Origin of the sequence: Chitinophaga oryzae (genome assembly GCF_012516375.2) — a bacterium.
In the GTDB taxonomy this organism is placed as follows: domain Bacteria; phylum Bacteroidota; class Bacteroidia; order Chitinophagales; family Chitinophagaceae; genus Chitinophaga; species Chitinophaga oryzae.
In genome coordinates this window covers 1441562-1499232 of sequence record NZ_CP051204.2, presented here as the reverse complement: position 1 = coordinate 1499232, position 57671 = coordinate 1441562, and the positions used below count along the sequence as shown (strand labels likewise).

Sequence of the window (57671 nt, the reverse complement as noted above, 5' to 3'; positions counted from 1 at the left end):
TCACCACGGAAAAGACTGCCATTCAACACCATCCCCAAACCAATTCCCCAACCGATATTGATCACCAGCGCATGCTGACGGTGGCGGGCTTCCCCCAGCTTCCACTCGGCCAGCGCTATCAGGCTAGAATCATTGTCAATGCTCACCGGTATCCCGGTCACTATCTCCAGATATTCATTGATGCTCTTCGCGGGCGTGTCAAAAAAAGAATAGTTGACGCCCTTTGTTACGTCCACAAAACCCGGCATACCAATGCCAATGCCTGCAAACTTTTCTTTGGGAATACCGGATTGCGCTATCACTTTTTTTAACTCCTGTCCCAGGATAGGGATCCCGTCAGGATGAGCGGATAAATCCAGCTCCAGTACCCGCTCTTCTCCGATCATGTTATTGCTCATGTCCAGTATGCAAATACTGGTCATAAACTGGTCCATCGCCACAGATAATATATACAGGTAGTCCTGCCGCACAGAATACATCTGCGGACGGCGCCCTCCTGTAGATATCGCATATCCCGACTCTATCACCAATCCCTCCTTCACCAGCTCGTTGAGCGCTTTCGTGGTATGCGGAAGACTCCTGCCGGTCAACTGTGTTAAGTCGGTACAGGATAACTCCTTGTTGAAGTAAAGGTGTTTTAGTATTGTCTTCTTGAATAACTCTTGGCGGTCAGACACCATTTTGATTGATACTATTTCAGGTACATCACAATTATAACAAGTGAATCAGCTTATCTCATAATTCCGGTTCAAGATAGCCAAACTTTCTAAAACTAAACAAAAACTTCCTCGAAAATTTTAATTAGTTCGATATAATTATCAAAAAAATGCGTAAAGTTATTATGAAAATGTTAATTCTGTATCAGAAAAAGGCAAAAATCTGTCTTTAAAAAGCCGCTAAAACGTAAAAGCAGGTAAAACGTTTTATGAGCACGCAAAGGCGCCAAGCAGCAAAGCACGCAAAGATCTTTAAAGTTTAAACAAGAAAGCAAAGGCGGGGAGATCAAATGTAATCTCCCCGCCTTTGCTTTCTCTGCTCGCTTTTATGATCTTTGCGCGCTTTGCTGCTTGGCGCCTTTGCGTGACCCTATTTCAACGCCTCCCGGTACGCCTCCACAATCTCCTTCACCGGCCTGTTCAGCAACGTCTCATTAAAATTCAACGATGACTTCCCCTGCTCAACAGACCGCCGCATCACAATCTGATGCTTCTCCCGCAGGTAGTTGGACAGCTTCACCGGATCAACTCCCTCTCCATAAGCAATCTCCACACAGTTGGAACCGTGCTCAAAAGGCGTCAGCTTCAACCCCTTCAACCGGTTCAGCTGCCCTATCAGCTCCCGCGCCCGCACCGCCGTTTCCCGCAACCGCTCCTCTAAACCATCCAGGTAATGTAACGCCAACGCGCTGTTATGCCAGTTGCGGTACAACGCCCCGCCATGTATCTTGATCTGATGCTCCATCTTGTCCATCACCGCCTTATCGCCGCAAAGCACCGCACCGTTAATAGCGCCCACACATTTATACAATGAAATAAACACGGTATCAAAATAGCTGGCATACTCTTTCACGCTTACACCGGCAAAAGCCGCCGCCAGATGCAGCCGTGCACCGTCCAGGTGCAACTTATACCCTTTCTCCCGGCACCAGGCGGATATACGCCGCAGCTCCGCCACCGGCACCGTCTTCCCCATGCAACGCCGCACCGGGTTCTCAATAGACACCACACCAATACCGCTCTTAAACAGCTCCCCCTCTTCATGATACGCGATAGACTGCTGCAAGGCCTCCAGGGTAAAATACGCCTCCCCCGGAGCCAGCGGTATCAGCCGCTTGCCATGCAAGGCCGTCGCTGCATCTGCCTCATCGCGGTACACATGGCTCGTCTCCTGCACAAACACCTTGGTATTATCCCCGCTCAGCACCCGGATGGCCAGCTGGTTGGCCATCGTACCGGAAGGCATGTACACCGCCTTCTCCTTGCCGGTAAGCCGCTGAAATAACTGCAACAACTCCTCCATCGTACCGTCGTTGCCGTAAAAATCCGGTATGATCGGCTTCTTCCGGTTGATCTCCTGCAACTTGTCCAGCGTCTCTGTCATACTTAATCCCAGGCCATCCCGGATAAAGTTCACCGGCAACACCCCGCTTGCACTACGTACAGCCATCTCGGTTACTACAGATGGTATACATACCGGCAACATACCAAGGCCGGAAGATTTCAGAAAATTCCTTCTGTCTATATGCATATCATTTACAGGTTAAATGGTATGAAAAAAATCGGTCATCTGCTGCTCAGTAGGCAGGTTCAGCTTCTTCCGCAGCCGATAGCGCTTGATCTCCACCCCACGCACGGATATCGCCATCAGCTGCGCTATCTCCTTGCTGGAAAGTTTCAGCTGCAAATAAGCACACAACTTCAGATCGGTATTGGTCAGCACCGGATAACGGTCCTTCAGCTTCTTCAGAAAATTATTATTAATCTCATCGAAATGCGAGGCAAACTGCTCCCAGTTGGCATTGTTCTTCTCTACATCATTCAACAACAGCAAAGCATTGCGTATCTCCGGGTTATTGTCGTTCTTCTTGTACACACTCGCCAGGATGTCCTTTACCTTCACCAGCGCATCGCCTTTTTCCACCAGGTGCAACGACGCATCGGCCAGCGCATTGTTCTTGAAACGGATCTCGTTGGCCAGTTTCTCGTTCTGCAACGCTATGATCTCTTTCTCGTTTTTCTCCAGCTCCAGCTGATGGATGTATTTCAGCCGGGCCTGCTCCTCGTCGAACTTACGCTGCTGCACCGCCAGGTTCCGCTGCTGCCAGCGGTACAACAGGTACAGCACACCCGCCAGCAACAACACATATACCAGGTACGCCCACACGGTTTTATACCATGCCGGCAACACACTGAAGTGATAACGCAAAGCCACCGACTCATGCCCCAGGTTGTCCCTCGCCTTGACTTTAAAAATATACTGCCCATCCGGCAGATTCGTATAGTCTTTCTCCGACTTCGACGACCATGCCGACCAGCGCCCGTCGTATCCTTCCAGCTGATAGCTGTATTCTATATTATTCTGCAGCCCGTAAGCCGGGGAACTGTATTCAAAATGAAAAGAGTTGTAACTCTTCGGCAACGCCGGCGCCTCCTTTTCATCCTGTACAAAACCGGCTTCCGTCCGGCGGAAATAACCACCGAAAATCAGGCTGTCCGATTTACCCAGCGCCCTCACCTGCCCCATAATAATACGCACCTGCTGCTGGCTGCCGGCATATTTTTCATAGTTCAGATGGATCATCCCCTTCTCCGAACCGATGAAAATATTCTCTTTATTATAAGGGTAGATGTTTTCAAAACCCATTAATATCTTACCGTCCAGCTCCGGGATATAAGTAATAGTGAACGGCTGGCCTCCCGACGGACGACGGAAATCGACCACCCCGATTTTCTTCCCGCTGCAAAACCAAAGGTTACCGTCTGCATCTTCGTTCAGATACCGTATCTCCATAGTGCCAAAGACAGACCGCAGGAAAGCAGAAGGAACAAACCTGCCGGCAGCGGCGTCAAATTCGTATACCCCCTTCGCGGTACCAAACACCACACGGTTCCTGATTTTAAAAACAAAGTTATTCAACGCAGAGGGCAGGCCCGCGCTGTCGGTAAACAAATGCGCTGTCAGCATTTTACGGTCGGCCGACAGCTGCAGCTGGTACACGCCCCGGTAAGGGTGCGATGCCCATATCACATTATTGTTGTCGATCTCCAGGAAGCGGATAGACTCCTGCAGCCCCGGCACTACGCCTTTATCCGTAAAACGGCCCTGCTCAAACCCCAGCATCCGCACCCCGGCATAGGTGCCTGCCAGCACTTCCGTTGCCGGGTACACCGATGTCATCGGCTTAAACAACCACGTGCCCAACCCGTAAGCCAGCGGCTGAATAACATGGTCTTTTACCTCGAAACTGCCGATATGCTGCCCTATCAACAGGCGACCGTTCACTTCGTCCAGCCGCCATACCTCATGCTGACTGCCCTCCATCCGTACAAAATCGCCCTTGGAAAAACTCAGGTCGCCGCTGCCGGACAAGGGCACGTAATACGCCCCGTCTGACGTGGCGATATACAGCTGCCCTTTATAAATACGGGCCGAATAACCGGACACTTCGTTCGTTTTACTGGGACCTATATATTTTATCGCCGCATTGTAAGCGATAAAACTGATCCCGTTATTTAATCCTGCCCACAGGTTGTTGTTTTTATCCAGGAAGACGCTGAGCACATTATTGTTCTGCAACCCCTCCGTCCGGGAGATCTTCTGTACAATACGCCCTGCAAAGTCCATCACCAGGCAGCCTTCGGCCGTAGTAGCAGCTACCAGCTCACCGGCATTGATGCGGGTACACACAGAAAGATTAACGCCTGCCGGCAGATGGCTGTCCTGTTTTTGCAGCGAACCGTCCGGCCGAACGAGAAAAAGCCCGTGCGTCTGCGTGGTGATCAACAGGCTGTCCCGGCCAATTTCCATCATACCGGAGATCAGCACATTATTCAGCGGCTCCCCGGTATTGACCGGCAGCCATTCATGACGCTCCAGCCGCAGCAGGCCATTGGCCTTGTCCTGCGCATATAATTTATTGCCCACCTTCCGGAGGTACATCCACTCGCTGGTGGTGGGATATACTTTGATGCTGTTGTTATGGAATTCCATCAGCCGGTCCGAAGCCTGGAAAAAAACCGACTCCCCGAAGAGCTCTATCCTCCAGATGTCTGCAAACCTGTTCTGCGATTTTGGCAGTAATTTTTTTAAAGAAGTATAGGTCAATACGCCATTGGCCCCCCTTTCAAAATAGCCTATTTCGTCCTGCCCGCCGGCATATACCCGGTCGTTGCTGTCCATCGCCAGCGCACGCACGATGGTTTTGTTGGGCAACGGGTATGCGTTCCAGTGACTGCCGTCATAGGTTAGCATTCCTTCATTATTCGCGAAGTACATCATACCCCTGCTGTCCTGCCGGATATCCCAGGTCTGCGTCCCTGCCTTGAAATCGCTCTTGCTGTAATTAATGATCTGTGGTAATCCTATAGTGTTTTGTCCGGTACAGGTCAGGCTGCATAGGTATATCAAGATAAGCAAGCACCATATTCTCATAAAATGAAGATATAAAATTCGGATGATGTAGTAATGATGTAGTCGATTTTTATTGGAAATCAATTCTTTGAAGAATTGTGATGTAGTAGAGATGTACCGCTTTTGTTTGGGCAGAAAAGGGTATCCGATAATTTTACTGCATCCAGACCAACACTCCTGTCAACTAAAATCCTAACGGAATCTTTAAAAAAATTGAAACGAAAGATCAGCATCATCGCCGGACATTCTCCCGTATGAAACTGTAAAAACTGACTCACGTATGAAAAAATTTCTTCCATGCATGCTGATGCCTGTACTATTGTTTTTTGCCAATATGTCATGGGCTCAGAACATTCCCGTTACCGGTAAAGTAACTGATGAAAAAGGGGAAGCCATCCCCGGGGCATCCGTCGTGTCCCGCAACAGCAAGACGGCGGTAGCGGCCAACCCGGACGGTACCTTCCGTATCAGCGTTCTCCCGGGTGAAAAAGTCCTGCATGTATCCGCTATCGGGTTTGTACAGCAGGAGGCAACAATCACTGCCGCCCCCCTGCATATCATCCTGCAGGCATCTCCCAGCGACCTGAATGAAGTACTGGTAGTAGGCTATGGCACCCAGAAAGTGACCAAAGTATCCGGCGCCGTGTCTACCGTTAAAGGCAACGACATCACCGCCCTCCGCCCGGTAAGACCGGAAGAGGCGCTGCAGGGCCGTGCCTCCGGGGTAAACGTTATCCAGAGCGGCTCCCCCGGGTCCAAGCCCACAGTGCTCATCAGGGGTATCCCTTCCTACACCGGCACCGATCCCCTCGTGATCATCGACGGCGCCATGCAGTCGCTCGACGACCTGAACGCCCTCAATGCCGCTGACATTGAGTCCATCAACGTATTGAAAGATGCCGCCACCACGGCGATCTATGGCGTTAAAGGCGGCAACGGCGTAATCGTGGTCACCACCCGCGGCGGTAAAAAGAACCAGAAGCCGGACCTGACCATCAACGCCAACTACGGCGTACAGGAAGTGCTGAAAACCATCCCGGTGTTAAACGCAGCCGAATATGGCGCCATTATTAATGAAGGCAGCGTAGCCTCCGGCGGTAACATCATCTTCCCCGACCTCGCCAAACTGGGCGCCGGCACCAACTGGCAGAAAGAGATCTTCCACAGGGCGCCCATCATGAACTACAACGCCAGCTCCCGCGGCGGCAGCGACCGGATGACCTACTTCCTCTCCGCCGGATACCTCGCGCAGGACGGCATCACCGGCGGCGGCAGCAAATCCAATTTCAAAAGGATCAACGTCACCGCGAACATTTCTGTAGACCTCACCCGTAAACTGAAGTTCATCCTGAACACCAGTTACGTTAACATCAAAAGCAAAGGGATACAGGAAAACTCCTTCAATTCCATCATCGGCAGCGCGCTCAACTTCGATCCTACCGTGCCCGTATATAATGATGTACCCAACACCACGGGCAAATACAGCTTCAGTAACCTGCTGCTGTCGGAGATCTTCAACCCGCTGACCAAACTGGAAAATACCTACAACCTGAACAACGGCAACAAGCTGTATGGCAAAGCGGAACTGCAGTATGAGGTGATCAAAGACCTTAAGCTGACCGGCCGCTTCGGCTACACCAGCTGGGATAATACCAGCAAAACCTTCACCCCGCTGGTGTTCTACGGTCCGCTCAATGTGGAAAACACCATGACGGCCGACGGTATGCCGGTGGTGACAAAAAACGGCCTTGGCGGCATCGCCACCAGCACCCATAACAACGTATCACAAACCAAAGAAGGCAACTTCAGCTTCACCGCCGAAGCATTCGCCAACTATAATTTCAATGTAAAACAGCACCATCATTTTGATGTGGTAGCCGGTGGCGCCATGTATAAAACCACCGCTAACGGCATCACCGCCACCGCGCAGGATGTGCCTTTCAACTCCTGGGCCTTTGCAGACCTCAGCGCCGCCACCGGTACCAATACCGCCGGCGTGATTTACTTCCGTGATACCGTCATCAACGGTGTAGCCACACAGGTACGCGATCCCCGCGGCGATGTGGCCCCTAACCTCAACGCACGCACGAACAGCAACTACTACTCTTTCCGTCGCAACCTGTCCTATTTCGGCAGGATCAACTACGACTACAGGGACAAATACCTTGCATCGTTTACCGCCAGGAGAGACGGTTCCTACGCCTTCGGCCTGAACAACCCGTACGCCAACTTCTTCTCCGGCTCCGCCGGGTGGGTAGCCTCCCAGGAAGATTTCTTCCGCTCGGATTTCATCAGCTTCCTGAAAATCAGGGGCAGCTACGGTACCGTGGGCAATGAAAACGTAAAACCATCTCCCGTTAAGATCGTCACCGGCGGCCCCAACTACGGCGATGGCAACAACAACGGGTATACGTTCGGCAACTCCTTCGTGCCCGGTTCTACCGTTGCCTCCTACGCCAACCCCAGTATGGCCTGGGAGAAACAGACACAGTTCAACGGCGGCTTCGACATCACCTTCTATAAAAGTAAATTCTCCGTCTCAGCAGACTATTTCAGAAAAGAAGTAAAAGGACTGCTGTTTGTGTCTGAACCATCCCTTTACCTGGGTACCGCACAGGTGCCTGAGTCCAACATCGGCTCCACCCGCAGCAGTGGCGTGGAACTGTCCGCAGGCTACAACGAAAATATCGGCCGCGACCTGAAACTGAGCACCAACGTCAATTTCACCACCGCCCGCAACGTCGTGACAGCCACCAACGAAGACGGCACCGCCTTCATACAGGGCGGCAACTACTTCAACGGCGTATCCCAGAACGTTACCCGCTTCGAAAAAGGTAAAGCGCCCGGGTACTTCTACGGCTACAAAACAGCCGGCCTGTTCCAGTCCACCGACGAAATAGCCAAAGCTCCACGGCAGGACGGCGCCCAGCCCGGCGACATCCGCTTCGTGGACGTCAACGGCGACGGCGTGATCAACGACAAAGACAAAACAGAGATCGGCAACCCCTTCCCAAAATTCACCCTGGGTTGGAACCTGTCACTCTCCTATAAAAAGTTTGACCTCAACGTGTTCACCTATGCTTCTGTAGGCAACGACATATACCGCGCCTACGAAAGAAACGCCAACTACACCAACAAGTTCCGTGATGTACTGGAGAGGTGGACGGGCCCCGGCAGCACCAACGATGCACGCCACCCCCGCTATTCTTTCACAGACGCCAACAGCAACATCCGGGCATCCGACCGCTACGTGGAAGACGGCTCTTTCGTGAAAATCAAGAATATCCTGCTCGGCTATACGCTGCCCAACACGTTCTTCCGCAAAGCCGGTTTCTCACAGGTACGGGTATACGCACAAGTGAAAAACGCTTTCACCTTCACGAACTATTCCGGCTATGATCCGGAAATATCCGGCTTCATCATGAACACCGGCGTGGACCGCGGCGCCTACCCGCAAGCAAGAACATGGTCTGTAGGCGTTGATTTCAAACTGTAAAAAATAACAACATGAAAAACTTACTGCATATAACAGGATTGCTCGTGATAGTAGCCATGCTCTCTTCCTGCAAGAAGTGGGTAGACTATGACGCACATGAAGATTTTCTCGTGACAGAGAAAGATTACCTCCGCTCCTCCGATGATTACAATACCATGGTGATCAGCGTATATTCGCCGCTGCAGTGGCTCAACCAGACCGTCCCCATCGGCGATATCGCCTCCGACAACGCCGTTACCGGCGGGGAAAATGCTTCCGACGTATTAGGGCTTCAACAGATCGACGACTATACCCACACGCCCGCCAACGATTATTTTACCGAGATCTGGAAGTCGGCCTACGAAGGTATTAACCGCGCCAATTATCTCACCCAGTATAAAGACAAAAACATTTCCGGCAACAGCATCAGTTTCACCGGCAAGGATGCACTTTACGGAGAAGTGTATTTCCTTCGCGCTTACTATTATTTTACCCTGGTGAAATTTTTCGGTGATGTGCCCCTGTTTTTTGACAGAAGGCTTAACCTCTCCGATTCGCGGACCTTACAACGGTCACCCAAAGCCGAAGTATATGCGCAGATAGAAAAAGACCTCAACGCCGCTATTGCTGTACTGCCTAACTCCAATCCGCAGGCGGGCCGCGTGACCAAATACGCCGCCCAGGCGCTGCTGGGAAAAGTGCTGATCTACCAGAATAAATTCGACGCAGCCGTTGCTACACTGGAGAATGTGGTAAATGGACCTTTTACGCTGATGCCTGATTTCGCCGACATCTTTTTACAGTCCGGCGAAAACGGCGCTGAATCCGTATTCGAGATCCAGTATTCCAACCTGTTCCCCTATTGGAACTGGGGCGCCGCCACGCGCGGACAAGGCAATTACGCGGTACAACAGTGCGGTATCCGTGGTCTTACCGGTAGCAGCCCTTATGCACCGGGATGGAGCACCAACCTGCCCACCCAGGAGCTGGCCAAAGCCTATGCCGCCGGCGATCAGCGGAAAGCTGCCACCGTATTGGATATTGAAGCCTATAAGACGGCGCACCCCGAGTTCACCATCACCTACCAGGCAGCGCCTTATAAGAACACCGGTCTGTATAACCAGAAATACCTGCCACGCAAAGGAGAAACTTCCGGCCAGACAGAACTCAATTATCTCAACAACTATCGCACTATCCGTTTTGCAGAAGTACTGTTGCTGGCAGCAGAGGCCAACAACCGTGCGTCTACGCCCAACGACGCCAGGGCCCGCGATTACCTCAACAGGGTACGGCGCCGGGCTTTCCGCGATAACCTGCATGATGTCAACGCCTCCGGAACAGCCCTGCGGCAGGCCATCTGGGACGAACGCCGGCTGGAGCTGGCCATGGAAGGCGACCGTTTCTTTGACCTTGTGCGCACCGGCCGCGCCGCCACTGTCATCACCGGTTTCAAAGCAGGCAAAAACGAACTGTTTCCTATTCCGCAACGGGAAATTGAGATCTCCCAGCTGCAACAAAATCCGGGTTATTAACAGTTAAACTTCAACCGCATGAACAAACTTACCTATATACCGCTGCTGCTGCTCTTCACCATTGGCAGCGGCTGCACTAAAGACAACTTCGACGATACGGACTTCCTCAACACAGGAACAGCACCCACCGGCGAAGCCGTCCATTTCAACATCACGGACGATAACTCCGGGCTTGTGACCATCACGCCCAACAGCGCCGGCGCTACCGCTTACGATATTTATTTCGGGGACGCCACCACCGAACCTGTGCGCGTACTTCCCGGGCAGAGCACCACCCATATCTACAAGGAAGGTACCTATCCGGTGAAAGTAATCGCCAGCGGCATCACCGGCCAGAAAGCAGAAACCACCAAACAACTCGCTGTAACATTCCGGGCACCTGAAAGCCTGACCATCACGGCCAACGCCAACCTGCACGATCTTACCCTGTCGGCTGCGGCGTTGTACGCGACCGGAGGATATAAAGTGTACTTCGGCGATGCGGCCAATGAAGTACCGGTGTTGATCGCTGAAGGTGCCCATGTTACACACACCTACGCCAAAGCCGGCAAATACCAGGTAAAAGTGGAAGCGCTCAGCGGCGGCGCAGCCATCACCACCGCCACCAAAGAAGTGACCATCTACAACGCGCTCACCCTGCCGATGACATTTGAACAACCGGATGTCAGCTACGCCTGGGGCGATTTTGGCGGCAGCCTCACCACAGTAATACCCAATCCCTATCCCGGCGGTATCAACAGCAGCGCCACCGTTGGTAAAATCATCAAAACGAAAGACCAGACCTGGGCAGGCAATTTCATCAGCATGAGCAGCCCGATAGATTTTACCGGTAACAAAAAGTTCAGGGTGAAAGTATACTCCTGGCGGCCAGGGCTACGCATACTGTTGCAACTGGAAAGAAGCGGTGACAATACTTTTATGGAAAACATGGAAGCCGTTACCACCAAAGCCAATACCTGGGAAGAACTGACGTTCGACTTCAGCGGTAAAATCACGGATAACAACAAAAAATTACAGAACATCCTCTTCTTCCTGGACAACGGCACACAAGGCGATGGCAGCCAAAACTACACCATCCTGTTCGATGACATCGTATTAACCAACTAATGACGCATCACTTATGATCAAACATATAACACTGACATTCCTTTTCGGCGCCGTGCTGTTGCTGGCCGGCAGCTGCGGCAAAGACGACTACAAGTTCGGTGATCTCACCACACCGGGCAAACCAGTACTCACACTTACGGTTAACGGGAAAGACGCAGCCCATCCAAACGGCGACGGCTCCGGCACCATACAGCTGAACATCAGTTCAGAGCACGCCTATAACTACAAAGTGGATTTCGGCGACGGCCAGGCGCCCAAAACAGGTACCGTCAGCGCCTATACGTACACTTATAAACATACCGGTGTAAAGAAGTTCACCATCACCGTGTATGCCTCCGGCAAAGCCGGCATTACCAGTACCAATACCATGGAAGTGGAGATATACCGCGCGTTCACGCCCGCCCCTGAGCTGGTCAGCATGTTGACCAACAACGGCGTCAAGAAATGGCGGGTAGACAAAGATGCTCCCGGTCATCTCGGCGTATCTGCCGCCGATGTATTCACGCCGGCATGGTGGGCTGCCGCTCCTGATGAAAAAGCCGGCCTCGGCATCTACGATGACATCTACACCTTCAATGCAAACGGCAATGTGTTCACCCACACCACCAACAATGACCTCTTCGGCAAAAAGGAATACCTAAAAGACTTCGATCCAGCCATGACAGGCACAGGAGACTATACCCTTACCGGTGCTAAAGCCGCCGACTATACGGAAACATTCGGATACGACGGCAGCGCCACTGAAGAATTTATCACCTTCCCCGTAAAAGGCCATCTTGGCATCTACCTGGGAACACATAAGTTCCAGGTACTGGAAAGGACCGACACGCATATGACGTTACGTTGTGTGCAGGAGCCGGGTGCATGGTATGTTAAACTAATCGCAATTCAATAACTTATGAAGCATTTAACCGGAATGATGATGGGGCTGCTCGTTTCCCTGAGCAGCTGCGGAAAATCAAATGACAACCCACCGGCGGAAAAAAAAGCGCCGCTGAACCTGGTCGTCAACACTGTCGTGAGCACCGACAGCAGCGGCACCGTGACCTTTACGGCAGCCGCCGAAAACGCCGTCAGTTATGACTATGACTTCGGCAACGGGTATATCAGAACTACCGCCAACGGCAGTACGAGTTATACATATAACACACCGGGAGTGAATAACTACACGGTGAAAGTCACCGCTAAAAGCGCCGATGGCCTTACCGTCGGTCAATCATTGTCTGTAGCTGTCCCGGTGTCCACGAAGCTGCTCTGGTCCGACGAGTTTAACCAGGACGGCGCGCCGGACCCGAAAAACTGGGGCTATGACATCGGCACCGGCGATAACGGCTGGGGCAACAACGAAGCCCAGTACTACACCGATCGCACTCAGAACGCCGCCATTTCCAACGGCACGCTGAAAATCAATGCGGTAAAGGAAAGCTATAACGGGAGAGACTATACGTCTGCCCGCCTGCTCACCAAAGGCAAGTTTAATTTCACCTATGGCCGCGTGGAAGTCAGCGCCAAACTGCCCGCAGGCGGCGGCACCTGGCCGGCCATCTGGATGCTGGGCAGCAATATCGCCACCGCGGGATGGCCCGCCTGCGGCGAGATAGACATTATGGAACATAAAGGCAACGAACCGCAGAAAATATACGGCACCGTGCATCATCCGGGCCATGCCGGCGGTAACGCCGACGGCGGCACCACCATGGCTGCCAATCTGGCCGGCGCGTTCCATAAGTATACATTGGACTGGTCGCCTGCGCAGCTCCGCTGGTATGTGGATGATAAACTCTATTTTACGTTTAACAATGCAGCCGGCCTGCCTTTCAACCATGATTACTTTATCCTGCTCAATTTCGCTATCGGCGGAACTTTTGGCGGCGCTATCGACCCGGCCTTCACCAAAGGGACCATGGAAGTAGACTATGTAAGAGTGTATAAGCACTAACAGACAGGTATTTCTCTAAAAAACGACAGCCGGCTTATCTTGTAAAGCCGGCTGTCGTTTTTTTAATTTTCTGTATCATATATATCTGCCGCACGTCGTAGCTTCCATTGGATAGCCCTGCGCAGCTTCTCCGGCCCCAGCACCTTCATACCGTCCGCAAAACCGAGGATTTCCCGCTCCAGCTCGAAATTATGTTCCACCATTATGGTAACGACGGTCCCTTCTGTTCCTTCGGAGACCACCTGCTGACTATGATGCAGCGGCTTGGTCAGCACATAGGGAGCATGTTCCGGCGTCACCAGGATCGTCACCCGTTGCGGTCTTACCCTGGCAACGGTAGGCCCGATGGCATGTTGATAGTAGTCTTCCGGCGTATGCCCGTCCAGGTTAGGGCGGTAAGTTTCGGTTTCATCGATTTTCAACTCCTCGATCCTGTCCAGCGCCAGGGTAATGATACCGGCGGTGGCATTTTTCGTTCCTACCACAAACCAGCGGTTCTTAAACTCTTTCAGCCACCAGGCGTGCAGGTGCATTTCACTGGCGGATTTAGCGCGGAAGGACTGGTATTTTACCAACAGGGTCTGTTCCCGGACAATGGCATCATAGATCATGCCGAGATACGACAATCCCCGCAGGTGTTCATTTTTTTCGAAGTCGACCACCGTCCGCTGGTTATGTGACGAAGCATACACATGGCCTTCCAGTTTCTGCACCACGTCGTTCAGGTGCTGGAAATGGGAAAAGCCCCTGAACTGCTTCAGTACCTCCACGGCTTCCGTCATGCGGGTCAGGTCATGCTCGCTCAGCGGGATATTGGTAATGCTATAGCCGGGGTCTTCGTAGGTATAATACTTTTTCTCTACTATAATAATAGGCGCATTATAGCCCAGCTTATCGCTGCGCATCATCTGTATGTCCGCCTGTATGGTACGGCGGCTGATGCCCTTTTCCATGCCTTCATAGTCATACAGCGCTTCAGACACTTTGTCGATCAGGTTCGCTAAAGTCCAGCGCCGGCGGCGGTTTCGGAGGCAGGCGTCAATAGTTTTATATCTTATTAATGCGTTACGGTTAACAGGCATCCAAAAAAAATTTTAATAAAAATAAATAAAAAATTGACCTGCGCAAAAAGACTGCGCACATAGGGGGACATCTTTGTATCGTCAATCACACAATAATACAAAACGATATGAAATTCAATCTTTTCACCAAAGGCACCCAAAAGGTAACCAATCATGCAGGCGCACCGGCGTATAAGACAACTCCGGAAATGGAACTGTACACCAGCGTGGTGACAGCTTCTCTGAATGACCAGTTCTATGAAGGAGCCGGTGACAGACTGGCTCGTATCTGCGCACTGATGGACAAAAACGATCCGGCCTTTATAGCCAGGCTGGCCGTGTATGCCCGCGAAAAAATGTACCTGCGCAGCATCCCGATGGTATTGGCCGTGGAAATGGCCAAACGCTTCAGCGGCCATGCGCTGGTAGGTAAAACAGTGGCGCGTGTGGTACAACGTGCGGATGAAATCACGGAAATACTGGCCTATTATACCATGGCCAACAAACGTACACAGGTAAAAAAGCTGAATAAGCTGAGCAAACAGGTTCAGAAAGGGCTGGCGGAAGCCTTCAACCACTTCGATGAATACCAGTTTGCGAAATACAACCGCAAAACAGCCATCTCGCTGAAAGACGCATTGTTCCTGGTACACCCGAAAGCCAAAGACAATGCCCAGCAGGAAGTGTTCAACAAAATAGTCACCGGCACGCTTTCCGTGCCCTATACCTGGGAAACCACCCTGTCGGCCGTTGGTCAGCGTTCCTTTGCCTGTGAAACTGATAAAAGAGCGGCCATGCGCGAAGCCTGGGAAGAACTGATCACCAGCAAACAACTGGGATATATGGCTACCATGCGGAACCTGCGCAATATGCTGCAGGCGGATATCAGCCCGGCGCATATCGGCCTGGTATGCGATTACCTGGCCAACGAGACAGCGGTATGGAATTCCAAACAGTTGCCTTTCCGCTACCTCGCCGCATACCGCGAACTGAAAGATGTGCAGCACGGCCTTACCGGTCAACTGATGCAGGCGCTGGAAACCGCTGTCAAAACCAGCGTAACACACCTGAAAGGATTCGATGTCAACACCCGCGTGGTCATCGCCTGCGATGTGTCCGGATCCATGCAGTTCCCGCTGTCTCCCCGCAGCAAAGTCACCGGTTACGACGTCGGCCTGATGCTCGGCATGTTACTGCAGCATAAATGCAGGCATGTTATCAGCGGTATGTTCGGGGACACCTGGAAAACCGTAGCGCTGCCGGGTAACAGCATCCTCTCCAATGTCGACGCGTTCCACCGGAGAGCGGGAGAAGTCGGCTACTCCACCAACGGCTACCTTGTAATAAAAGACCTGATCGAACGCGGCCACGTGGCTGATAAGATCATGCTCTTCACCGACTGCCAGCTATGGGACAGCACCGGCAAACAAAATACATTTGCCGGCAGCTGGGCCACCTACAAACAGCAGGTGGCGCCCAACGCCAAACTGTACCTCTTTGACCTGCAAGGCCAGGGTACAACACCGGTGGATGTACGTCAAAATGATGTACACCTTATCAGCGGCTGGAGCGATAAAGTGTTTGATGTAATGGAAGCCATCGAAAATGGTCAGACTGCACTGGAACACATCCATAGTATAACCCTTTAATCATCCGTTTTTGTTAACTACATAAAACGCAGCGCGCTGAAAGGGCGCGCTGCACTACCGGCCCGGTAGCTTAAAAGGACAAAGCTGCGGTAAAATTACGTCACCGCGGAGTGTATGGAACATATCGTGACGGGCACGCCCTGCCATGATCAGAATTTACAGTGCACCGAACGCTTAAATGCCAGTAGGGAAGCGTATTTACAGCCATACTGTTCAGCAATGAAAATGCAGGTTCGATCCCTGTCCGGGCAACAACAACATCTGTCAGGTGTCGTATGAATGGGCTACTTCACTCCAAACGAAAATTCCTATTCGGCTCTTTACCCTGATATAACAATAGCAGGTGCCGTAGTAACGGGCTACTTCGATTCAGGCTTGATATGCAGGTTCGACTCCTGCTCGCGGTGATCTCCGCGATCGTCTAATGGCAGGACGCAGGCAGTCTGCAGCGGAGAAATCCGGGGGCAGGCCCACAGCCATCCTGTTGCGCTCTTTTGCCCTGCTGTTGTTATCTATAAACTAATTTAAGAAAAGCAAGTGTCGTATGAATGGGATACTTCACTGTCAATGAAACCACCTCCCATTTAGTTTGTTACCTTGTGATAATAATGACGGGTGCCGTAGTAACGGGTTACTTCCGCAGGGGATTGGGATTGCAGGTTCGAGTCCTGCTTCCGGAGCAATCCGGAATCGTCTAATGGATAAGACACAATATACCTGTTACGCTTTTTGCCCCGTCATTGTTATCTGAATGAATACTCGCGCGTCTCTATACCTTTTCCGGAAGACACTACCGGCAGATGCCTGTCCAATGAAAAAAATGCACAAACGCCTGATGAATAAAATCATGCATCACCGCTGTGCCACTGGTGTATATGAGATGCCACACGAAAGTTTTTTTTCCATCATGACTTGTGGTCTATGTAATAAAACAATACCTGCAACAGCAGCACGATGAAAGCAACACCGCCGCCAAAAATCAACAGTATCACTTGCCCCGGGGTCAACTTTTCTATCCACCTGTAAGTGAGTGGTTCACTCTTGACAATATATACGCCGCAATGCGGGAAAGGGTGCTGATTAATTTTATTTCGAAGTTCCTTTTTGTTGAAGTACTTGTCCATATAAGGCTTGAGATGCGTTATCAGGTCATCTACGGTCTGTATGTCCTCTTTTTTGGAAAAAGGCGTCATGGCGCCATTACCCACCCGTATCCGGACCGTCTGCCCATCTGTGGTAAAGAATGAAAGGTACCGGTGTTCAGTACTACCCAAATTTTTTATTTCCCGGATGCTGTCCAGCGGAATATCAAACTGCCGCTTCCTGAACCGGATCAATAAACGGTCAGCGGTTACCCTCACTATCCAGGTTTTGTCGCGGATCAGCTTCGCCAGCCAATGTATGGAAAACAAACTGGTACCCAGGACCACGACAATGATCAGACCACGCGGTATCTTCAATAGGTTGAATGACAAAACCGTTTTGAGAAGATAAAACAATCCCGCCAGCACAGTGACCAGGATGGGCAGGATCGCAAGTCCCAACCACATCTCCGTTCTCAGGTCAAGTCCCTGGAAACGGAATTCCTTTTCTTTGATAGCTGTCATCCCCGTTATTTTATCTGTACCGGTACAGTTGTAGTAGGTATAGGCCCTTCCGGTGGTGTGGCGGGTTTGTCGAGCGGCTTATACCGGTACGATTTTTCCGGGTCTCCGCAGGCAGTATAAAATACTGGCGGTAATGTTGTCTTCTCCGGCTTCCTGTTCTCTTTTGATGCCGGCGTCAGTAATACATATTTATGCAGGATGCTTATATCGTTGTAGTCCGTTACCGGTCCATCCGGCGATGTACCATGCGCCGTATATTGCCCTGTCGCGCCATTATAGGTATATTCAGCGGTATCGATTTCCATCAGTAACTTGTAAAAACGGTTCACATACAGCACATCTTCCTTTTTCTCTTTGCCTTCGCCCAGGTAAGCCCTCATTTCTTCCACCTCCTTATCATTGGGTTCATGAAGAAGGCCCCGGCTTCCCGTAAGACTCGTCCGCAGCACCGTCTCTCCTTCTTCTTTGGTGACAACACCTACAAACGGTTCCTGGTAGCGGTTAGGCTTCTGATAAAGAAATACAAAATCGTTGTACTTTTTCCCGGGTGTGTATATCTCTGTGTTATGGTCTGTTTTCGTTATCTCATAGTTACTGCCCATATGGGAAAAAGCGATCTGTGAAGGTACGGTGGCATCTTCATAAACATAAGGAGGACTAAAACAGTTCGCGTCTTCATTGAATACGCTGCGTGTTTTATCATTGTTCAACTGTAAAAAAGTTTTCCCGCGTTCAAATCCGTTGAAATACATCCGTACACTGTCATGCAAGTCCTTATTCTCCCGGGCGAATACCATAAAAGTATTGGCCGGCTTATCCGGTACAAACCGGATATGGTCTTTTTCCACATGATAAGTCCCTGGCACCAGTGTGGCGTAACCATACAGGAAAAACCGCCCGTTATCAAAAAGACAGAACCCGTCCTGAACGCCGCCATAGCGGCCGGCGAGGGACTGCGCAGAAGCATCGTTATTCATAAATGAAGATATAGTGATGGAACTCAGTATATAAAGAAGGTAGAATACTCTGTTCATAAATTGTGTTGATTACAATACTCAAAAAAATCGCCCAAACGGAAAATCCTGGTAAGATAAGCATAGTCCTGGTCCACCTGCTGATAACTTTTCAGGGAGGGCGCTGCTACATCCAGGTTACCTTTGCCAAGGGTACGATCGGGGATAAACAACGCATTTGTTACTTCCGGCTCACCCAGCAAAGAATAAACTTCCCGGCCTTCCACCGCATAGGGCTTAAACCGGGAACTGAGGTTTTTCCTGGTATAGATGGTATTATAAATAACATATTTGGACCGCGAAGGGTTAATTACACCATAAGAGGTTAATTCCATGTGCAGCTCCTGCGGCGGCATCCCCAGGGCTTCACAGCTGATATTGTGTACGCCTTCCGCTAACGTGATCCTCAAAAAAGAACGCGCCGGAACAACATATTGCTCCTGGTCTATCGCAACAGTTATGTCCCGGCCTGTTGGGTTATCAATCAGCGTTGCGCCGTTGAGCGTTGGTTTCAACAACAGCTCGTAGCCGGCATAACATCCTATTAATACCAACACCAGCAACAGTCCTATGATGCGTTTTCCTGCTATTTGTGCCATGGAATCACTGTTTTTTCTGAAATACGGTTTTCAGTGATTAAAGTTAAGTAAGGACCGCTGTATGCTTTGGGGCAGATCAATTTCCGCACACGACGGGTCAACATCTGTCGGTTGCAGAAAAATATCCGCATTTATATTTTGTCGATAAAGCTGAGTACCACCTCTCTCTTGCGGTCAGATACCGGTACCGTCTCACCGTTAAACATTTCAAGATAGCCTTCCTTGTAATATTTGCTGACGTAATTTCCATTCACAAGATAAGACTGATGGCAACGGATAAACGTTTCTTCCGGCAACAGCGCTTCATATTCCTTCAGTACTTTGGAGACAAGGATGGAACTGCCATTCTTGAGGTAGAAAGTGGTGTATCCCCGGTCGCTCTTACAATAAATGATATCTTCTATATCGATGATCTGCGTGTACTCCGCGCTCCTGAGCGCCACGCGGCGCGGGCGTGTTCCGCCTTTATAATGATTGGCGGCTATTTCCAGCTGATGCTGATTGAATTTCTGTTGCTCGCTTTTTTTGAAACAACGGTCCACCGCTTCTTCAAAAACAGTTGTTTCGATCGGTTTCAGCAGGTAAGCGAAAGCGCCGAGGTTCAGCGCCTGTAAGGCATACTGGTCATAGGCGGTGATAAAAATAATCTGGCTGGCGGTAACATCGATACGGCTGAATAGTGTGAAGCTGTTGCCGTCTTTCAATTGTATGTCTGCCAGGATCAGCTCGGGCTGAAGCGAGGGTATCTCTTCCTGTGCCTTTGCAATTTCACCGGAATAGCCCACTACCTGCAGGTAGGGAATCTCATTCACAAGCGCCATAATATGTTTCAGGATATTGATTTCATCTTCGAGTATATAAACAGTCATCGGACATCTTTTTTTTAATCAGTTAATAAAGGTAGATAGATGGTCGCCCGGAAGCCCTGCCCCTCTGTTTTGGGCTGAGCTTCGAAGTGCGCTTCGCGGGTCGTCTTGTTGAACAGGAGGTCCAGCCGTTCCTGTGTAATGATGCGTGACAATGACTTTTTCTCCCGCGGGCCATGCGTCTTTTCCTGTTCTCCCGCGCCGTTATCGTCGATACAAATCACCAGCTGCTGTTGCTCCTGGCGGAAGGTGATGGTCAGCATACCGCGGTAATCGATGGACTTAAAGCCGTGTTCTATGGAGTTTTCCACGAATGGCTGCACCAGCATGGGGGGTATCAGGATAGACGACACATCGGTATCGTCAGTATCAATACTGTAGGAAAATGTGTGTTCAAAACGCATCTGCTGCAGTTCGATGTAGTTCTTCAGTGAGCTGATTTCATCCTCCAAAGTTATCAGGTCGTGGCGGTTCAGCTCCAGCACATTGCGCATCAGTTTGGAGAAAGATACCAGGTATGCGTTGGCTTCCCGCTTTTTATCCGCGCTGATCAGGCCCTGCATATTGGCAATGGCGTTGTAGATAAAGTGAGGGTTCAGCTGCATCTGGCGGGTCTTCTGTTCCAGCAGCAGCCGTTTGTTTTCAATGGACAGTCTTTCGTTTTTCTCTTTGAGCAGCTTCTGGCGGTAGATGTTATACACATAAAAGGCAACGATGGCCAATAACGTGCAGACGCCTACGAAAATCCAGCGTTGCTGGGAGATGACCTTTTTATTCAGTTCGTTGTTCATCTGCAACGCCGCAATCGCCTGGTCTTTTTTCTCTGTCTGGTACTGGGTGTGCAGTTCTTCTATCCTGGAAGCTTCAATGACCTGCATGTTACGGCCAAAGATGTTGAAAGCTGCATGTAAAGCCTCCAGCGCATTTTTGTAATCGCCTTTTTGTTTGTAGGCTTCATGCAACCCCTGGTATTCCAGCAGCAGGTTCATTTTCTCAGGCTGCTGCCCTGCCCATAAGATAGCGGCTTTATAATAATAAATGGCCGAATCTGTCTGGTAATTGCGTACAAACGTGGTTGCCATATTATTAAATGCCTGCAGGTTCAGCTTCTGCTGCGATTGCAGGTAGCTAAAATAGCGCCGCTCGGGCGCAACGGCTTTGCCAAACTCTTTTCGGGCGGAATAAAGCTGCGATTCATAGTCGTAGGTGCGGGCGATCGCCAGCGTGTCGTCTATCTGCACCGCCAGCTGTCGGGCGCTGTCCAGGAACCGTTCCATAGCGGCAGTATTGAGTTGCCGTGCGGCGAGCAGAAAGGCAATATCGAAATAACGCTGACGGATATTCGGATGGGTGCGGAATGGATGGTGATTGTAGTACTGCTGCGTGTACTCCAGTGCCTTGGCCACATTCTGATTGTTGTAGTAGGATTTCGCCAGCAGGTCGTACAGCCGGTAGGTGAACACACTCTGATGTTGTTCCGCCCTTTTTACGGCCTCCAGGATGCGGGTTACCAGATCAGCCTGGGCAATATCGGAGCTGGACAACGCTCGGTTCAGCGTGGCGTAGTCCTTTAACGTTTGCAGGTCTGTCTGCCTGGAGGCCGGCACTACCTGGCGGAAGGAGAGTGAGGCGCTGTCATATTTCTTTTCCAGTGTATACAGGTTACCGCGCAGATAGCGGTACCAGGGGTTAACAGCTTTGTCGGGCGTGGAGTCCAGCTGCGCCAGCAGCGCGCGGAGGCCATCCATATACGGCTTTGTTTTAGCCGTATCGCCGGAAAGGATGAAGGATATATAGTTTTTATCGGATACGCCGGTATTGTCAGGAGCCTTCTTTTGGTCCGGCATCCTGCAACCGGCGCACCAATAAAGGGCAACAAACAAGGGAAGTAATAACTTATGTGTATTGAACAGTTTGATCATATTCGTTTATCCGTGTCCCCTTGTAAGCGATAACGATTGCTAACAGGAACAAAATTAAGGAGTGATGTGATTCGTTTTCGGCCAGGGTAATATTCGCGGACGGCCGGTAAATATTCGCGGCGGGAGGTAAAATATCCGCTCAGGAGGCCATGCCGGCTGTGACCAGCCGCAGGCCGTTCCGGCCGTATTTTTCCTTGTAGGCTTTGGGCGTCATCGCCACATACCGCTTGAATATTTTGCGAAAGAAGCTCATATCTTCATAACCACAGCGGAAAGCGATCTGTTCTACGCCCTCCTGGCTGCTTTCCAGCATTTTTTTGGCAGCTTCGATACGCACCCGTTGCAGGTAGGCCAGCGGCGTATTGCCTGTGGCCTGCTCAAACCGGCGGATGAAATGCCGGATGCTCATATTATGCCGGGCTGCCAGCGCCTCGATACTGATGGCCTCTGCATAGTTTTTTTCGATGAAGTGCTGGGCTTTACCGATCAGGTCATCGGTGTGGTCATGCTGTAGCCGGAAAATGGAAAAAGCGTCCTGTGGCTGTTGATGCATGTTGATCATCAATATCTTGGAAGCAATGATGGCTGCTTCATGCCCGCAAAATTTCTCCACGAGGTACATCATAAAAGTAGTGAAGCTGAAAGCGCCGCCACAGGTGTAAATACTGCCCTGGTCAACGATAATCTTATCATCCTGCACTTCCACTTCCGGGTACAACGCCCGGAAACGGTCGGCAAAGAGCCAGTGCGTGGTGGCCACTTTCCCGTTGAGCAGACCGGTGGCCCCCAGCAAAAATGCGCCTACGCAGATGCTGGCCAGTTCAGCCTGCTGCAGGTGCTGCTGCCGCAGCCAGTCGATCAGCCGCCGCTCCTGCTGCACCACCGGCATTATCTTGTCCGACTCCATGGCTGGTACGATCACCAGGTCATAGACTTCCTGTTTGGGCAATTTGACCGGCACAGCCGTTCCCATGGCTCTTCGCCAGAGCTGGCCATCCTTCTCTCTCACAAAATCTATCTCAAACCTCACGCTGACAGGGCTGCCTGTAAGCAACGGCGCCGTCCGCGCCATAGCGGCCAGGATGTCTGCCGGGCCCGCCACACTGGAGGGTACGGCATTTTCATAATCGAGAATAGCAATACGCATATGATTTCCGGAATTATATGATTATGGCAATAATAACTTTCAGCAAGGCACTTTTGCCACTACCTAAAGTTAACCTTTCCTGTCGTTCCCGGTAAATTAATTTCTGTGGGTATGATAATTGAGACCTGAAAAACGGAAAAACCGGGAAAAGCCATGCCGTCGTCTGTCATCCGTACATACCATTACGACGCCCTGCATGCTGTACTGCGGATTGTGTTTGTTTCAGGGGCGGTATACGACTATGAAGCCGTACCGGAATCCCTGTATGAGGAAATGAAAAAAACAAAGTCCAAAGGCACCTTTTTCAACCGATACATCAAAGACAAATTTAAATTCTCCCGCCACCGCGATCCGCACGACCACGCCTGAGCCTCATCTAGGCTAATTTACACACCGGCAAAATCCGGCAAAAGGGGCTTAAAAAACTACCAAAAAGACACAAAAAAAGGGCTTCTAAAGCCCCTCAACTATCCAAAAAAACAAAAGAGCTTCTAAAGCCCCTCAACTATCCTAAAAAAACAAAAGGGCTTTAGAAGCCCCTTTTTCAGCGCTTCATCAAAGAAGCCTGAACAACATCGTAGCCCCGGGCGTGAGCCCGGGGAAACCGGATATTAAAAATCTATTCTCTGATCACGTTTATCCACCTTGTCTTTACGGCCATAACGGTTACGGTTACGTGGTTTTGGCCTTCTGGGTTCTGCTTTCGGAGCATCCGGATCGGCGTTATTAGCCTCGATCAGCGCAGATTCTTCAAACGGATGACGCACGGAAGGGATCTTCTGTTTGGTCAGTTTGTTGATGCTGTTGAGGAAAGGACGCTCTTCAGTGGCGCAGAAAGAGAGGGCGTAGCCGGTGGCTCCTGCGCGGCCGGTACGGCCTATGCGGTGTACGTACGTTTCTGATACGTTGGGCAGGTCGTAGTTGATCACATGTTCCAGTGCTTCCACGTCGATACCTCTGGCAGCGATGTCAGTGGCAACGAGCACGCGTAAACGGCCATTTTTGAAATTGGCCAGCGTATTCTGCCGGGACGCCTGTGACTTGTCGCCATGCAGGGCGTCTGCGTTGATATTACGCTTACGCAGGTTTTTGGCGATACGGTCGGCGCCGTGTTTGGTTTGTGTGAATACGATCGTGCGTTTGATATTTTTGTCCTGCAGGATATGGTCCAGCAGTTGTTGTTTGTCTTTTTTCTTCACGAAGAACACGCACTGTTCCACTCTTTCAGCGGTAGTGGACACCGGTGTGATCTCTACTTTCTCCGGGTGGTACAGCAGTGAGTTGGCCAGCTTGGCGATATTGGGGGGCATGGTAGCGGAGAAGAACAGTGTCTGGCGCTGTTCTGGCAGCTCACGTACTACCTTCTTGATATCGTTGATGAAGCCCATGTCCAGCATGCGGTCGGCTTCGTCCAGTACAAATATCTCGAGGTGGTCCAGGTAAATATACCCCTGGTTCATCAGGTCCAGCAGGCGGCCCGGCGTGGCAATCAGCACGTCTGTGCCGTTGCGCAGCGCGATGGTCTGCCGGTGTTGCGGCACGCCACCGAATATCACGTCGTGTTTTAATCCGGTAAACCGGCCATACGCTTCAAAACTTTCGTCGATCTGTGTCGCCAGTTCCCGGGTAGGTGTCAGTACCAGTGCGCGGATATGCTTATAGCCGCCTTGCACGCCGGAGCGGGTGTTGTACAACTGCTGCAGGATGGGAATGGCGAAAGCGGCGGTCTTGCCGGTGCCTGTCTGCGCACATCCCAACAGGTCTTTTCCTGCTAAAACGATCGGAATGGATTGTAATTGTATGGGGGTAGGTTGGGTATAACCTTCTTTTTTAATTGCTTTTAAAATGGGCTCAATCAACCCTAATTGCTCAAATAGCATATTGTGTTTATAATCTTCAGTAATAAAATTAAACGCCTCTTTATGGCCGGCGTTCAGCATTGAGGAGAGCAGTAAAGAAAGATTCGGGAGAGTGCTTTATGCTTTGAACTCAACATAACAGACGTAAAGATACGGATTTTCCCGTCAGCAAAACCCTCAGGGCACGGATAATGGATATATGTGGAAATCAAGCGGGTAAAAAACACTATTATTCAATGACTTATACATAGAAAAGGGCCAACTCCACGGGGAAAAGGCCCCTTTCCGCAATGTCATTGGCCGGACTTACTTAGCCGCAGCTTCATCAGGTTTGGTTTTTGGCTCTTCGTTACCATGGTGACAGGTGTAACAGGACACAGCCATCACATCTTTTCCAAAGTACTTTTTGTTGATGCGACGGGTCATCTTCATCATATCCCGTGCGATGCCTTTGTGTTGATTATCATCGCTGGCGAAATCCAGTTTCTTGGGATCATCTTTTTGTGCAACGTGACAGTAGCCGCACTTTACGCCCAGCGCCGCGTTAAACCCGCGCATAGTGGCAATCAACTCATCGTGACTGATGTTTTTGGGTAAGACTTTGAGGTTTTTAGGCTTCTCCGGCTCCTGCGGCAACGCCAGTGAACATAGGGTAACCGCCGCCGTTAAAGCTGCCGCCACCATGAATGTCTTTTTCATTTTCATGACCATGGATTTAAATAGTATGTAAAGCTTCCTGATACGGAATCTACAAAAAATTATATATGTAACGGGATTTTTTTTGACAGACGGAAATAGCTTCCGTCATCTTCGTACGGGCAAACGCGTTAGTCGGCACTACCCGCCGTAAAACACGGACCGGCGAAGGCCATATCCGCAAGTTCCGGGTTTTTTACCGATTTTCGCCGGGGTAACTTTGTCTTAAAATGATAAAGCCATGAACAATTACGATAAAATTGCCACGGCAATTGCATATATCAACGACAACTACAGGGAACAACCCGAATTGAAAGACATGGCGGCTGCCGTACACATGAGCCCGTTCCATTTTCAACGGGTGTTCAGTGAATGGGCGGGCGTTACACCTAAAAAATTTCTGCAATATCTTACATTGCATCACGCCAAGCAACTGCTGAAACAAGAGAAAACAACACTGTTTGACGCTGCCTTTGAAACAGGGCTATCCGGCACCGGCAGGCTGCACGACCTGTTCATCAACATAGAAAGCATGACGCCGGGCGAGTATAAAAACGGCGGAAAATTGCTGCACATCAATTACAGCTTTGCGGAAAGCCCGTTTGGCAATATCCTCGTCGCCTCTACCAGCAAAGGCATCTGTCATATGGCTTTTGCGGACAACCGCGAAGAAGCCCTGCAGGAGCTGATCACCAACTTCCCCAATGCACAGTTTACGCAGATGACAGACCTCATCCAGCAAAATGCCCTCTATGTCTTCACCCAGGAGCAACACCGCCTTTCGGAGATCAAACTCCATCTGAAAGGCACCGCCTTCCAGCTGAAAGTGTGGGAAGCCCTGCTGAAAATTCCCATGGGCAATCTCACCACCTATCAGCAACTGGCAACCACCGTAGATAATCCTAAAGCATCCAGGGCGGTAGGCACCGCTGTAGGCCAGAACCCCGTAGCCTTCCTCATCCCCTGTCATCGCGTGATTAAAGCGACCGGCGAATTTGGCCACTACCATTGGGGAGACATCCGCAAACAGGCAATGATCGGCTGGGAATCCGCACGGAGCAGATAGTCATTTAGAGATTTGGGGATTTTTTGATTTGGGGATTTTGGGGATGCTGGTATTTTGGAACTTTAAATGACCCAATATCAAAATATTAAAATATCATCATCCCCAAAATCAAAAAATCTCAAAATCAAAAAATCCCCAAATGAAAAGGGCCGCCCACTCGTGAAGGGCAGCCCTTATTTGCTTATGAAAGAGGACCAGCACTAGAGAGTGCCTGTCTGTTTATTAGAGGATAATAAGATATTACTGGTTGTCCACCGCCAGCCTGTTATACACCAGCTCATCGGAAGAGATAGGCCAGATGTAGTTAGGCGCGGTAGGCTTCACTTCCAGCACGGTTGCGCTCTTACCGGGAAACGGAATACCCAGCCGGATAATCTCCATCGCCCTGTTGCCTTCTCCCAGTAATTCAATATGTTTTTCTTTCAGAATAGTATCAATCAGGTCAGCCGCACTGGTGAAATTGGCTGGGGTAAATACAGTGCCCGGGTCTGAACGTCCATGTACGGCGTTCAGCAAAGCGATGGCAGTAGGATCTATGGTATTGGACTGGCGCACGATCGCTTCCGCCTGGATCAGCAGCACTTCTGCCCAACGCAGCACCGGGGAAAAGTCCAGGTAAGGGCTCGGACCGGAATACTTTACCAGGAAAGAACGCGTGCCTACCGGCAGGATAAACTGCCTTCTGGCATCGGTCTCTTTCCATGCGGGATCTCCCATAATGCCTTTAGGGCTCAGGGCATATTCAGCATTACCGCCTACGGATGCAGGGCTGTAATAGTAGCCCAGCTGCGTCTGCGTACCCGGGAAATCGCCGGGAGAAGCACCGAACGGCATATATATCACCGCTTCTTTACCAGCGTATTTGGGAATGTACAGGTTCTTCAGGTCTGCTTCCAGCGTGTAACCGGCGGGAGAAGTGAACGGGCCGGAACCGGCAATCAGCTTGGCGCCTTCGCTCAGTACCTTATCGTACTGCCCCATTTGCAGGTACACTTTCATCTTCAGGGCGATGGCGCTGTAAGCATTGCCCTTGTTGGCAGCAAATCGTGTAGATGCCGTCAGCTTGGGCAGCAGTGTTTCTGCTGAGTCCAGGTCACGGATGATCTGCGCATAGGTCTCTTTCACAGTGCTGCGCGCACGGGAGTAGTCACCCAGCCTGGTATGCGGTTCCCAGAAAAGTACCAGCCCCAGTTTGCTGCCGGCGCCATCCCAGTAAGGGCGGGCAAACAACTGCAGCAGGGAGAAATAAGACAGCCCTCTTACGAACTTGGCGTCGCCGGCGTATATCTTTGCCAGTGAGTCGCCCACCACGGCGTTGCCCTTGGCGGCCATACCGGCCAGGAATACATTGACATTGTTAATGGCCATATATCCCTGTGACCAGATCTCCTTGATCTCCTGCGACTCCCCTACGGCGGTCATCTTCCAGGAAGCATTCAGGGTTACGTTGTTGGTCGTCAGGTTCACAAAATCCTCTCCTCTTACATCGTTTGCGATCAGGACCTTGCCTCCCAGGAACTTACCGTTTTTCATCACGGTGTACAAACCGGTAGCTTCGTTGGCAATCCTCTCTTTCAGCGTAAATGCCTCCCAGTCCGGAATATCGGTTGTCGGCTTTGGTGTCAGCAAATCTTTCTGACAGGCGGTGCCAAAAGCAGTAAGACCTAACGCCAGTATATATGCACTAATTTTATTCATCGTCGATCATTTTAGAAATTAACATTTAAACCCACTGTCACAGTACGGCCATTACCCAGGGTGTTACGGTCAATACCCTGGCCGGAAGCGTTGTTACCATTGGAGGATACTTCAGGGTCAGGACCAGGATACTTCGTCAGGATAGCCAGGTTCTGGCCTCTTACATATACCTTGGCGCCGCTCAGGTGAATGGATTTAAGCGCTGTCTCCGGCAGTATGTAAGTCAGCCCCACTGTACGGAGTTTAAGGAAATCCCCTTTAAACGCATTGGCGCTGATAGCAAAAGAAGAACCATTGGAGATGTTATCGCCATACACCACCTTCGGTGTTTCGCTGACATCACCCGGATTTTTCCATCTGTCCAATACTTCCACACTGTTGTTCCAGTAGCGTTGGTCCTTCATGCCGGCAAGGCTGCCGTAGTAAACGTAGAAACCGGTCTGATAAGTCAGCAACACGTTCAGCTCAAAATTTTTGTAGCGGAAAGTGTTTTCAAAACCGCCGATCAGCTTGGGATTGGTGTTCTTGTAAGCCACCGCGTCTTTGGCGCCAACAGCAGGAGCCGGTTTACCGTCTGCATAAGAAAAGACAGCACCTACCGGGTTGTAGAATACTTCCTCCCCCGCTTTGTTAACGAAGATCCTTCTGCCGGTTTGCGGGTCCACTCCATGAGAACGAACAACATAAATCATACTGGCCGGATGACCAACCTGGTTTACGCTCGTCTGTTCCAGTGAACTGGTCACAAACGGAATCTTGTCCAGGGCGCCTGCCAGCTCCGTGATTTCGTTTTTGTTGTAGGCAATGTTGAAAGAGGTGTTCCACGTAAAGTCCTTTTTAGTAACAGCAGCTGCACTGATGCTGAACTCCACCCCTTTATTGTACATCTTGCCTACGTTGGCAGGAATAGTGGCAATAGCAGAGGTGGAAGGAATACCGGCGGAAGGGATTTGAGGCACAAACAGGATCAGGCCGTCGATATTGTTATAGTAGTAGCTCAGTTCACCGGTAATCCTGTTGTTCAGGAAACCATAGCTGATGCCGATATCTGTCTTTTTACTTACTTCCCATCCGAGGTTAGGGTTACCCGCCTGGCTGAAGTACAGGGAAGGTCTTTCGCCATAAGGCACCGGTCTGTAGAGAGACAACGCATCATAGTCGCCCAGACCGGCATAGTTACCCACTTTACCATAGCTACCACGCAGCTTCAGGGTGGAGAACACATTCGCCAGTTTGCTGTCGGCCCAGAAATCTTCTTTGGTGATTTCCCAACCGGCAGACACGCTGAAGAAAGTACCTTTCTTCTTGTCTTCACCAAACGCTGAATACTGGTCCTGACGCACGCTTCCGCTTACGAAATATTTCTCTTTGTAGTTATAGTTCAGACGGGAGAACCAGGACAACAGGTAGTTCTCGCGGCGCAGCATATTCCTGCTCAGGTCTGTCAACCAGCCGCCTTCGGAGTTATTGAAGTAAGGGTCCATCTGGTTCTGGCGACCGATACCATAACGTTCACGCTGGTCGCGTTGCTGCTCAGAACCCAGCAGTACACTCAGGCTATGCTGGTTAAATGTTTTGTCAAACTGCGCTGTGTTGGTCCACATCCATCTTTTATACTGTGTATAAGTGCTGGTAGCGTCACCGTTGGAGCTGTAACCGTCGCCATTTTTGTTATTGGCGTAAATATCGTTGTTCATCAGGATATAGTCGATACCGTACTGCGTACGTAAAGTCAGCCATTCCCAGGGTTTCAGCTGACCATACACGCTTCCCTGTACGTGGTTCGCCTCTGTATTGGAGTGATCGAGGTCCAGCAGGATCTTGGGGTTATAGATACCCACGTTCAGACCACCTTTGGCGCCGCCGATGCCGGAGCCGCCATTCGTATTATAGCTACCGTCGTTATTGTGGGGTGCTACGATCGGGGAAGTGAGGAACGCCAGACGGGCCAGGCCGCCGGAACTGAAAGCCTCTCCTTCCAGTGACCCGGAAGAACCAGAGATCAGGCTGTTCTCATTGGAGAAAGACATTTTGGTACCCACGGAAAAAATTCTTCCTACCTTCTGGTCTACGTTCAACATCAGGTTTTTGCGGATAAAATCATTTCTTTTCAGGATACCTTCCTGTTTGGTATACCCGGCAGAAAAATAATAGCTGGTATTCTCCGTACCACCGCCTACGCTCAGGCTATGGCTGTGAGAAATGGCCTTGTCGCGGTAAACAACATCCAGCCATTTGGTGTCGATGTTATTGCCGTTCGCATCTTTGTTAAACTCATAACGCCTGCTGTCACCAGCATTGGCCAGTGCTTCGTTCTTTGTGTCGATATACTCCTGCGCGTTCAGCAGTTTAGGCAAACGGTTAGGGGTGGTCATGCCTACCCAGCCGTCATACATCACGCGCGGGCGGCCGGCTTTACCTTTCTTGGTGGTCACCAGTACTACGCCGTTGGCGGCACGGCTACCATAGATAGCAGTAGCGGCGGCATCTTTCGCGATATCAATGGACTCGATGTCAGCCGGATTGATGCTGGACAGAGGGTTCAGCGGAGCGTTAGTAGATCCTACATCACCACTGAAGGTAGGCACCCCGTCGATCACGATCAGCGGATAGGCGCTCATAGACAGGGAGTTGACGCCACGGATCCTGAACACCGGCGGGTTGTTCACAACACCGTTGGGCACAGTGATCTGTACACCGGCAGCACGGCCGCCCAAACCGGATTCAAAGCTCTGCACCGGCAAATTGGCCAGTGCCGTACCTTTCACGGAAGCGATGTTACCCGTCACTTCCTTCTTACGTTGTGTACCATATCCCACCACCACTACTTCAGATATCGCTTTTGTATCTGATGTCAGTTTGATAGTTCCCATGTTCTCTCCGGTAATAGGTAAGGACTTAGGTTCATATCCCACGAAGGATATGCGTAATGACTTTGCATCGGAAGGAACAGATAGGGAAAACGCACCTTTGGCGTCTGTTACAGTACCAGTTTTACCACCGGGCAGGCTTACGGATACGCCAGGCAAAGCGGAACCCTGCTCATCGGTCACTTTACCTGTAACCGTACGGTGGGATTGCGCCAGTAAAGTCGATGCTATAAACAGCATACTGGCTACCACGAGTAAGAATTTCCTCATGTAATTGCAGATTTTGGTTTAGATAAATTAAAAAAGAAGTCTGATCTGATCAGATTTTGGTCATAGTTCTCCAGCATCATGACGTTCATCATGATGATATATTTGATGGCGTTTGAGTTTTGAAAATACGGTTTAGCTTAAACGGTTTCTGGCCATAGATCTACAGCATTGCTGCAGGTTTCGCTAGATTTAGATTTACTTCGCTTAGTGTTTTTTTGTTTTACTGGTTAAGAAAAACGGTTCTGATTTTGGTTTTTTTATGCTACAGTCTTCACGAGACGTATCACTGATTTAGATTCTGGTTGCAATACTATCGTTATCCTCTACGATCACTTAGTAAACAGGTCTGAATAAAAATAAAAAAAAATCTTTACCCCGTCATACTTTCTGCTTCCCCGTCTGTTTTTATACGCACAGGATCTCCCATAAATTTAGTGATAATTAATTTATTACATATTAAAAAGGAGCCAAAATATTTTTTTTACCTTTATTTAAATAAAAAATATGAGTACACCTGGAAATACTATCGGACATACCGCCTCCCAGGGGTGGGAAATTGGAGTAAGACGCACCTTCGCCCTTTCACCGGCCGCCGCCTGGGAAACACTTTTCTCCCAGCCTGTCCTCGGCGTATGGCTGGACAACAAAGCCGATATCGCCTTTCAGAAGGGAGACACCTACACCACCGCTTCCGGCATAACCATCACCGTTACCAGTGTTACGGATATAAAAGTGATCCGGATGAAATGGCAGCAAAAAGGACAGACAGACGCCTCTACCTTACAGATAAGGGTAATCCCGGCCAAAGAAAAAACTACGGTCAGCTTTCATCACGAATGGCTTGCCAACAGCGCCGAGCGCGAAGCCATGAAGAACTACTGGACACATGTCCTCGATGCTATCGGCCGTACACTGGAAGGATAAGCGCCATCGGAAAAATCGTATACCCATTACTGTTATACACGTATTTAAAAAGCGTTGGACGGCATAGCTCCCTGCGATAGGATCTTTAAATAAATGTTAACAAAAACGTTGTTTTAATAGGAGATAAACGGCCCTGCTGACGGAGACTACCGCCGTTTCACCGACAGTCAGGGCCTGTTGAACGCCACTAAGTCTGTATTCGCCTATAATAACCTATTTTTAAGCTAATTATAAGGCAGCGCTATCACCGTACCCTGTAACTTTGTTCTACCAGGCCCCAAGAACACCAGGGACTGCAAAATTATGAACGGCTATAGTATAGTACAAGGACCCCGGCTCCAGGAATTGTTGCATCAGGAAACACTGGCAGATATCTTCAGGCAGTCAGTCAAAGCGCATGGACACCATACTGCGCTGATCTTCCAACACCAATCCCTCTCCTACGCTGAAACAGACCACTGGAGCGATGCAGTGGCAGCCATGCTGCAGGCACGCGGCATAGGCCCGGGCAGCGTGGTGGGCGTATGGTGGCCCCGCGGGCTGGAACTGCACGCTGCCATCCTCGGCATCGTGAAAGCCGGGGCGGCATATGTTCCGCTCGACCGCGAAATGCCTGCCGAAAGGGTGGAAGGCGTGCTCACAGAAGTAAAGGCCGCCGCCTGCTTCAGTCAGGAACCCCTTCGCCTCGATGCAGCCATCCTCTCTGTTCCGCCGGTACCGGCGGCAGCGGAAACATTCACCCTCCGCGCCGGCCCCACGCCGGACGATATTGCCTACGTGCTGTATACGTCCGGCAGCACCGGCAAGCCCAAAGGCATCCCCATCTCCCACCGGCAGATATGCCACCTGGTAAGAGCTGAACAAACCATTCTCAACATCACCGCCCACGATAAGGTGTACCAGGGTTTCTCTGTGTCCTTTGACATGTGGTGCGAGGAAACATGGGTCAGCTATTTCGCCGGCGCCACCCTCTGGGTGGCTGACAGCACGACCGCCAAAGCCATCGATGAACTGGGCGGCGTACTGCGCAACGAAAAAATTACCATCCTCCATGCAGTACCCAGCCTGCTGGCAGTTATGGAAGACGATATCCCCTCCCTCCGCCTGATCAATGCCGGCGGTGAAGCCTGTACCCCACAGGTACTGGCGCGCTGGGGCGTCCCGCCAAGAACATTTTATAACAGCTACGGCCCTACGGAAACAACCGTCAGCGCCACCTTTGCCGCCCTCAAACCCGGCGATACCATTACCATCGGCCATCCCCTGCCCAATTACAACATGGCGGTGGTAGATGATAAACTCAACATTCTCCCCCTCGGAGAAAGAGGGGAACTGGTGATCACCGGCCCGGGCGTCGGACATGGTTACATCGACCGCCCCGAACTCACCCGCGAAAAATTCGTTCCCAAGCCAGCGTCCATGGACATGGTGCCGGGCGAAATGGTATACCGCACCGGCGACGCGGCCATCATCCTGCCCGATGGCAGCATCGACTTCCAGGGCCGCCTCGACGATCAGATAAAACTGCGCGGATACCGTATCGAACTGGGAGAAATTGAAAACCGCCTGAATGCCGTCAACGGCGTCATCTCTGCAGCAGTAGCGGTGAAAAAGGACAACAACGAACAAGACCAGCTGGTAGGATATGTGACAATGGAAAACGGGCAACCTTTTGAGGAAAGCTTTTTCCGTACAGCCCTGGCCAAAGTGCTGCCGCCTTACATGGTGCCCGGCACCGTCCTCCGGCTGGATGAAATGCCCCGCCTTCCCAGCGGAAAAATAAACCGTAAAGCCCTGCCGCTGCCGCCGGCCTTTGCACAACCCGTTACCCATGAAGCGATCGATGCCAACGCTCCGTTGCAGGACAGGGTTATGGCCGTCCTGGCCAAAGTATTCCCCGACAAGGATATCCACCTGCAGCAGGACTTCTTCACCGACCTGGGCGGGCATTCCCTGCTGGCCGCGGCATTTGTGTCGCGCCTGCGCCGCGAAGCCGATGTGCCGCAGGCATCACTGAAAGACATCTATATCCATCGCCCGTTACAGGTCCTTGTAGATACCTGGAACGTGCAACCACAAAGCAGCGGGAAAAAAGAACGCAGCTTCAATAAAGTGCCCTGGTGGCGGCATCTCGCCTGCTGGATCGCCCAAACGATCGCCCTGCTGGCGATCTTCGGCCTGTTCGCCATGCAGATATTCCTGCCTTACCTGGGATACTACTATGTGGAGCAGGAGACCAGTCACCTGGGATATGCCATCATCACCGCGCTGTGCATGTTCTGCCTGCTGCCGCCGCTGTTCTCTGCGCTGATCATCACCGCCAAATGGCTGATCATCGGAAAAATGAAAGCCGGCGACTATCCGCTGTGGGGACAATACTATTTCCGCTGGTGGCTGGTGAAAACCATGCAGCGCCTCATGCCTTCCCAGTTCCTTAACGGCACGCCCCTCTACCCTGCCTATCTGCGGCTGCTGGGCGTTAAAATAGCATCCGACGCACAGCTGGCAGCCGTCACTATCGGGGCGGAAGACCTGGTGAGCATCGGCAGCGACGTCAGCATCAGTTCCCAGGCGGTCATCAACAACGCATGGGTGGAAGACGGCTGGCTCAAACTGCGCGCCGTACACCTCGGCGACCACGCCTACATCGGCAGCAGCGCTGTCATCGCCGGCGACACCGTGATGGAGCCCTGGAGCGAACTGCAGGACCTTAGTTACCTGCCCGCCGGCAGCCGGATAGCGACCTGCGAAGTGTGGTACGGAAGCCCCGCACAGCTGAAAGTGAAGAAAAATATGGATGAGATGCCGCAGCCACTGCCCGTGTCCGCAGCTACCCGCAGAAAATACAGCCTTATTTTCTCGCTGTTCCTGCTGGTATTTCCGTTCACCGTCCTGCTGCCGCTGTTGCCTACCATCATCACGCTCAACCAGCTGGACAACGCAGCGCCGGACTATAACTTCAACTACATGGTCATCACGCCATCGCTGGCGCTGAGTTATATCATCCTGTTCACTGCGCAGACCGTCGTACTGACCCGCCTGTTGCAATGGGGCATCAAGCCCGGCACCTATCCCATTTACAGCCTGTTTTATGTCCGTAAATGGTTTGCCGACCAACTGATGTCACTTACATTGATCGTGATCCATCCTATTTTTGCGACAGTATATATCTCCGGCCTGTTCCGCGCACTGGGCGCCCGCGTCGGTAAAAACACGGAAGTGTCTACCGCCAGCAGCGTCACCCACCCGCTGCTCGAAATCGGCAACGGCGCCTTTATCGCCGACGCCGTTACCCTCGGTGAATCCGATGTACGCGGACAGCAACTGGTCCTCGAAAAAACAATCATCCACGATACCAGCTTTGTGGGTAACAGCGCCCTCATACCACAGGGATACGAGCTGCCGCCCAATATGCTGATCGGCGTATTGTCCACGCCTCCCACAAAAGAGCAGCTGGCCGGCAGTACGGCACGCGACTGGTTCGGCTCTCCCGCCATTGCACTGCCCCGCCGCCAGGAAAGCCACTTCTTTCCGCCGGAACTGACTACCCACCCCTCTTCCCAAAGAAAGATGGCCAGAGGACTGGTAGAATTCGTCCGTATCCTGATACCGGAAACCATGGTCATTTGTTGCAGCATCCTTTTCATCGCCTACGCACATGACCTGGTAACCGAACAGTCCTGGTGGCAGATACTGCTCAAAATACCTTTCTACTACCTCTTCTTCCTTGGCCTGCCGGCTTTCCTCTTTACAGTATTCATGAAATGGATACTGACAGGCAAATACCACGCTGTACAGCATCCGATGTGGACTTCCAAAGTATGGCGCAGCGAAGGCACCACCTCTACCTACGAAGCGCTGTCGGTACCGTTCCTCCTCGATTTTCTCAGGGGCACACCCTGGCTCCCCGTACTGCTGCGCTTCCTGGGCGTAAAAACAGGCCATCGCGTGTGGCTCAATACCACCGACATCACCGAATTTGACATGGTGGAAATAGGCTCCGACGCCGCGCTCAACGAAGACAGCGGTCCGCAGACCCACCTGTTTGAAGACCGCGTCATGAAAATAGGCCCGATAAAAATCGGCGAACGCACCAGCATCGGCGCCCGTACCATCATCCTCTACGACAGTGAAATCGGCAATGATGTGAACATCGCGCCGCTCTCACTGGTGATGAAAGGAGAAAAACTGCAACCTGGCACCGACTGGACCGGCAGCCCGGTCAGACCAGAATAACCACTGCTATGATAACAATTACGCCCATACGCATAAAAGAACATTACACACTCCTTTCAGCCATGATGAAGGAACTTCACTTGTCTGAACGGGCTTTCTTTCCGCAGACAGCCGTCTGGGAAGACATACAGGAAAATTATATGGAGCATGTTATCTCCGCACAGGAAGAAAATGACGGTACCTGCCTGCTCGCTGCCAAAGACGACGAACCGGCAGGTTTCATCTTTGCGTATGTGGAAGAACCGGATGAAAGCCGCATCGAAGCCTATACCGGCAATACGTTGTATGTGTCCGATGGATATGTGGCGCCGGCCTTCCGGCGCATGGGCATCTATCGTCAGCTCAACGATGCCCTGGAGACAATCTACCTTCAAAAAGGCGTACGCAGGATCGTACGTTATACCCTGAGCAACAATCTCCGGATGCAGCAGTTCCTGGCCTCACAGCAGTATGAGCCCGTGAGGCTGGTGTATGAAAAATGGCTTACGCCGGATGGGAAAGCGCCGATCAGATTGTTTTCTCCTTAATTTCCTGAAACCTCTTCTTAAGTAAAGGAACAAATGAAATAGCATCGAAATCCTGAAACTTAACTTTGTTTTTCAAAATTACTTCCTCAAAATAGCTGTAAACATCGTCACAGATTGCCTGCCTGGTTTCATCCTCAGATAGCAACTCATACTTGTCTGCAACCAGCAGCTGATCGATCACCAGTTTGTCATTTTTCTTTACATATCTTGAAAATGATTTTAGATTACCGGCTTCGATATTCTTAAGAAGAAAAAGTCGAAGAATGGTACCAAGTGTAATATGACTGTATTGAGGATGTATCGTTCTAAGTTTCGCTGAAATTTGATCCTGCCAGGCATAATCATTTAAACCATCAAGAATATCATTTATCACGCTGTTGTTTATAAACGCTTTCTCTACCGCTTTTGCCCCCTGAGATTCAGCTGTAATTTTTAAAAACAGTCCCATAATTTGTTATAATTTTCTAAACACTACTAAACTATCTATTTTAGATAGATAAAAAAAGACCGAAGCGAAACAAATCGATCCGGTCTTTTTCCTTATCCGTTTACGAAATCAAAAAATCGCAAATCAAAAAATCTCTACATATCAATAGCGTGGTCTTTCTGAACGGGTTTACCTTTCCATACTCTTTGTGCCGTCCACTCTGCAGCGGGAGCGCTCCAGTAGGGATCATGCGCCGGTAATCCCAAATCCAGGAAACCGGTGGTGCATAAATAGAGGCTGCCGGTAGAAGTATACACATCGGCGATCTCCGGCTGATGACCACAGAAACCAATCTGCAGCCAGCCGTTTTTATCGAACGTGCCGGGCGCTTCAAAAATTCGTTTATTCACTGCCGTTAGTGCGCAACGTACCTGTGCCGGTTGCAGCTCTGCAGGCAGTTTCCGTTCCATGGCCAGCTGTGCCAGCGCCTGGAAAGCGCCGTTGCGGTAAGGCATCGAGCGGCCTACTACCGGGAACGTTCCTTCGGGAGATATCTGTCTTTCCAGGATGGCGCCATAACGTTGCATCCTTTTCAGCGCCAGTTCGTATTGTTCTTTACTGCCTTCGCCTTTTGCCGCCAGCACTTTCAGTACGTCTACCAGCATCGGCTGGATCACAAAGGAATTATAATAGTCGTAATGAAAATGAGGACCATCGCCATACATGCTGTCGCCTTTATACCATTCCATGATTTTCTCCACGGCCAGGTCCACCGGCTTGCGGTCCCACCCGCCGCCAAACTGCAACAGGGCAATTTCAATCATAGCGGCAAACAACACCCAGTTGTTGGTACTGAAGGCTTTGATGCTACGGAGGCTTTTAAGCGCATCGATGGTCTGTTGCTGCGTACGTTCAGATAACGATCCCCACAGCTGCGTTGGCGCGCGCAACAGGCCATGGGCCATGAAAGCGCCGTCTACCAGCGGCTGTGCGTCAAACTTGCCGGTGAAGTTCATAAAGTCCGGCGAAGCGGGATCTACTGCCTGTGCCATCGCTTTACGCGTCATTGTCAGCATATCGATACGCTTGCTGCCCTCCATGGTATTGTCCGGCCCCAGCTCCAGCCAGGGCGCCAGTCCTGCCAGTGCTCTGCCGAAAGCTTCGAGGTAGGTCACCTTACGTACCGGCTTGCTGTAATGTGGCGCTACTTCTGTAGGCATATTGGCTACCAGTGTCCCCTTGCTGAGATGGGATATAACGGGATGGCATATACGTAAAAGTAACTCCAGGTTATAGGCCCGGTCGTTGGCCGGCGGTGGTGCCGCCAGCTCAGCCAGCAGATTTTTGTCTGTCTTCAGCGAACCGGCGATACCAGCCATCGGTACTGCCTTGAGAAAAAAACGTCTGTCCAAGGTATCGTTTTATTTAGCCCACTGTTTGTAACGCAGCAACGCTTCCACAAAATAATAGTCAGCATAGGTCAGTGGTACATCTACCTCAGACTGATGAGGCAGGGAGCCTACGCTATGCATCAGGATAAAATCATTGTTCTCTCCTTCTTTCGCCAGGTAAGCCGGGCTGCAAAGGCTGGTCAGCATTTTTTCTGCTGCGTTCCAGTAACGTTTGCCTTCTGCCTTGTTGGTATAGCGGCTCAGTTCCAGCAGTGCGGAGGCGGCTACGGCGCCGGCGGAAACGTCGCGCGGAGCGTTGGGGATCTCCGGTGCGTCATAGTCCCAGTAAGGGATCAGGTCGGCCGGCATATGCGGGTGGCGGAGGATGTATTCGGCGATATGACGGGCCTGGTCCAGGTAAGCCTTGTCTTTGGTTTCCCGGTACATCATGGTATAACCGTACAGGCCCCATGCCTGGCCGCGTGACCAGGCCGAGCTGTCTGCCAGTCCCTGATGCGTTTTCTTTTGCAATACGGCGCCGTTGGACGGGTCATAGTCAATTACGTGATAAGAGCTGTAATCGGGCCGGAAATGATGTTTCATGGTGGTGGTGGCATGGGTGCGTGCGATCTTGTCAAACCGGGCATCACCCGATTCGCGGCTGGCCCATGTCAGCAATTCGAGGTTCATCATGTTGTCAATGATAACCGGGAACTTCCAGGTGCCATGGTCCCATGATTTGATGCAGCCAACGGTTGGATTAAAGCGGGTGGACAGCGATTGCGCACTGTTGAGCAGCATCCGTTTGTAGCTGGTATCGCCGGTAATGCGCAAGGCATTGCCGAAGGGGCAATACATCATGAACCCGAGGTCGTGGGTGCGCGTGTTGAACTGGTTCTTTTGAATGAGCGCCATCCGTTTCAGCGCTTCTGTTTTAAACGCCTCGTCTTTCGTGTATTCGTACAGGAACCAGGTGGTGCCCGGATAGAACCCGGACGTCCACCAGTTGGCGTTGGAAGTCATGAGGCTGCCGTCTTTGTTGGTGCTGCGGGGCAGCACGGTGTCCGGCACATGGCTCATCATCAGCTTATATTGTCTGGCGGCAAACTGTAGTGTTTCATCGGCCTTGCGGAGCAATGCCCGGTCGGCCTTACCTGGCTGTGCATACGATTGCATAAACATCGCGGGCAACAGCAGCAGGGTAAAGAACAGGTTCTTCTTCATAATAAGTTTGTTATAGGTTGACTTATTTCTTTTTGGCAGCGGCTTTTGTGGCGCCGGCGCTGGATTCTCTGGCTATCAGCTGGATAGGTATGATCTCCTGTGAATAACGCGGGGTGCCGGTCTGACGGCTGGTGACCAGCTCCATCAGCGCCGCTACCACCCGTTCGCCCATCATGGCGGGGTATTGGTCCACGCTGGTGATAGGCGGGGTCACGATTTCGGTTCTGGGATCATTGGAATAGCCTACTATCTTCAGGTCTTCCGGCACCCGCAGGTTGATTTTGCGGCAGTACTCCATGATAGTAATGGCGGTGGTATCATTGGAGGCAAAAATGCCATCCGGATAAGGCTTCTGTGCGAAAATTTTTTCGCAGGTCTGCCAGGCGTTGTCGCGTGTCAGTTCCTGGTAGAAGATCCTGGTTTTGCGGAAAGGCAGTTTATGTTGCTGCAAGGCGCTTTTATAACCTGCCACCCTTTCGAGGTACAGGTTACAGGACAGTGGTCCGGAGATATGTACAATGTCTTTACATCCTCTTTCTATCAGGTGACTGGTGGCGGTAAACCCACCCAGGTAGTCATCTCCCTTGATCACCTTTACATTGTAGTCCTTGGGCACGCGGTCAAAAAACACCAGCGGGATATTGTTGTCTTTGAAGACATCGAAATGCGAGAAATCGGTGGTATACAGCGTGGTGCTGACCACCAGGCCGTCTACCCTGGCGGAATACAGGGTATTGACCAGGGCTACTTCCTGTTCATAGGAGTCGTTGGACTGGCAGATGATCAGGTTGTAGCCATGCTCCTGTAATTTATTCTGGATAATGGTACTGATGGCAGCAGGAAAAAACATGGAGATACGCGGAACGATCAGGCCGATGGTTTTGCTTTTGTTGTTGCGTAAACCGGCAGCCAGCGCATTGGGGCGGTAGCCCAGTTTGCGGGCCATTTTCTTAACCCTGTCTTTCGTACGTGCGCTGATGTTGGGGTTGTCGTTCAGGGCGCGGGATACAGTAGATACCGATAACTTCAGTTCTTCTGCAATATCAACGATTGTTTTTTCTGTACGTTTACTCATGTATTAACCATTAACGGTAAAATTAATTATCTGCCCATCCATCCGCCGTCGACTGTGAGTATAGTACCATGTACATAATCCGCAGCTTTGGAGGCCAGGAATATCACGGGTCCGGCAAAGTCTTCCGGTTCGCCCCAGCGTCCTGCGGGTATTCTGTCGAGTATGGAGTTACTGCGTTTTTCATCCGCCCTCAGAGCAGCCGTGTTGTCCGTGGCAATATACCCCGGGGCTATCGCATTCACGTTCACCCCTTTGCCGGCCCACTCGTTGGCAAACGCTTTCACCAGCGAGCCTACCGCTCCTTTGCTGGCGGCATATCCCGGTACATTGATACCCCCCTGGAAGGTGAGCAATGAGGCTGTAAAGATAATCTTTCCGGCGCCTCTTTCAATCATCCCCTTCCCGATTTCACGGGTAAGGATAAACTGCGCATTCAGGTTGATGTTGATCACCTCGTCCCAGTACTCGTCCGGGTGCTCGGCGGCCGGTTTGCGGAGAATGGTACCGGCATTGTTCACGAGAATGTCCACTGCCTTTACTTCCTGCTGCAGCTGGCCGATAAAGGCGTAGAGTGAATCGCGGCTGGAGAAGTCGCATTGATAGGCTTTAAAACGGCGGCCCAGCGCTGTCACTTCTTTTTCCACGTCGCTGCCCTGCAATTCCAGCGAGGCCGATACCCCGATGATGTCCGCGCCGGCGGAGGCCAGCGCCACCGCCATCGCTTTTCCGATGCCCCGCTTACAACCAGTGACGAGCGCGGTTTTTCCTTTCAATTGAAACAGGTCCATATGTCAGTTTTATTGAATCGTTACTTTAAGTGGTTCTTTGATACGTTGTGCAAATGTTTCGAGGTACTTAAACCATTCTTCCGCACTGGTGATCCGGCCTCCCTTGTTCCAGGCGGCGCCGGCATAGTACACGTACGGTTGATGGCTGCCGGCCGTACCCGGACTGAGTAAATGTACGTTATCTGTTTTCATGCCGGGCACGGGTGCAGGGAACACACAGCCAACGCCCAGGGTACCGTCTTCACCGTGTTGCGGCTCCCAGTAGCCCATCACGCCGTTTTTCTCGTCCAGCAATACGGCGCCGGGCTCTTTCCGTTTTACGATGCCTGTCACCACCGGCAGCTGGTCACCTTTAAAGGTGTATTGCACCTGCATTTTGTTCAGCTGGGAACCAGCGTCCAGGGAGATGGTTTTGGTAACGGAAACGGGTATATTGCCTGCCTGCCATGTATCATAGCTGAGGGCGAAAGTGGTGCGGAGCGGGCCATTGTCCAACCGCTTCCACTGGCGGTAATTTTTGGGGAAATAGATGGTGTCCTTACCGTAAGGAGCGGTGTCGCCTGCGCCAAGTGTAAGGCCCACACTATAATAATCAAGCCCTTGCCCGTTGTCATGGTGATAATTGTCCAGTTTGTACCAGTTGTCGATCACCATATCGGTGGTACGCTTGGCCCATACGTCGATGCCGAAAGCCATTTCCTTAGGCGTTTTCTCCAGGGCGGCGCCATACATGCGGTAAGCCATGCGGTCGTTTTCCCAGGCATAGTCGTCTTTTCTTTCCGGCACAAAACGGCCGTATGCTTTGGCTGCCACAGGGGCGGGCGTACCTGCCTTTATGCCCAGCTGACGGCTGCCGGCCGGCGTTACACTTACCTGCAGCAGTACCGCTTTCGGCGTTTTGCCGCCTTCATATATCAGCTGATAGGGAATTTCCTGGTCAGACAGCAGGTCCACTACTTTGAAGGACTTACGCGTATCCTTGTTCAGCTTCGCGGTGAACTGATCGTAAGGGATCTCCACGATCTCACCTTCCCGGTTTAACCCTGTAGGGTTGGTGATGGTGATATCACCGGGACTGTTTTGCCGGAGGTTATACCGGATCAGTTCTGAACCGGCTAACAGGAAAGCGCCTACGCCATATACTTCCGAATCATCGGCAGTGGCTTTACCGGGAGCGGCGGCCACCACCTGTACGTATCCCAGTTTACCGTTGGGCTGCACGCAGTCCACCAGCGCCTGCCATCCTTTATGGATCACAGGTAAAAAGTCTTTCTCCGGCAGGATACCGTTGTTCACGCCCCACATGAGCGCATACACGTAAAAGCCGGTACCGCTGGTTTCTTTGGCCGGATAGCTGTCGGGGTCCAGCAGGCTGGCGTGCCAGGTGCCGTCCGCGGTTTGCAGCGCGGCAACACGGTAAGCCATTTTTTTGAACAGGTCTACAAAACGTGCCCTGTTAGTATAACCGGCGGGCATATTGTCCAGCAGGCGGGCGAGTCCGCCCATCACCCAGCCGTTGCCGCGGCTCCAGAATACTTTGGCGCCGTTGTTTTCTTTCTGGTCAAAGTAACGGGCGTCGCGGTAGTAGAGACTGTCATTTTTATCGAAAAGGAAATCGGTGGTTTTCCACCACAGCTTGTCGGCCGTTTCCAGGTAGCGCGGATCGCCGGTGGCGGCAGAGAGATAGCCCAATGCCGGCGGGCCCATAAACAGGGCGTCACACCAGGCCCATTCCCGGTGGTGGATACCGTTTTTCCAGTCCAGCGGCTCCGTGTGCGGAGCAGCCACGATGCTGTCTGCCAGCTTCCGGAATTTATCGATCATCACCGGGTCTTTATAGTAAGGATACAGCTGGGCGTACAGTTGACCGACACAGTATTCGTCTGCAAAAAAACGGTCCGGTCCAGTGTTCCAGTCGTTGTCCCTGCCCACCTGTATCAACCGTTGTATATAAAACGGGTTGTCGGTTACCTGGCTCAGGGCCATCATACCGGTATACATGGCGCCGTTGGTCCAGTTGGTCTGAGGGTTCGCCCAGCCTTTCCGTTCAATGGACTGCCACTGCCAGCTGGCCACTTTCTCCATGTAACCACGGATAAACTGCGCCGAGAGCGTATTGAGCGACGGAGCTGTAACAGCCGTTTTCTGCGGAGCAGCACCCGCATCCGGCCCAAAGTGCAGGGCCGACAGGCCCAGCAGGCTCCCTGCAATGATGTTTTTCATTTTCATGATAAAAAGGATGATCGGGTTTTAACGTAATTCGGTGATCTTACAGTGGTCCATATCACCGTAGTCCAGGTTCTCTCCTGCCATTCCCCAGATAAAAGTATAATTGCTGGTGCCGGCGCCGGAGTGTACGGACCAGGGCGGAGAAATCACCGCCTGTTCATTCTGCATCCAGATATGACGGGTCTCCTGCGGCTGCCCCATAAAGTGGCATACAGACTGCCCCTCCGGCACTTCAAAGTAGAAATACACCTCCATTCTCCTGTCGTGTGTATGTGCAGGCATGGTGTTCCATACGCTGCCGGGTTTCAGCTCCGTCATGCCCATCTGCAACTGGCAGGTCTCCAGCACGGAGTTCACCAGCAACTTATTGATGGTACGGTGATTGGATGTTTCCAGCGCGCCCAGCGTCACTACTTCCGCTTCTGCCCTGGCTACTTTACGCGTAGGATAGCTGTGATGCGCCGGGGTGGAGTTCAGATAAAATTTTGCAGGCTGTGCGGCGTCTTTACTATGAAAGACTACCTTTTGTTTGCCTTTTCCCACATACAACGCTTCCTTGAAGCCGATGTCAAACTGTTCTCCGTCTACCTCTACCATGCCCGGACCGCCGACATTGATCATGCCCAGTTCCCTGCGTTCCAGGAAATAAGCGGCTTTCAGGAGATCAATCGTTTGCAGTTCGATACCGCCTTTTACCGGCATGGCGCCAGCGGTGAGATACCGGTCGTAATGCGTATGTACCCAGGAGATACGATCTGCCTCAAAAATTTTCTCTATCAGGAATGCCTTTCTCAGCGCTTCGGTGTCCATGCTTTTCACCTCTGAAGGGCTGCTGGCATACCTTGATTCATACTGTGTGCTCATATCGTTATAGTTATCTTATTTATTTACCGATGTTTAATTTTCGTGCTGACGATAGCCGGTTGTTTCCAGGAAGGCATACACTATCCGGCGGCAGCCTGTCATGCAGCATGACGGCCTGTACTAACGTGGACTGCATTACCCTCCGCTCTCAAAGCTTTCGCCTAAAGTAATGCAAACGTTTGCAAAATACAAAGCTTTTGCAAAAAAGATAGCGTCAATTAATTGTAAAAACTACAATTATTATATAGACAACCCGCTATCTTATTACATTTCATCATTCCTGTTGGCAATCATATTCTACAAAAAATATATATTACTATCGCTTGCGTTTCATCTCGAAGTCAATGGTGTTTTTGGCCTGCAACGCCTGTCCTTTGTCTTTAAGAGTGATGCGGTACACCGCCGCTCCCCAGACGGGCGACAACCGGCCGTCATCAATGGCCTGCCGCTCTGCAACGGCCTCAAAGCGGGACGCATCATAGGTCATTTGCAAGATGGCATTGTTGCCTTGCAGCAGCACCTTTCCGGGTGTTTTGACATCTGCCGGCAGGCAGGTCATAAAGTGCAGCTGATAGGGCGCTTTCCAGGACTGTAGCTCATAATCTTCGGTCAGTTTCAGACGGGAATCCGCCGGTATAAAGGAGAAGGTGCGTGTTAGCGTTTTTACCATGGCCGCCTCGGGATAGGCTGCAGCAATATCCAGGCTGAATGTTTTGCTATCGCCTTTATCGGCATAAGAGACCGATTTAGCCTTAAACCGGCGACCATCCTGCTGCTGCACGCCATTCACCGTAGGGCAGTTATGCCATTGCGACTGCATATACCACAACTGATAGCGGTCGTTGCTGAAAGTCTGTTTGGTATAGGTACCAACGCCCACATCTATAATAGCAGGCTCTCCGTCCATATACAGCACGAAATTGCCGATATCATTGTGATTATGGCTCTCTGCGTTATGACCGCCCTTGGCGGCGAAAAACAGGCCGCGGAAGCTGCCGGGGATGGAACGAAGTGACAGCACCTGCAGATCGGGCAGCCAGTTGTCGCTCGTATAAGGCGCCTTCGGCGTGGTGCTTAAAAATGACTTGCGCCCTTCGAGATCATAAATAAATGTCAGCAACGACCAGGTATTGATGCGGGTGGTATCCGGGTTGGCCAGCCGGTACAGGTAAGCGCCAAACTCCTTCATCTGCCGGTCTTTGAAGATTTCCCCGTAAAGGTATACTGTATGCGGCGGCGGAATGGTGCGGGCAGAGGCATCCGCGAAATTCACAAACCGGCTGCTGTCGATGTGCATTTTGTAGATATAGGTGCCTATGCGGTGTATCAGCTCATTCTTACTGAAGTCCGCCTTGCCGGCCGAAGCCCAGCGCATCCAGTTGATAAACTCTATCAGCTTGCCGCCGGCATGTCCCCAATAGCTGGGGCCTTCGTCACAACCGCCATCTTCCGGATAACTATTCAGGAAAAAGTCGGCGCTGCGAATCGTTTTTTCTATCACCTTGTTACGGATATCCCTTTCGTTCACCGCCAGCAGGGCCACCTGCAGAATGTTGGTATTGATCCAGATATTCCAGTTGTTCATAGGCCGGCCGTTGAAACCCATCCACCAGAAATCCGTCCGCTCAAGATAGGGCGATACAATACGCCGGTTCAGCTCATAGTCGATCCGCCGGCCGATCATAGGAGAAAATTTATCCAGCTTCGTTCCCAGGAGGAATTGCGCCCAGCTGATAGTAGCCGCTGTTTCACCGGCAAACAGATCAATGATGGGTTCCGCGGGGTCCGCCAGGCCGGTACCGGCTTTCTGTATACCGACATGCGCCGGCAACACCCAGGTGCTTTCTTCCATAATAGCCCACAAACCATTAGCGATCTGCGGAATGTATTTACCATTACCGCCCGCCAGTTCCCCTACCACCAGGGAAGACAATATCTTACGTCGCTCAAACTGCGCATTCTCAAAATTGACCCGGTTGCCATTATCGCGGAACTGCAGATACAAAGAGGCCGGCAAGGCTGGCCAGGTAAAACTCATGGCCTTGTCAGCATCGGCCAGCATCCTGGCCCGCATAGCGTCCGGCAGTTGCTGTATCACCTCCGCCATATGCTTTCGCTGGTTCTCCCGCCAGCTCATATTACTGAAGGCTGCATTTCCGTTGGCCTCGCTCCAGGCGGTGTATAAATAGTTCCGCTGCTCCTGTTGGGCAGCCACATGCAGGGAACAACAAACAATGATCATCACTAAAAATCCGGTTACCCGTGGAATACGCATACAAACAATATTTCGGGTAAGATATAAAATATGTCGCATGTTTCAGCGGAAGCAGGGGGATGACGCCGGCAGGACAGGCAGTTCTTTTATCAAAAACATATCAGGTTATGATTAAAAAATATCAGTTCAAAAACAGATGTTTTTTTAACAGTCAACAGGCTCTCCGGAAATGATAAATCATTCGTAACTTGCTACCATCAAACGTTACAGCGTGTCAGGCAAATAGTCAAAATCTTATCAAGGATTAACATTATAGTATTAACAGCCGGTAACGTTATTTACTACTTTAGCTTTTATGAACACTTACTTACAAATTCATCCGAATGATAATGTGCTAGTGGCGTTGCAGGATATCCCCGCCGGCACCCATGTTTCATTCAATGGCCAAGACATACAGCTCCAGCAAAATATCTCTGCGAAACATAAATTCCTGATCAACGATATCGACGGCAACGAACCCATTACCATGTACGGCGTACTGGTAGGGAAATCTACCCGCCCGCTGAAAAAAGGGGAAAGCCTCACCACGGAAAACGTTGTGCACGATGCAAACGCTTTCCATGAAAAAGACGGCGCCATCCAGTGGCAGGCCCCCGATGTCAGCAAATGGAAGAACGCCACTTTTATGGGCTACCAGCGTGAAGACGGACAGGTGGGCACCCGCAACTACTGGCTCGTAATACCGCTCGTTTTCTGCGAAAACAGGAACGTAGGCGTAATCAAAACAGCTTTCGAAAAAGGGCTGGGATTCGCACCGGCAGAAGTTTATAACGAACAGGTGCAGGACCTCGTTGCGCTGTACAAAAGCGGCAACATCGACGCGGTTAAACAATACGAAGCAGAAAATATAACGGCAACGGATAAACGTAATGTTATATTCCCTAATATCGACGGTATCAAGTTTCTCACGCACGAAGGCGGCTGTGGCGGTACCCGTCAGGATTCAGATGCATTGTGCGCCCTGCTGGCCGGCTATATCCACCACTCCAACGTGGCGGGAGCTACCATCCTCAGCCTGGGTTGCCAGCATGCACAGGTGTCTATCCTGCAGGAAGCCCTGAAGAAACTGAATCCGCAGTTCAACAAACCGGTACTGGTTTACGAGCAGCAAAAAAGCGCATCTGAATTTGCGATGCTGTCAGCCGCCATCAAAGACACTTTCCTGGCGCTGATAGAAGCGAACAAACAGACGCGTAAGCCCACTCCCCTGTCCAAACTGGTGATAGGCCTGGAATGCGGCGGCTCCGACGGCTTCTCCGGCATTTCCGCCAACCCGGCCGTAGGGCACACCTCCGACCTGCTCGTAGCACTGGGCGGCACCTCCATCCTCTCCGAATTCCCGGAACTGTGCGGCGTAGAACAGGAACTGATCAACCGCTGCGTAACAGAAGAAATTTCCGATAAATTCATCCGCATCATGCGGGCTTATGAAAACCAGGCCCAGTCAGTAGGTTCCGGTTTTTATATGAACCCTTCCCCCGGCAATATCAAAGACGGCCTCATTACCGACGCCATCAAATCTGCCGGCGCTGCCAAAAAAGGCGGCACCTCTCCGGTGACTGACGTGCTCGACTATACGGAGTATGTGACCAAACCGGGGCTGAACCTTTTATGCACACCAGGCAACGACGTAGAGTCCACCTCTGCGGAAGTAGGTTCCGGCGCCAATATCGTACTGTTCACCACCGGCCTCGGCACGCCTACCGGCAACCCGATCGCTCCTGTAGTGAAACTGGCGACCAACACGAAACTGGCCACCCGCATGAAAGACATTATCGATATCAATACCGGCACTATTATCAGCGGAGAACACAGCATCGCCGAGATGGGCGAACAGATCCTCGAATTCGTCATCAAAGCGGCCAGCGGCGAGGTACATACCAAAGCGGAACAGCTGAACCAGGATGACTTTATTCCGTGGAAAAGAGGAGTGTCGTTATAACTGTGATGCCACGCAACACTACCTGTTCACTTATTTCTGAACATATCGTAATAGAAAGGCCGGCTGAATATTCAGCCGGCCTTCTTTCTTTAATTGTTTTGCAGTTGTGTTAAAGTATTATTAAGCGCTTTCTGATCGCTGTTTAATCTCCGCTTTCATGCTTCGCTCCCATCTTCCTGGATCAGCGAAATCAGCAAAAATCATGGCCATCAAAGTTTCACTTGTTCCATCTTCGGTGCAAAGAAGTGCATCACTGTCCATGCCAGCAGGTAAGCCACTCCGCACATCACGAAAAGGATATTATAACCGATGCCAATATTACCCAGCAGTTTATAATGTTCCAGCATAGCGCCGATCACGATGGGAAACAGCGTGCCGCCGATGGAACCGGCCATGCCGCCGATACCTACAACAGAGCTTACAGCGCGTTTAGGGAACATATCGGAAGCGGTGGTGAAGATGGTGGCGGACCAGGCCTGGTGAGCCGCGGTAGCCAGGCTGATAAGCGCAATGGCCAGCCACACGTTACTGATATATTGAATTAACATGATCGGCGCCACACACAGCGCAAAGATCAGCATAGACACCTTACGGGCTTTGAAAATAGGCCAACCGGTTTTAATGAGATGGGAAGACAACCATCCTCCGCCGATACTGCCGAAGCTGGTGACAGCATAGATGATGATGATAGGAAGACCCAGATTGGCTTTCAGATTCACATGGAAAATAGATTCCAGGTAGCCGGGCAGCCAGAAGAGGAAAAACCACCATACCGGATCGGTGAGCAGTTTACCGAATACAAAAGCCCATGTTTGCCTGATGCCCAGCAGCCGGCCCCATCTTACCGGTTGCGGCGCCACTTCTTCTACCTCCTGATCGGAGTGAATATGATCAAATTCCGCCTTGCCCAGCCTTTTCTGACGGGAGGGAATTTCATAGTAAATCCACCATAACACCAGCCACACGAAACCAATGGCGCCCGTCCAGAAGAAAGCATGGCGCCAGCCGTGATTACGGGCCAGCCAGTATACCATCACCGGACCAACAACGGCCGCAATATTGGAACCACTGTTGAAAATACCGGTGGCAAAAGCCCTTTCTTTTTTGGGAAACCACTCAGCGGTGGCTTTGATCGCTGCAGGGAAGTTACCGGCCTCGCTTACGCCCAGAACGGAACGTACCACGCCAAAGCCCATGGTGGAGCGCACCAGTGCATGCGCCATGGCCGACAGGCTCCACACGATGATAGAAATGCTGTATCCGTTTTTGGACCCCATTTTATCTACCAACCGTCCAAAAAACAGTAAGCCAACGGAATACGCCGCAGAGAAAATCATGACCAGGTTACTATAATCCTGCTCCGTCCAGTTGAATTCACTGGAAAGATCGCTTTTCAGCAAACCCAGCACCTGCCTGTCAATATAGTTAATCGTGGTAGCTACAAAGAGAAGTGCGCACACACGCCAGCGATAGTTACCTAAAGTTGTGGAATTCATTACGGCTGATTTGGAATTTATAAGTTGGCTTTAATTTACGGCTTACTGCTGAGAAATGCAAACGTTTGCACTATTTTCTCTTTCAGCGATGCCCAATCGCGGCTGTCAATCAGTGATTTAGAGAGCAGGTTACTGCCCATGCCCACGCAAACAACACCGGCATCAAACCAGGCGTCCATGCTCACCCGGGTAGGCTCCACACCGCCGGTAGGCATAAACTTCAGGTCCGGGAACAGTGGCTTGATAGCTTTTACATAAGCCGGCCCCAATACATTACCGGGGAATAGCTTCACCAGCGGAGCGCCGTTTTTTTCTGCCACGGAAATTTCGGTAGGCGTCATACAACCTGGTATCCACAGGATCTGCTGTGAACGGCAGTAAGCGCCTGTTTCAGGATCTGTGACAGGACACACGATGAAATCGGCGCCCAGTTGCGTATAGGCTGCCGCGGCAGTGGCATCTTTAATAGTGCCGATACCGAGGTACAGATCAGGCATCTTCGCCTTTTTCAGTTCCAGCAGGCGGGAGAAATTGGGCTGCGCCTGCGCGCCCCTGCTGGTGAACTCAAATACGCGGAGGCCTCCGTCGTAACAAGCCTGCAGCACTTCGCAACAAACATCTGCATCGTCGTGGTAAAAAACGGGGATAATACCGCTCTGCTCAAATGCAGCTATAATGGTTTCCGGGTTTGGTGCCATAATTACATCAGTTTTATAATATCCTCATAAGAGGTGGTGTTAAAATCTCCTTTCACAAAAAACTTGGAATAAGCGGCGGCGGCGGCATAAGAGATGATACCCTGATCATCCTTTCCTTCCAGCTGTGCATGGATAAGGCCCGCCATAAAACAGTCGCCGCTGCCTACACGGTCCACCACTGCATGTGTTTCATATTCTTTTGAAATGCTGGCCTGTCCGTTGTGATAATAGAAAGTATAGTATTGCGCGTGGGTGGTGTCTTTGCTGAAACGGAAAGTGAAGGCCACTCTTTTACAGCGTTTATTCCGCGCCGTTATCTCTTCCGCTACTTTCAGCGCCTGTTCCAGGTACACGGTTTTGGTGTCCGCTTCCAGCGCCGCACTGTCCAGCGTGGTGTCCAGCATGGTGCGGGCAGCCCAGATATTACCCATGATCACATCGCAATAAGCCACCAGCTCAGGCATCACTTCATGCGGCTGCTTGCCGTATTGCCATAATTTGCTGCGGTAGTTGAGATCGGTGGAGATGGTCATTCCCTTCCGGGTAGCAGCTTCCAGCACTTCTTTGCAAATCACGGCAGCATCAGGGTTCAGCGCAGGGCTGATAGCGCTCCAGTGAAACCATTCGGCATCTCCCAGCAGCTCGTCCCAGTTGACCGTACCCGGTATTATCTGGCTGAAAGAAGAATATTTACGGTCATACACCACCTCGGCGTGTTTCAGATCGCTGCCCTGTGCAAGGTAATAGATACCGATACGGTCGCCGCCCCACAACATCCGGTCGGTGGCAATGCCGCGGTCACTCAGCTGTTTCAATACGTCCCGCGAAAAACCGTTTTCCGGCACTTTACTGATATATGCCACCGGCGTACCCCAGCGTGCCAGTGCAGCAGCTACATTGGCTTCTGCGCCACCGACAAAAATAGCGGAACTATTGCCCGCCAGGTCGGGTGACAGGCGCAACAACAGTTCCCCGAAAGTGATAACTTTTACAGACTTCATCTAAAAATCAAAATATGCTTTTGCGTTGTAGTAACAAATATCCTGGACCATCTTCCCTAACCATGGAATGTCGTTGGGGAGTTCACCGTTTTCCACATCACGACCAATGAGATTGCACAAAATACGACGAAAATATTCATGACGGGGAAAAGATAGAAAACTCCGGGAATCTGTCAGCATACCTACAAAACGGCTCAGCAGCCCCATATTGCTCAGGGTATTGATTTGTTTCTCCATCCCGTCTTTCTGGTCGAGGAACCACCAGCCGGAGCCAAACTGGATCTTGCCGGGGATGGTGCCGTCCTGGAAGTTGCCGGCCATTGTGGCAAACACTTCGTTCCAGGCGGGATTAAGATTATAGATAACGGTCTTTGCCAGTTTGTTTTTCTTATCCAGTGCATCGAAGAATGCGCTCATGGCAGCTGCCATGCTCCAGTCGCCGATGGAGTCCACACCGGCATCGGCGCCCAGTTGCTGCAACAGCCGGGAATTGTTGTTACGGATAGCGCCGGCATGGAATTGCTGGGCCCAGCCCCGTTCGTGGTTCCACTCGCAGATTTGCAGCAGCATAGCGGTTTTAAACTGCTCGCTCTCATAGGGCGTGGCCGCCTGGTGGCCACGGGCGTTGAGGAAAATATTGTCCAGCTCCTGCTGGGTATAAGCGGCAAAAGAGAAGGTGGTAATACCGTGGTCGCTCAACCGGCCGCCCGCTTCATGGAAGTAGGTATGACGCAGCTGCAGCGCTTCCACGAGGTCGCGGTAAGAGCGGATCTCGCGGTCGGTAATGGCCGACAGCTTATCCACAAATGCGTTGAATACGGCCGGCGTGTCCACCGCCATGGCCTTGTCGGGCCGGAAGGTAGGCAACACGCGGGTGCCAAAAGGCTTATTGGCAATGGCCTGGTGATGCTCCAGCGAATCGGTGGGGTCATCGGTGGTGCAAACCACTTCTACCTTAAAATGTTGCAGCAGCTGCCGGGTGGAAAGCTTCGGCAGTTTATCATTGCCGGCTTCCCATATTTTTTCGGCGGTAGCTTCGCTTAGCAGGTCGGTGATGCCGAAGGGATTTTTCAGCTCCATGTGCGACCAGTGGTACAGCGGGTTACGCATGGTATACGGCGTTGTCGCTGCCCAGTGGCGGAATTTGGTGAAGTCGTCGGCGCTGCCGGTGATGTACTGCTCCGCTACGCCGTTGGCCCGCATGGCGCGCCACTTGTAGTGATCGCCGCGCAGCCATATGTCGGTCATGTTTTTAAAGACCTTGTTCTGTGCAATTTCGTCAGGAGGCAGATGATTATGATAGTCAATCACCGGCATCGATTGCGCATAGTCAAAATATAATCGTTTAGCCGTTTCTGTTTGTAATAAAAAATCTTCCGTCAGAAATCCCTTCATATACTAATGATTAGTTTTTTGGTAGCTGGAGTTGCATCACGTTTTTCACACCGGTCATCATGGTTTGCAGGTAACCAGCCACTGTCTCCGTAAAATGCGGGATAGCGGCCAGGTCTGCTTCCCAGAGACGGCTATCGGCGCAAACCCTTTCTGCCAGCTGTTGCGGGGAAGAATATGTTTCCCAGTGGGCGGCAAAAATGGCGATGTTATCATCGGTGATCTGGTATTCCTCCCCGTCCCGGGTACCGAAGTATTTACCGTCCTCCATGCGGGTGGGCTTCAGGAACAGCAGCATGGCCGCAAAACCGAGGCACATAAATTCCGGTAATGTCTTAAACTGCTCGTAATACCGGGTGAGGGTGCGTACGTTACGCGCATTCATTTTCGAGCTTTCCTGGAAAGTGATGCTGATCAGTTTATGTGCGATGAACGGATTGGCGAAACGGTCCAGTACGTCCTGCGCGAAGCTGGCCGCCTGCGGGCATGTCTGTTCGATGGTAGGCAATATTTCCCGCAGGACCACTTCCTCAAAGAAATGCCGCATGTAGTCGTCTTTCATGCATTCATATACCGTGTTCAGCCCGGAGAGATAAGCCAGCGGTACTGCCGCGGTGTGACTGCCATTGAGCAGGCGCAGCTTCTGTTCCCGGAAAGGCACGATGCTGGGGGCGATGAGCATCCGCTCGTCTGCTTTATGAAAGCCCAGGACCGACTGTACGTGGGCATCTCCTTCTATCGCCCACAACAGGAAAGGCTCTACTTCGATCCACAGCTTATCGGTATAACCCGCTTTTTCTTCCAGTTCCGCGAGGTTACGCGGTTTACCGGGTACGATCCTGTCCACCAGCGAGTTACAGAAATGATTCTCGTTTTCGATCCATTGTACAAAAGCTGCCGGCATGTCGTTATAGGCCGCCAGTTTCAAAACGATCTCTTTCAGCAGACGTCCGTTGTCGACCACAAGTTCAGTAGGTACGATCACAAAGCCGGTGTTACCGCTGCCGCGGAAGTATTCGTACCGTTCTTTCAGGACGGCCAGCAGTTTACCCGGGAAAGATGCCGGAGCGCTGTCGCCGATTTTCTCCGGTACGTATTGTATGCCCACCTCGGTGGTATTGGAGATGATGGTCTGCAGGGCCGGCTGTCGCACGGCTGCCAGCACTTCCCCCCAATCTGCATTCGATTGCAAAACCCGGCTGATAGAAGCGTTGATCAGTACCTGGTCAACCAGTTCCCCCTGGGCGATGCCTTTGATATGCGTCGTATACAGGTTGTCCTGGCCGGAGAATTCACTGGTATCGCCGTCGGTGGATTTCACCACTACAATACGGCCTTCATAGCAGCCGCTGCGGTTGCCCTGGTCCACCAGATAGTCTACCAGCCCGCGTAACAATACGCCGGTGCCAAACTGTAATATCTTTTCCGGGAAATGAAAGACTTTTTCATCAACGCCGGAATTTGTCTGCTTTAATATATACTCTTTGTTTAATGTGTGTAGCATCTCGTCTAAAATTAGGCTAAATAGATACTTAATCCAATAAATATATAATGTTGGGGCTACAAATTGTAGTGTGTGGACAAATATTAGCTAAAACTGGGTAAAATGCTATTAAAGCCCATAAACGGCTTCAATACAGGCATTTATTCTATCAATAGGCGGTTGCCCGGAAAATCAGTAAATTTGCGTCCTTAAACTTTTTTAAAATGAGCAAGCATGGTAAAGTGCTGGTGGCCATGAGCGGCGGTATCGATAGTACCGTTACAGCGCTGATGTTGCATGAGCAGGGCTATGAAGTGGTGGGTATCACCATGAAGACCTGGGATTATGCTTCTGCCGGGGCCAGTAAAAAGGAAACCGGCTGCTGTAACCTCGACTCATTCAATGATGCCCGCGCAGCTGCGGTGCATCACGGGTTCCCGCACTTTGTGCTGGATATCCGCGATGAATTCGGGGACTTTGTCATCAATAACTTCGTAGACGAATATATTGCCGGTCGCACCCCCAACCCGTGCGTACTGTGTAATACACATATCAAATGGCGAGCCCTCATGAAACGGGCCGATGCCATGGACTGTGAATTTATTGCTACCGGACACTACGGTCAGATCCGGCGTCACGACAACGGCCGAATGGTTATCAGCAAAGGAATCGACGAAACAAAAGATCAAAGCTACGTATTGTGGGGCATCCAGCAGGACGTCCTCGCCCGCACCATCCTTCCCTTAGGGAAATACCGCAAAACGGAAATCAGGCAAATGGCCTTCGACTTCGGATACCCCGAACTGGCTAAAAAAGCAGAAAGCTATGAGATCTGCTTCGTGCCCGACAACGACTACCGCGGATTCCTCAAACGGAAAGTAGAAGGACTGGAAGAAAGGGTCAACGGCGGCAACTTCGTGCTGGCCGACGGCACCATCGTGGGTAAACACAAAGGTTATCCTTTCTATACCATCGGACAGAGAAAAGGACTCGATATCGCCCTCGGTCGCCCGGTATTCGTTACCGAAATCATCCCGGAAACCAATACCATCGTCCTGGGCAACGAAGACGAACTGCAGAAAAATGAGATGTTCGTCAGCGGCCTCAACATGGGCAAATATGAAACGATCCCGGACGGCATGGAAGCCATCACCAAGATCCGCTACAAAGACCCCGGCGCCCTGAGCCTCCTGCACAACGAAGACGGCAAGGTAAAAGTCAACTTCTTCGAACATGTAAAAGGCATCGCCCCCGGCCAGTCCGCCGTTTTCTATGAAGGCGATGATGTTATCGGCGGTGGTATCATCCAACGCGGCCCAATTTCGCTGCACCAATAAATCTTATGCTACATAAACCATAGAAGGGCGGGAACCTATCCCGCCCTTTTTTTGTATTTTAGAGAGACAACCACCAGTTACCATGCATCCGTTACCCAACATATTTCCCATACTGCACACCGACCGCCTGGACCTCGTAGAACTGCAGCCCTGGCATGCCGCCGATCTGCTGGACCTCTTCAGCGACCAGCGCGTTACGCAATATTACCATGTCATGCCGCTAAAAACAGAACTGGATGCAGAAAGAGTCATCTCCTATTTCCACCAGCGTTTCAGGGACCAGCTGGGTATCCGGTGGGGCATCACCCTGCGGGGACAGTCAAAACTCATCGGCACCATCGGCTTTAACAGCTTTCCACAATTGCACCGCGGCGTTATCGTCTACGCCCTCGCACATGCCTACTGGGGCCAGGGATACATGACCGAAGCCATCCTTGAACTGGTACGCTACGGCTTCCGGGAACTGGAACTCAGCCGCATGGAAGCAGAAGTAATGCCCGCCAATATTTCCTCCGAGAGAGTGCTCATCAAGAACGGCTTCCGCCAGGAAGGCACGCTGAAGAAATGGATGGAATGGGAAGGAAGATTGTTTGATATTAATATGTGGGCGTTAGTGAGGGAGTCATAACTATTTTTCCCAAGCGAGTTTAACTTCTTCCGTCTCTTTTATAAAGGCATCCATTCTCTCTCTCCCAATTGTCTGATCTAACCGCGCAGAAATGGTATGAATACGGCGCTCCTCGTTATTATGAAGCGCAATATAATATTGTGAAAGCTCAAATAGATACGGCATCTTCTTCTTTAGAGATTTTTTTTCATTGAAAAAGTCCATTACTATGCTCCAATAATTCCCAGA

The 57671-nt window shown here is 51.3% G+C and carries 42 protein-coding genes (2 of these 42 running past the window's edge); 14 read left to right on the top strand and 28 right to left on the bottom strand.

Features of this window, described 5'->3' with window-relative positions:
• From HF324_RS06230 to HF324_RS06220, 3 genes are all read right to left on the bottom strand, one after another.
• Positions 1-590, bottom strand: the 5' portion of a protein-coding gene (locus HF324_RS06230) for an ROK family protein (RefSeq protein ID WP_258539446.1). Its footprint begins 514 nt before the window's first position; 590 of the gene's 1104 nt are visible here — the first part of the coding sequence; the start codon lies at positions 588-590; the stop codon falls past the left edge of the window.
• A gap of 496 nt (positions 591-1086) precedes the next feature.
• A complete protein-coding gene (locus HF324_RS06225; protein WP_168862131.1) occupies positions 1087-2247 on the bottom strand; it encodes a threonine aldolase family protein in 1161 nt (386 codons plus the stop codon).
• Positions 2248-2259: 12 nt separating this feature from the next.
• Entirely contained in the window at positions 2260-5127 is a 2868-nt protein-coding gene (locus HF324_RS06220) for a triple tyrosine motif-containing protein (protein WP_168810525.1), read from the bottom strand.
• A 283-nt stretch (positions 5128-5410) separates the two neighbouring features.
• Here HF324_RS06220 and HF324_RS06215 point away from each other — a divergent pair, with 283 nt between their 5' ends.
• From HF324_RS06215 to HF324_RS06195, 5 genes are read left to right on the top strand one after another with little or no spacing between them, the layout of a single operon-like run.
• Positions 5411-8626: a SusC/RagA family TonB-linked outer membrane protein gene (locus tag HF324_RS06215; protein WP_168862130.1), complete on the top strand. Its 3216-nt coding sequence runs from the start codon at positions 5411-5413 to the stop codon at positions 8624-8626.
• Between the two features lie 11 nt (positions 8627-8637).
• Complete coding sequence (locus HF324_RS06210; protein WP_168862129.1) at positions 8638-10137, top strand: RagB/SusD family nutrient uptake outer membrane protein; 1500 nt, start codon at positions 8638-8640, stop codon at positions 10135-10137.
• An 18-nt stretch (positions 10138-10155) separates the two neighbouring features.
• A complete protein-coding gene (locus HF324_RS06205) occupies positions 10156-11244 on the top strand; it encodes a PKD domain-containing protein (RefSeq protein ID WP_168862128.1) in 1089 nt (362 codons plus the stop codon).
• Positions 11245-11257: 13 nt separating this feature from the next.
• Positions 11258-12139 (top strand): PKD domain-containing protein, encoded by an 882-nt coding sequence (locus HF324_RS06200; protein ID WP_168862127.1) that lies wholly within the window; start codon positions 11258-11260, stop codon positions 12137-12139.
• Positions 12140-12142: 3 nt separating this feature from the next.
• The gene (locus HF324_RS06195; protein ID WP_168862126.1) at positions 12143-13183 is read left to right on the top strand and encodes a family 16 glycosylhydrolase; all 1041 of its coding nucleotides are present in this window, start codon (positions 12143-12145) and stop codon (positions 13181-13183) included.
• A 62-nt stretch (positions 13184-13245) separates the two neighbouring features.
• Here the strand turns inward: HF324_RS06195 and HF324_RS06190 are convergent, their stop codons facing one another.
• Positions 13246-14265: a helix-turn-helix transcriptional regulator gene (locus HF324_RS06190; RefSeq protein ID WP_168862125.1), complete on the bottom strand. Its 1020-nt coding sequence runs from the start codon at positions 14263-14265 to the stop codon at positions 13246-13248.
• A 107-nt stretch (positions 14266-14372) separates the two neighbouring features.
• Between HF324_RS06190 and HF324_RS06185 the strand changes: the two genes are divergently transcribed.
• Complete coding sequence (locus HF324_RS06185) at positions 14373-15893, top strand: TROVE domain-containing protein (RefSeq protein WP_168862124.1); 1521 nt, start codon at positions 14373-14375, stop codon at positions 15891-15893.
• Between the two features lie 905 nt (positions 15894-16798).
• Here HF324_RS06185 and HF324_RS06180 read toward each other — a convergent pair.
• The 6 genes from HF324_RS06180 to HF324_RS06155 form a co-directional block, all read right to left on the bottom strand.
• Positions 16799-17500 (bottom strand): hypothetical protein, encoded by a 702-nt coding sequence (locus HF324_RS06180; protein ID WP_168862123.1) that lies wholly within the window; start codon positions 17498-17500, stop codon positions 16799-16801.
• Between the two features lie 5 nt (positions 17501-17505).
• Positions 17506-18477, bottom strand: coding sequence for a hypothetical protein (locus tag HF324_RS06175; RefSeq protein ID WP_168862122.1), 972 nt, complete (start codon positions 18475-18477; stop codon positions 17506-17508).
• Between the two features lie 53 nt (positions 18478-18530).
• Positions 18531-19112, bottom strand: a complete 582-nt coding sequence (locus tag HF324_RS06170) for a hypothetical protein (protein WP_168862121.1) — start codon at positions 19110-19112, stop codon at positions 18531-18533.
• A 131-nt stretch (positions 19113-19243) separates the two neighbouring features.
• Positions 19244-19981, bottom strand: coding sequence for a LytR/AlgR family response regulator transcription factor (locus tag HF324_RS06165; RefSeq protein ID WP_168810504.1), 738 nt, complete (start codon positions 19979-19981; stop codon positions 19244-19246).
• A gap of 14 nt (positions 19982-19995) precedes the next feature.
• Positions 19996-21900 (bottom strand): tetratricopeptide repeat-containing sensor histidine kinase, encoded by a 1905-nt coding sequence (locus tag HF324_RS06160; protein ID WP_168810503.1) that lies wholly within the window; start codon positions 21898-21900, stop codon positions 19996-19998.
• A 139-nt stretch (positions 21901-22039) separates the two neighbouring features.
• Entirely contained in the window at positions 22040-23047 is a 1008-nt protein-coding gene (locus tag HF324_RS06155; RefSeq protein ID WP_168810501.1) for a GlxA family transcriptional regulator, read from the bottom strand.
• A gap of 153 nt (positions 23048-23200) precedes the next feature.
• On the opposite strand from HF324_RS06155, the gene HF324_RS06150 reads away from it, so the two are divergent.
• Positions 23201-23416, top strand: a complete 216-nt coding sequence (locus tag HF324_RS06150; protein WP_168810499.1) for a KTSC domain-containing protein — start codon at positions 23201-23203, stop codon at positions 23414-23416.
• Between the two features lie 242 nt (positions 23417-23658).
• Here the strand turns inward: HF324_RS06150 and HF324_RS06145 are convergent, their stop codons facing one another.
• The gene (locus HF324_RS06145; protein ID WP_168862120.1) at positions 23659-24927 is read right to left on the bottom strand and encodes a DEAD/DEAH box helicase; all 1269 of its coding nucleotides are present in this window, start codon (positions 24925-24927) and stop codon (positions 23659-23661) included.
• A 285-nt stretch (positions 24928-25212) separates the two neighbouring features.
• A complete protein-coding gene (locus HF324_RS06140; RefSeq protein WP_246269436.1) occupies positions 25213-25605 on the bottom strand; it encodes a c-type cytochrome in 393 nt (130 codons plus the stop codon).
• Between the two features lie 238 nt (positions 25606-25843).
• Between HF324_RS06140 and HF324_RS06135 the strand changes: the two genes are divergently transcribed.
• Complete coding sequence (locus HF324_RS06135; protein WP_168862119.1) at positions 25844-26668, top strand: methylated-DNA--[protein]-cysteine S-methyltransferase; 825 nt, start codon at positions 25844-25846, stop codon at positions 26666-26668.
• 240 nt (positions 26669-26908) lie between these two features.
• Here the strand turns inward: HF324_RS06135 and HF324_RS06130 are convergent, their stop codons facing one another.
• Both HF324_RS06130 and HF324_RS06125 read right to left on the bottom strand, forming a co-directional pair.
• A complete protein-coding gene (locus HF324_RS06130) occupies positions 26909-28366 on the bottom strand; it encodes a RagB/SusD family nutrient uptake outer membrane protein (RefSeq protein ID WP_168810491.1) in 1458 nt (485 codons plus the stop codon).
• An 11-nt stretch (positions 28367-28377) separates the two neighbouring features.
• On the bottom strand, positions 28378-31506 hold the full coding sequence (locus HF324_RS06125) for a SusC/RagA family TonB-linked outer membrane protein (RefSeq protein ID WP_168862118.1): 3129 nt from the start codon (positions 31504-31506) through the stop codon (positions 28378-28380).
• A 504-nt stretch (positions 31507-32010) separates the two neighbouring features.
• Here HF324_RS06125 and HF324_RS06120 point away from each other — a divergent pair.
• From HF324_RS06120 to HF324_RS06110, 3 genes are all read left to right on the top strand, one after another.
• Complete coding sequence (locus HF324_RS06120; RefSeq protein ID WP_168810487.1) at positions 32011-32430, top strand: SRPBCC domain-containing protein; 420 nt, start codon at positions 32011-32013, stop codon at positions 32428-32430.
• Between the two features lie 303 nt (positions 32431-32733).
• The gene (locus tag HF324_RS06115; RefSeq protein WP_168862117.1) at positions 32734-36666 is read left to right on the top strand and encodes a Pls/PosA family non-ribosomal peptide synthetase; all 3933 of its coding nucleotides are present in this window, start codon (positions 32734-32736) and stop codon (positions 36664-36666) included.
• Between the two features lie 62 nt (positions 36667-36728).
• Positions 36729-37193, top strand: a complete 465-nt coding sequence (locus tag HF324_RS06110) for a GNAT family N-acetyltransferase (RefSeq protein ID WP_168810483.1) — start codon at positions 36729-36731, stop codon at positions 37191-37193.
• Here the strand turns inward: HF324_RS06110 and HF324_RS06105 are convergent.
• From HF324_RS06105 to HF324_RS06070, 8 genes are all read right to left on the bottom strand, one after another.
• On the bottom strand, positions 37174-37641 hold the full coding sequence (locus HF324_RS06105; RefSeq protein WP_168810481.1) for an Imm44 family immunity protein: 468 nt from the start codon (positions 37639-37641) through the stop codon (positions 37174-37176). The genes HF324_RS06110 and HF324_RS06105 overlap by 20 nt on opposite strands.
• Positions 37642-37775: 134 nt before the next feature.
• Positions 37776-39032, bottom strand: coding sequence for a DUF2264 domain-containing protein (locus HF324_RS06100; protein WP_168810479.1), 1257 nt, complete (start codon positions 39030-39032; stop codon positions 37776-37778).
• Between the two features lie 9 nt (positions 39033-39041).
• Complete coding sequence (locus tag HF324_RS06095) at positions 39042-40235, bottom strand: AGE family epimerase/isomerase (RefSeq protein WP_168862116.1); 1194 nt, start codon at positions 40233-40235, stop codon at positions 39042-39044.
• Positions 40236-40257: 22 nt separating this feature from the next.
• Entirely contained in the window at positions 40258-41310 is a 1053-nt protein-coding gene (locus tag HF324_RS06090) for a LacI family DNA-binding transcriptional regulator (RefSeq protein WP_168862115.1), read from the bottom strand.
• A 26-nt stretch (positions 41311-41336) separates the two neighbouring features.
• Positions 41337-42098 carry an SDR family oxidoreductase gene (locus HF324_RS06085; RefSeq protein ID WP_168810473.1) on the bottom strand — a complete coding sequence of 254 codons (762 nt, stop codon included), beginning with the start codon at positions 42096-42098 and terminating at the stop codon, positions 41337-41339.
• Positions 42099-42107: 9 nt separating this feature from the next.
• Positions 42108-44327 carry a BT3233 family polysaccharide utilization protein gene (locus tag HF324_RS06080; protein ID WP_168862114.1) on the bottom strand — a complete coding sequence of 740 codons (2220 nt, stop codon included), beginning with the start codon at positions 44325-44327 and terminating at the stop codon, positions 42108-42110.
• A 21-nt stretch (positions 44328-44348) separates the two neighbouring features.
• The gene (gene kduI / locus HF324_RS06075) at positions 44349-45191 is read right to left on the bottom strand and encodes a 5-dehydro-4-deoxy-D-glucuronate isomerase (RefSeq protein WP_168862113.1); all 843 of its coding nucleotides are present in this window, start codon (positions 45189-45191) and stop codon (positions 44349-44351) included.
• Positions 45192-45507: 316 nt separating this feature from the next.
• Positions 45508-47466 (bottom strand): heparinase II/III domain-containing protein, encoded by a 1959-nt coding sequence (locus HF324_RS06070; protein ID WP_168862112.1) that lies wholly within the window; start codon positions 47464-47466, stop codon positions 45508-45510.
• A 295-nt stretch (positions 47467-47761) separates the two neighbouring features.
• On the opposite strand from HF324_RS06070, the gene HF324_RS06065 reads away from it, so the two are divergent.
• Positions 47762-49408 carry a UxaA family hydrolase gene (locus HF324_RS06065; RefSeq protein ID WP_168810465.1) on the top strand — a complete coding sequence of 549 codons (1647 nt, stop codon included), beginning with the start codon at positions 47762-47764 and terminating at the stop codon, positions 49406-49408.
• A 209-nt stretch (positions 49409-49617) separates the two neighbouring features.
• Here HF324_RS06065 and HF324_RS06060 read toward each other — a convergent pair whose 3' ends face one another.
• From HF324_RS06060 to HF324_RS06040, 5 genes are read right to left on the bottom strand one after another with little or no spacing between them, the layout of a single operon-like run.
• The gene (locus HF324_RS06060; RefSeq protein ID WP_168862111.1) at positions 49618-50904 is read right to left on the bottom strand and encodes an MFS transporter; all 1287 of its coding nucleotides are present in this window, start codon (positions 50902-50904) and stop codon (positions 49618-49620) included.
• A gap of 35 nt (positions 50905-50939) precedes the next feature.
• Positions 50940-51602 carry a beta/alpha barrel domain-containing protein gene (locus HF324_RS06055; RefSeq protein WP_168810462.1) on the bottom strand — a complete coding sequence of 221 codons (663 nt, stop codon included), beginning with the start codon at positions 51600-51602 and terminating at the stop codon, positions 50940-50942.
• 2 nt (positions 51603-51604) lie between these two features.
• Positions 51605-52603, bottom strand: a complete 999-nt coding sequence (locus HF324_RS06050) for a sugar kinase (protein WP_168810460.1) — start codon at positions 52601-52603, stop codon at positions 51605-51607.
• Positions 52604-53998, bottom strand: a complete 1395-nt coding sequence (gene uxaC / locus HF324_RS06045; RefSeq protein ID WP_168862110.1) for a glucuronate isomerase — start codon at positions 53996-53998, stop codon at positions 52604-52606.
• A gap of 10 nt (positions 53999-54008) precedes the next feature.
• A complete protein-coding gene (locus tag HF324_RS06040) occupies positions 54009-55499 on the bottom strand; it encodes a tagaturonate reductase (protein WP_168862109.1) in 1491 nt (496 codons plus the stop codon).
• 203 nt (positions 55500-55702) lie between these two features.
• Between HF324_RS06040 and mnmA the strand changes: the two genes are divergently transcribed.
• Both mnmA and HF324_RS06030 read left to right on the top strand, forming a co-directional pair.
• A complete protein-coding gene (gene mnmA, locus HF324_RS06035) occupies positions 55703-56815 on the top strand; it encodes a tRNA 2-thiouridine(34) synthase MnmA (RefSeq protein ID WP_078668738.1) in 1113 nt (370 codons plus the stop codon).
• Between the two features lie 82 nt (positions 56816-56897).
• Positions 56898-57443 carry a GNAT family N-acetyltransferase gene (locus HF324_RS06030; RefSeq protein WP_168810454.1) on the top strand — a complete coding sequence of 182 codons (546 nt, stop codon included), beginning with the start codon at positions 56898-56900 and terminating at the stop codon, positions 57441-57443.
• On the opposite strand, the gene HF324_RS06025 is transcribed toward HF324_RS06030, so the two are convergent.
• A protein-coding gene (locus tag HF324_RS06025) for an ATP-binding protein (protein WP_168862108.1) crosses the window boundary here: on the bottom strand, positions 57444-57671 show its 3' portion. Its footprint extends 1740 nt past the window's final position; 228 of the gene's 1968 nt are visible here — the last part of the coding sequence; its start codon lies beyond the right edge, outside the window; its stop codon occupies positions 57444-57446.

Coding starts and splice junctions, on each gene's coding strand:
- HF324_RS06105 (WP_168810481.1), bottom strand. CDS start 37,641: ATGGGACTGTTTTTAAAAATTACAGCTGAATCTCAGGGGGCAAAAGCG.
- HF324_RS06085 (WP_168810473.1), bottom strand. CDS start 42,098: ATGGACCTGTTTCAATTGAAAGGAAAAACCGCGCTCGTCACTGGTTGT.
- HF324_RS06125 (WP_168862118.1), bottom strand. CDS start 31,506: ATGAGGAAATTCTTACTCGTGGTAGCCAGTATGCTGTTTATAGCATCG.
- HF324_RS06195 (WP_168862126.1), top strand. CDS start 12,143: ATGAAGCATTTAACCGGAATGATGATGGGGCTGCTCGTTTCCCTGAGC.
- HF324_RS06120 (WP_168810487.1), top strand. CDS start 32,011: ATGAGTACACCTGGAAATACTATCGGACATACCGCCTCCCAGGGGTGG.
- HF324_RS06070 (WP_168862112.1), bottom strand. CDS start 47,466: ATGCGTATTCCACGGGTAACCGGATTTTTAGTGATGATCATTGTTTGT.
- HF324_RS06190 (WP_168862125.1), bottom strand. CDS start 14,265: ATGCCTGTTAACCGTAACGCATTAATAAGATATAAAACTATTGACGCC.
- HF324_RS06080 (WP_168862114.1), bottom strand. CDS start 44,327: ATGAAAATGAAAAACATCATTGCAGGGAGCCTGCTGGGCCTGTCGGCC.
- HF324_RS06040 (WP_168862109.1), bottom strand. CDS start 55,499: ATGCTACACACATTAAACAAAGAGTATATATTAAAGCAGACAAATTCC.
- HF324_RS06060 (WP_168862111.1), bottom strand. CDS start 50,904: ATGAATTCCACAACTTTAGGTAACTATCGCTGGCGTGTGTGCGCACTT.
- HF324_RS06050 (WP_168810460.1), bottom strand. CDS start 52,603: ATGAAGTCTGTAAAAGTTATCACTTTCGGGGAACTGTTGTTGCGCCTG.
- HF324_RS06180 (WP_168862123.1), bottom strand. CDS start 17,500: ATGACAGCTATCAAAGAAAAGGAATTCCGTTTCCAGGGACTTGACCTG.
- HF324_RS06055 (WP_168810462.1), bottom strand. CDS start 51,602: ATGGCACCAAACCCGGAAACCATTATAGCTGCATTTGAGCAGAGCGGT.
- HF324_RS06155 (WP_168810501.1), bottom strand. CDS start 23,047: ATGCGTATTGCTATTCTCGATTATGAAAATGCCGTACCCTCCAGTGTG.
- HF324_RS06065 (WP_168810465.1), top strand. CDS start 47,762: ATGAACACTTACTTACAAATTCATCCGAATGATAATGTGCTAGTGGCG.
- HF324_RS06175 (WP_168862122.1), bottom strand. CDS start 18,477: ATGAATAACGATGCTTCTGCGCAGTCCCTCGCCGGCCGCTATGGCGGC.
- HF324_RS06150 (WP_168810499.1), top strand. CDS start 23,201: ATGCCGTCGTCTGTCATCCGTACATACCATTACGACGCCCTGCATGCT.
- uxaC (WP_168862110.1), bottom strand. CDS start 53,998: ATGAAGGGATTTCTGACGGAAGATTTTTTATTACAAACAGAAACGGCT.
- HF324_RS06135 (WP_168862119.1), top strand. CDS start 25,844: ATGAACAATTACGATAAAATTGCCACGGCAATTGCATATATCAACGAC.
- HF324_RS06185 (WP_168862124.1), top strand. CDS start 14,373: ATGAAATTCAATCTTTTCACCAAAGGCACCCAAAAGGTAACCAATCAT.
- HF324_RS06090 (WP_168862115.1), bottom strand. CDS start 41,310: ATGAGTAAACGTACAGAAAAAACAATCGTTGATATTGCAGAAGAACTG.
- HF324_RS06030 (WP_168810454.1), top strand. CDS start 56,898: ATGCATCCGTTACCCAACATATTTCCCATACTGCACACCGACCGCCTG.
- HF324_RS06200 (WP_168862127.1), top strand. CDS start 11,258: ATGATCAAACATATAACACTGACATTCCTTTTCGGCGCCGTGCTGTTG.
- HF324_RS06145 (WP_168862120.1), bottom strand. CDS start 24,927: ATGCTATTTGAGCAATTAGGGTTGATTGAGCCCATTTTAAAAGCAATT.
- HF324_RS06110 (WP_168810483.1), top strand. CDS start 36,729: ATGATGAAGGAACTTCACTTGTCTGAACGGGCTTTCTTTCCGCAGACA.
- HF324_RS06170 (WP_168862121.1), bottom strand. CDS start 19,112: ATGGCACAAATAGCAGGAAAACGCATCATAGGACTGTTGCTGGTGTTG.
- HF324_RS06130 (WP_168810491.1), bottom strand. CDS start 28,366: ATGAATAAAATTAGTGCATATATACTGGCGTTAGGTCTTACTGCTTTT.
- kduI (WP_168862113.1), bottom strand. CDS start 45,191: ATGAGCACACAGTATGAATCAAGGTATGCCAGCAGCCCTTCAGAGGTG.
- HF324_RS06140 (WP_246269436.1), bottom strand. CDS start 25,605: ATGAAAAAGACATTCATGGTGGCGGCAGCTTTAACGGCGGCGGTTACC.
- HF324_RS06165 (WP_168810504.1), bottom strand. CDS start 19,981: ATGACTGTTTATATACTCGAAGATGAAATCAATATCCTGAAACATATT.
- HF324_RS06210 (WP_168862129.1), top strand. CDS start 8,638: ATGAAAAACTTACTGCATATAACAGGATTGCTCGTGATAGTAGCCATG.
- mnmA (WP_078668738.1), top strand. CDS start 55,703: ATGAGCAAGCATGGTAAAGTGCTGGTGGCCATGAGCGGCGGTATCGAT.
- HF324_RS06215 (WP_168862130.1), top strand. CDS start 5,411: ATGAAAAAATTTCTTCCATGCATGCTGATGCCTGTACTATTGTTTTTT.
- HF324_RS06095 (WP_168862116.1), bottom strand. CDS start 40,235: ATGAAGAAGAACCTGTTCTTTACCCTGCTGCTGTTGCCCGCGATGTTT.
- HF324_RS06205 (WP_168862128.1), top strand. CDS start 10,156: ATGAACAAACTTACCTATATACCGCTGCTGCTGCTCTTCACCATTGGC.
- HF324_RS06160 (WP_168810503.1), bottom strand. CDS start 21,900: ATGATCAAACTGTTCAATACACATAAGTTATTACTTCCCTTGTTTGTT.
- HF324_RS06115 (WP_168862117.1), top strand. CDS start 32,734: ATGAACGGCTATAGTATAGTACAAGGACCCCGGCTCCAGGAATTGTTG.
- HF324_RS06225 (WP_168862131.1), bottom strand. CDS start 2,247: ATGCATATAGACAGAAGGAATTTTCTGAAATCTTCCGGCCTTGGTATG.